This is a genomic window from Pseudomonas sp. EZ-C24 (assembly GCF_014525325.1).
In the GTDB taxonomy this organism is placed as follows: domain Bacteria; phylum Pseudomonadota; class Gammaproteobacteria; order Pseudomonadales; family Pseudomonadaceae; genus Aquipseudomonas; species Aquipseudomonas shirazensis.
Genome location: NZ_JACDIU010000032.1, coordinates 57672 through 113312, shown reverse-complemented (window position 1 = coordinate 113312; position 55641 = coordinate 57672). Strand labels below are relative to the sequence as shown.

The 55641-nt window shown below is 63.8% G+C and carries 55 protein-coding genes and 1 tRNA gene (2 of these 56 running past the window's edge); 25 read left to right on the top strand and 31 right to left on the bottom strand.

Going from position 1 to position 55641, the window contains the following annotated elements; translation table 11 throughout:
- A protein-coding gene (locus tag IDM28_RS22040; RefSeq protein ID WP_188036883.1) for an efflux transporter outer membrane subunit crosses the window boundary here: on the top strand, window positions 1–1275 show its 3' portion. The gene continues 144 nt to the left of window position 1, outside the view; 1275 of the gene's 1419 nt are visible here — the last part of the coding sequence; the start codon falls outside the window, past its left edge; the stop codon is at window positions 1273–1275.
- Window positions 1276–1295: 20 nt separating this feature from the next.
- On the opposite strand, the gene IDM28_RS22035 is transcribed toward IDM28_RS22040, so the two are convergent.
- Both IDM28_RS22035 and IDM28_RS22030 read right to left on the bottom strand, forming a co-directional pair.
- A complete protein-coding gene (locus IDM28_RS22035; RefSeq protein ID WP_188036882.1) occupies window positions 1296–2783 on the bottom strand; it encodes a YifB family Mg chelatase-like AAA ATPase in 1488 nt (495 codons plus the stop codon).
- A gap of 109 nt (window positions 2784–2892) precedes the next feature.
- A complete protein-coding gene (locus IDM28_RS22030) occupies window positions 2893–3192 on the bottom strand; it encodes an accessory factor UbiK family protein (RefSeq protein WP_181109146.1) in 300 nt (99 codons plus the stop codon).
- Window positions 3193–3596: 404 nt separating this feature from the next.
- Between IDM28_RS22030 and glnK the strand changes: the two genes are divergently transcribed.
- The 3 genes from glnK to sutA all read left to right on the top strand — a co-directional run bounded on the left by glnK (window position 3597) and on the right by sutA (window position 6058).
- Entirely contained in the window at window positions 3597–3935 is a 339-nt protein-coding gene (gene glnK / locus IDM28_RS22025) for a P-II family nitrogen regulator (RefSeq protein WP_002555808.1), read from the top strand.
- Between the two features lie 48 nt (window positions 3936–3983).
- Window positions 3984–5306, top strand: coding sequence for an ammonium transporter (locus tag IDM28_RS22020; RefSeq protein WP_101322645.1), 1323 nt, complete (start codon window positions 3984–3986; stop codon window positions 5304–5306).
- 428 nt (window positions 5307–5734) lie between these two features.
- The gene (gene sutA / locus IDM28_RS22015) at window positions 5735–6058 is read left to right on the top strand and encodes a transcriptional regulator SutA (protein WP_101322644.1); all 324 of its coding nucleotides are present in this window, start codon (window positions 5735–5737) and stop codon (window positions 6056–6058) included.
- A gap of 54 nt (window positions 6059–6112) precedes the next feature.
- Here the strand turns inward: sutA and IDM28_RS22010 are convergent, their stop codons facing one another.
- From IDM28_RS22010 to lptM, 6 genes are read right to left on the bottom strand one after another with little or no spacing between them, the layout of a single operon-like run.
- Window positions 6113–6808 (bottom strand): HAD family hydrolase, encoded by a 696-nt coding sequence (locus IDM28_RS22010; RefSeq protein WP_188036881.1) that lies wholly within the window; start codon window positions 6806–6808, stop codon window positions 6113–6115.
- Window positions 6805–7704, bottom strand: a complete 900-nt coding sequence (gene xerC / locus IDM28_RS22005; protein ID WP_101322642.1) for a tyrosine recombinase XerC — start codon at window positions 7702–7704, stop codon at window positions 6805–6807. The genes IDM28_RS22010 and xerC overlap by 4 nt, the downstream gene beginning before the upstream one ends.
- Window positions 7704–8414 (bottom strand): DUF484 family protein, encoded by a 711-nt coding sequence (locus tag IDM28_RS22000; RefSeq protein WP_101322641.1) that lies wholly within the window; start codon window positions 8412–8414, stop codon window positions 7704–7706. The genes xerC and IDM28_RS22000 overlap by 1 nt, the downstream gene beginning before the upstream one ends.
- A gap of 13 nt (window positions 8415–8427) precedes the next feature.
- A complete protein-coding gene (dapF, locus tag IDM28_RS21995) occupies window positions 8428–9258 on the bottom strand; it encodes a diaminopimelate epimerase (RefSeq protein WP_101322640.1) in 831 nt (276 codons plus the stop codon).
- 4 nt (window positions 9259–9262) lie between these two features.
- A complete protein-coding gene (lysA, locus tag IDM28_RS21990; RefSeq protein WP_188036880.1) occupies window positions 9263–10510 on the bottom strand; it encodes a diaminopimelate decarboxylase in 1248 nt (415 codons plus the stop codon).
- A 9-nt stretch (window positions 10511–10519) separates the two neighbouring features.
- The gene (gene lptM, locus IDM28_RS21985) at window positions 10520–10723 is read right to left on the bottom strand and encodes an LPS translocon maturation chaperone LptM (RefSeq protein WP_101322638.1); all 204 of its coding nucleotides are present in this window, start codon (window positions 10721–10723) and stop codon (window positions 10520–10522) included.
- A gap of 221 nt (window positions 10724–10944) precedes the next feature.
- On the opposite strand from lptM, the gene cyaY reads away from it, so the two are divergent.
- The 3 genes from cyaY (at window position 10945) to rnk (ending at window position 12037) form a co-directional block, all read left to right on the top strand.
- Entirely contained in the window at window positions 10945–11277 is a 333-nt protein-coding gene (gene cyaY, locus IDM28_RS21980) for an iron donor protein CyaY (RefSeq protein WP_101322637.1), read from the top strand.
- Window position 11278: 1 nt separating this feature from the next.
- On the top strand, window positions 11279–11491 hold the full coding sequence (locus IDM28_RS21975; RefSeq protein ID WP_101322636.1) for a DUF1289 domain-containing protein: 213 nt from the start codon (window positions 11279–11281) through the stop codon (window positions 11489–11491).
- Window positions 11492–11626: 135 nt separating this feature from the next.
- On the top strand, window positions 11627–12037 hold the full coding sequence (gene rnk, locus IDM28_RS21970; protein ID WP_101322635.1) for a nucleoside diphosphate kinase regulator: 411 nt from the start codon (window positions 11627–11629) through the stop codon (window positions 12035–12037).
- A gap of 15 nt (window positions 12038–12052) precedes the next feature.
- On the opposite strand, the gene IDM28_RS21965 is transcribed toward rnk, so the two are convergent.
- From IDM28_RS21965 to IDM28_RS21955, 3 genes are all read right to left on the bottom strand, one after another.
- Complete coding sequence (locus IDM28_RS21965) at window positions 12053–14908, bottom strand: class I adenylate cyclase (RefSeq protein WP_188036879.1); 2856 nt, start codon at window positions 14906–14908, stop codon at window positions 12053–12055.
- 151 nt (window positions 14909–15059) lie between these two features.
- Window positions 15060–15305, bottom strand: coding sequence for a TIGR02647 family protein (locus IDM28_RS21960; protein ID WP_101322633.1), 246 nt, complete (start codon window positions 15303–15305; stop codon window positions 15060–15062).
- 73 nt (window positions 15306–15378) lie between these two features.
- On the bottom strand, window positions 15379–15678 hold the full coding sequence (locus IDM28_RS21955; RefSeq protein WP_101322632.1) for a hypothetical protein: 300 nt from the start codon (window positions 15676–15678) through the stop codon (window positions 15379–15381).
- A gap of 145 nt (window positions 15679–15823) precedes the next feature.
- Between IDM28_RS21955 and IDM28_RS21950 the strand changes: the two genes are divergently transcribed.
- Window positions 15824–16483 carry a glutathione S-transferase gene (locus tag IDM28_RS21950; RefSeq protein ID WP_150571419.1) on the top strand — a complete coding sequence of 220 codons (660 nt, stop codon included), beginning with the start codon at window positions 15824–15826 and terminating at the stop codon, window positions 16481–16483.
- 39 nt (window positions 16484–16522) lie between these two features.
- Here the strand turns inward: IDM28_RS21950 and argH are convergent, their stop codons facing one another.
- A complete protein-coding gene (argH, locus tag IDM28_RS21945) occupies window positions 16523–17917 on the bottom strand; it encodes an argininosuccinate lyase (RefSeq protein WP_101322630.1) in 1395 nt (464 codons plus the stop codon).
- A 313-nt stretch (window positions 17918–18230) separates the two neighbouring features.
- On the opposite strand from argH, the gene IDM28_RS21940 reads away from it, so the two are divergent.
- The 7 genes from IDM28_RS21940 (at window position 18231) to rsd (ending at window position 24622) form a co-directional block, all read left to right on the top strand.
- Window positions 18231–18980 carry a LytR/AlgR family response regulator transcription factor gene (locus tag IDM28_RS21940; RefSeq protein WP_101322629.1) on the top strand — a complete coding sequence of 250 codons (750 nt, stop codon included), beginning with the start codon at window positions 18231–18233 and terminating at the stop codon, window positions 18978–18980.
- A 127-nt stretch (window positions 18981–19107) separates the two neighbouring features.
- On the top strand, window positions 19108–20049 hold the full coding sequence (hemC, locus tag IDM28_RS21935; protein ID WP_101322628.1) for a hydroxymethylbilane synthase: 942 nt from the start codon (window positions 19108–19110) through the stop codon (window positions 20047–20049).
- The gene (locus IDM28_RS23990) at window positions 20046–20813 is read left to right on the top strand and encodes a uroporphyrinogen-III synthase (protein ID WP_224785571.1); all 768 of its coding nucleotides are present in this window, start codon (window positions 20046–20048) and stop codon (window positions 20811–20813) included. The genes hemC and IDM28_RS23990 overlap by 4 nt, the downstream gene beginning before the upstream one ends.
- 45 nt (window positions 20814–20858) lie before the next feature.
- Window positions 20859–21959 (top strand): uroporphyrinogen-III C-methyltransferase, encoded by a 1101-nt coding sequence (locus IDM28_RS23985; RefSeq protein WP_224785570.1) that lies wholly within the window; start codon window positions 20859–20861, stop codon window positions 21957–21959.
- Window positions 21956–23194 carry a heme biosynthesis HemY N-terminal domain-containing protein gene (locus tag IDM28_RS21925; RefSeq protein ID WP_188036878.1) on the top strand — a complete coding sequence of 413 codons (1239 nt, stop codon included), beginning with the start codon at window positions 21956–21958 and terminating at the stop codon, window positions 23192–23194. Before IDM28_RS23985 ends, IDM28_RS21925 begins: the two co-directional genes overlap by 4 nt.
- Before the next feature lie 222 nt (window positions 23195–23416).
- Window positions 23417–23923, top strand: coding sequence for a disulfide bond formation protein B (locus tag IDM28_RS21920; RefSeq protein ID WP_188036877.1), 507 nt, complete (start codon window positions 23417–23419; stop codon window positions 23921–23923).
- Window positions 23924–24151: 228 nt separating this feature from the next.
- Entirely contained in the window at window positions 24152–24622 is a 471-nt protein-coding gene (rsd, locus tag IDM28_RS21915) for a sigma D regulator (protein ID WP_101322625.1), read from the top strand.
- A 9-nt stretch (window positions 24623–24631) separates the two neighbouring features.
- Here rsd and IDM28_RS21910 read toward each other — a convergent pair whose 3' ends face one another.
- Window positions 24632–25270, bottom strand: coding sequence for an FKBP-type peptidyl-prolyl cis-trans isomerase (locus tag IDM28_RS21910; protein WP_188036876.1), 639 nt, complete (start codon window positions 25268–25270; stop codon window positions 24632–24634).
- 188 nt (window positions 25271–25458) lie between these two features.
- Between IDM28_RS21910 and IDM28_RS21905 the strand changes: the two genes are divergently transcribed.
- Window positions 25459–26448, top strand: coding sequence for an AlgP family protein (locus tag IDM28_RS21905; RefSeq protein WP_188036875.1), 990 nt, complete (start codon window positions 25459–25461; stop codon window positions 26446–26448).
- Here the strand turns inward: IDM28_RS21905 and IDM28_RS21900 are convergent.
- Complete coding sequence (locus tag IDM28_RS21900; RefSeq protein ID WP_188036874.1) at window positions 26424–26906, bottom strand: TIGR02444 family protein; 483 nt, start codon at window positions 26904–26906, stop codon at window positions 26424–26426. The genes IDM28_RS21905 and IDM28_RS21900 overlap by 25 nt on opposite strands.
- A gap of 50 nt (window positions 26907–26956) precedes the next feature.
- Here IDM28_RS21900 and IDM28_RS21895 point away from each other — a divergent pair, with 50 nt between their 5' ends.
- The 5 genes from IDM28_RS21895 to IDM28_RS21875 all read left to right on the top strand — a co-directional run bounded on the left by IDM28_RS21895 (window position 26957) and on the right by IDM28_RS21875 (window position 31287).
- Complete coding sequence (locus tag IDM28_RS21895) at window positions 26957–28867, top strand: ATP-binding cassette domain-containing protein (RefSeq protein WP_101322621.1); 1911 nt, start codon at window positions 26957–26959, stop codon at window positions 28865–28867.
- Window positions 28867–29454, top strand: coding sequence for a mechanosensitive ion channel family protein (locus tag IDM28_RS21890; RefSeq protein ID WP_101322620.1), 588 nt, complete (start codon window positions 28867–28869; stop codon window positions 29452–29454). The genes IDM28_RS21895 and IDM28_RS21890 overlap by 1 nt, the downstream gene beginning before the upstream one ends.
- A 99-nt stretch (window positions 29455–29553) precedes the next feature.
- The gene (locus IDM28_RS21885) at window positions 29554–30186 is read left to right on the top strand and encodes a LysE family transporter (RefSeq protein WP_101322619.1); all 633 of its coding nucleotides are present in this window, start codon (window positions 29554–29556) and stop codon (window positions 30184–30186) included.
- Between the two features lie 149 nt (window positions 30187–30335).
- The gene (locus IDM28_RS21880; RefSeq protein WP_188036873.1) at window positions 30336–30578 is read left to right on the top strand and encodes a DUF2789 domain-containing protein; all 243 of its coding nucleotides are present in this window, start codon (window positions 30336–30338) and stop codon (window positions 30576–30578) included.
- A 70-nt stretch (window positions 30579–30648) separates the two neighbouring features.
- The gene (locus tag IDM28_RS21875; RefSeq protein ID WP_188036872.1) at window positions 30649–31287 is read left to right on the top strand and encodes an NADH:ubiquinone oxidoreductase subunit N; all 639 of its coding nucleotides are present in this window, start codon (window positions 30649–30651) and stop codon (window positions 31285–31287) included.
- A gap of 8 nt (window positions 31288–31295) precedes the next feature.
- Here the strand turns inward: IDM28_RS21875 and IDM28_RS21870 are convergent, their stop codons facing one another.
- The 13 genes from IDM28_RS21870 to IDM28_RS21810 form a co-directional block, all read right to left on the bottom strand.
- A complete protein-coding gene (locus IDM28_RS21870; RefSeq protein WP_101322616.1) occupies window positions 31296–31733 on the bottom strand; it encodes a CBS domain-containing protein in 438 nt (145 codons plus the stop codon).
- Between the two features lie 146 nt (window positions 31734–31879).
- Window positions 31880–33163 carry a VWA domain-containing protein gene (locus tag IDM28_RS21865; protein ID WP_188036871.1) on the bottom strand — a complete coding sequence of 428 codons (1284 nt, stop codon included), beginning with the start codon at window positions 33161–33163 and terminating at the stop codon, window positions 31880–31882.
- An 8-nt stretch (window positions 33164–33171) separates the two neighbouring features.
- A complete protein-coding gene (locus IDM28_RS21860) occupies window positions 33172–34401 on the bottom strand; it encodes a vWA domain-containing protein (protein ID WP_188036870.1) in 1230 nt (409 codons plus the stop codon).
- A gap of 45 nt (window positions 34402–34446) precedes the next feature.
- Window positions 34447–34950, bottom strand: coding sequence for a hypothetical protein (locus IDM28_RS21855; RefSeq protein WP_101322613.1), 504 nt, complete (start codon window positions 34948–34950; stop codon window positions 34447–34449).
- A gap of 10 nt (window positions 34951–34960) precedes the next feature.
- Window positions 34961–35701, bottom strand: coding sequence for a hypothetical protein (locus tag IDM28_RS21850; protein ID WP_409035108.1), 741 nt, complete (start codon window positions 35699–35701; stop codon window positions 34961–34963).
- Between the two features lie 20 nt (window positions 35702–35721).
- Window positions 35722–37170, bottom strand: coding sequence for a formylglycine-generating enzyme family protein (locus IDM28_RS21845; protein ID WP_262500185.1), 1449 nt, complete (start codon window positions 37168–37170; stop codon window positions 35722–35724).
- A gap of 88 nt (window positions 37171–37258) precedes the next feature.
- On the bottom strand, window positions 37259–38482 hold the full coding sequence (locus tag IDM28_RS21840) for an ABC transporter permease (protein ID WP_188036867.1): 1224 nt from the start codon (window positions 38480–38482) through the stop codon (window positions 37259–37261).
- Complete coding sequence (locus tag IDM28_RS21835) at window positions 38466–39164, bottom strand: ABC transporter ATP-binding protein (RefSeq protein WP_188036866.1); 699 nt, start codon at window positions 39162–39164, stop codon at window positions 38466–38468. Before IDM28_RS21835 ends, IDM28_RS21840 begins: the two co-directional genes overlap by 17 nt.
- 6 nt (window positions 39165–39170) lie before the next feature.
- On the bottom strand, window positions 39171–41129 hold the full coding sequence (locus IDM28_RS21830) for a vWA domain-containing protein (protein WP_188036865.1): 1959 nt from the start codon (window positions 41127–41129) through the stop codon (window positions 39171–39173).
- Window positions 41126–42166 (bottom strand): hypothetical protein, encoded by a 1041-nt coding sequence (locus tag IDM28_RS21825; protein WP_188036864.1) that lies wholly within the window; start codon window positions 42164–42166, stop codon window positions 41126–41128. The genes IDM28_RS21830 and IDM28_RS21825 overlap by 4 nt, the downstream gene beginning before the upstream one ends.
- 5 nt (window positions 42167–42171) lie before the next feature.
- Complete coding sequence (locus tag IDM28_RS21820) at window positions 42172–44886, bottom strand: virulence factor SrfC family protein (RefSeq protein WP_188036863.1); 2715 nt, start codon at window positions 44884–44886, stop codon at window positions 42172–42174.
- Window positions 44883–47963 (bottom strand): virulence factor SrfB, encoded by a 3081-nt coding sequence (locus IDM28_RS21815; protein ID WP_101322605.1) that lies wholly within the window; start codon window positions 47961–47963, stop codon window positions 44883–44885. The genes IDM28_RS21820 and IDM28_RS21815 overlap by 4 nt, the downstream gene beginning before the upstream one ends.
- A 15-nt stretch (window positions 47964–47978) precedes the next feature.
- The gene (locus IDM28_RS21810) at window positions 47979–49448 is read right to left on the bottom strand and encodes an SrfA family protein (protein WP_188036862.1); all 1470 of its coding nucleotides are present in this window, start codon (window positions 49446–49448) and stop codon (window positions 47979–47981) included.
- A 210-nt stretch (window positions 49449–49658) separates the two neighbouring features.
- Here IDM28_RS21810 and IDM28_RS21805 point away from each other — a divergent pair, with 210 nt between their 5' ends.
- A complete protein-coding gene (locus tag IDM28_RS21805) occupies window positions 49659–50564 on the top strand; it encodes a hypothetical protein (protein ID WP_101322603.1) in 906 nt (301 codons plus the stop codon).
- A gap of 35 nt (window positions 50565–50599) precedes the next feature.
- Window positions 50600–51178: an LppP/LprE family lipoprotein gene (locus IDM28_RS21800; RefSeq protein WP_101322602.1), complete on the top strand. Its 579-nt coding sequence runs from the start codon at window positions 50600–50602 to the stop codon at window positions 51176–51178.
- Between the two features lie 17 nt (window positions 51179–51195).
- Here the strand turns inward: IDM28_RS21800 and IDM28_RS21795 are convergent, their stop codons facing one another.
- The 4 genes from IDM28_RS21795 to IDM28_RS21780 all read right to left on the bottom strand — a co-directional run bounded on the left by IDM28_RS21795 (window position 51196) and on the right by IDM28_RS21780 (window position 54115).
- Window positions 51196–51423 (bottom strand): hypothetical protein, encoded by a 228-nt coding sequence (locus IDM28_RS21795; protein WP_150573570.1) that lies wholly within the window; start codon window positions 51421–51423, stop codon window positions 51196–51198.
- 97 nt (window positions 51424–51520) lie between these two features.
- A tRNA-Arg gene (locus tag IDM28_RS21790) sits at window positions 51521–51597 on the bottom strand.
- A gap of 119 nt (window positions 51598–51716) precedes the next feature.
- Window positions 51717–52580: an ABC transporter ATP-binding protein gene (locus tag IDM28_RS21785; RefSeq protein WP_188036861.1), complete on the bottom strand. Its 864-nt coding sequence runs from the start codon at window positions 52578–52580 to the stop codon at window positions 51717–51719.
- Window positions 52577–54115: an ABC transporter permease gene (locus tag IDM28_RS21780; RefSeq protein ID WP_262500183.1), complete on the bottom strand. Its 1539-nt coding sequence runs from the start codon at window positions 54113–54115 to the stop codon at window positions 52577–52579. Before IDM28_RS21780 ends, IDM28_RS21785 begins: the two co-directional genes overlap by 4 nt.
- Window positions 54116–54479: 364 nt before the next feature.
- On the opposite strand from IDM28_RS21780, the gene IDM28_RS21775 reads away from it, so the two are divergent.
- Window positions 54480–55532, top strand: a complete 1053-nt coding sequence (locus IDM28_RS21775) for an ABC transporter substrate-binding protein (RefSeq protein ID WP_181088995.1) — start codon at window positions 54480–54482, stop codon at window positions 55530–55532.
- Window positions 55533–55573: 41 nt separating this feature from the next.
- Window positions 55574–55641, top strand: the 5' end (the start) of a protein-coding gene (locus tag IDM28_RS21770; RefSeq protein ID WP_188036859.1) for a TauD/TfdA dioxygenase family protein. The gene runs 838 nt beyond the window's last position; 68 of the gene's 906 nt are visible here — the first part of the coding sequence; its start codon is at window positions 55574–55576; its stop codon lies off the right edge, out of view.

Below are 55641 nucleotides of genomic sequence, written 5' to 3'. Positions count from 1 at the left end.
TCGGCACCGGTGCCGGAGGACTGGTGGCAGCTGTACCAGGACCCGCGTCTGAACCAGCTGGTACGCCAGGCCCTGGCCAGCAACAGCGAACTGCGCGTGGCGGCAGCCAACATCGCCAAGGCCCGCGCCCAGCTTGAGGTCGCTGAATCGCAGGGCGGCTTTGGGGGTTCCGGCAAGCTTGCTGCGCAACGCCTGCAGGAGTCTGGCGAAGCCTTCCTGCAACCGGAAAAAGTCCCGGTCGCAAACATCGGCGAAGCGATCATCAGCGCTTCCTACCAGTTCGACCTGTGGGGCACCTTCAAGCGCGGCACCGAAGCCGCCCAGGCCAACGCCGACGCCGTCCAGGCCGCCGCCGACACTGCCCGCATCACTTTGGTGGCCGACGTGGTCAAGGCTTACACGCAGGTGTGCTCGGCCAACGAAGAGCTGCACATCGCTCGCCAGTCGCTGGACCTGCAACAGCAAGGCGTGCAACTGACCCAGCGCCTGCGTGATGCCGGCCGTGGTGATGAAACCCAGGTCACTCGCTCGCAAACCCAGCTCAAGTCGTTGAGCGCTGAGTTGCCGCGTTTTCAGGCTGAACGCGAGACCGGCCTGTACACCCTGGCGGCGCTGCTGGCGAAACCGGTCGAGCAACTGCCGGCAGGCACTGCCGACTGCGCCGAGCTGCCGCATCTGGGCCAGTTGATCCCGGTGGGTGATGGCGCTGCACTGCTCAAACGCCGGCCTGACGTGCGCCAGGCAGAACGTCAGTTGGCAGCCGCTACAGCGAGCATCGGTGTCGCTACAGGTGCGCTGTATCCGAACATCAGCATCGGCGCTCAGGTCGGCACCATCGGCATCCTCGACAACCTCGGCGAGCCGTCTACCAACCGCTGGGGCTTTGGCCCGCTGGTCAGCTGGACCATCCCCACCAACGGCACCCGTGCTCGCATTCGCGAGGCCGAGGCCTCTACGCAAGCAGCCCTGGCCCATTTCGACGGCGTGGTCCTCAACGCCATCCGCGAAACCCAGACCCGGCTGGCGCAGTACAGCGCACTGCTCGACCGCCGTGATGCGTTGGCCGAGGCCGAACGTTCGGCCCAGCAAGCGGCCGAGCAGACTCACCGCTACTTCCAGGCCGGGCGCGAGTCGTTCCTGGCGGACCTGCAGGCGACCCGCACCTACACCGACATGCGCGGGCAGCTGGCCGCGGCCAACAGCCAGGTGGCGATGGGGCAGATCAGCGTGTTTCTGGCGTTGGGTGGTGGCTGGAAAGACCCAGCCGGCAAGTGATGCCGGCACGCTGAGCTGATCTACGAACCTGGCCGGTACTGCAACGCCTCAGCCAGATGGGCGCGGCCTATGCTGTCCAACTGCTCCAGATCAGCCAAGGTCCGCGCTACCTTGAGCAGCCGATGGGCCGCGCGCAGCGACAAGGTCAGGCGCTCGCAGGCGTTCTCCAGCCAGCTCTGGTCCTCTGCACTCAAACCGCAATAACGGCGCAGGCCATTGAGGTCGAGAAACGCATTGGCACAGCCCTGCCGGCGTTGTTGGCGCTCGCGGGCCTCGGCCACCACAGCAGCGACGCCGGCACTGGTTTCGCCGCTGGGCTGGTTGGTCAGCACCGTGCTTTCCCGCGCCACGGTCAGGTGCAGGTCAATCCGATCGAGTAGCGGCCCAGACAGCTTGTTGCGGTAACGCTGGATCAGTTCGGTGCTGCAGCGACAGCGGCCGGTGGGGTCGCCCAGATAGCCGCAGGGGCACGGGTTCATCGCTGCCACCAACTGAAAGCGGGCAGGGAAGCGCACTTTGTCCTTGGCCCGCGCCACCACGATCTCGCCGCTCTCCAGTGGCTCGCGCAACACCTCCAGTACGCGCCGCTCGAACTCCGGTAGTTCATCAAGAAACAGCACACCGTGGTGGGCGAGGGTGATCTCCCCCGGCTGTGGCCGACTGCCGCCACCGACCAGGGCCGGCCCGGAGGCCGAGTGATGCGGATGTCGGAACGGCCGCTGCGGCCAACTGCTCAACGGCGTGCGCCCGCTCACCGATTGAATCGCCGCCACCTCCAGCGCCTCATGCTCATCCAGCGGCGGCAGCAAGCCAGGCAGGCGGCTCGCAAGCAAGGTCTTGCCGGTGCCTGGCGGGCCGGTGAACAGCAGATTGTGGGCACCCGCCGCCGCCAGCAGCAGCGCCCGTTTGGCCGCCACCTGGCCCTGCACTTCGCTCAAATCCGGGTAAGGCTTGCTCTGCAGCACCAACCCATTGGCCGCGTAAGGCGCCAACGGCACCTGGCCGTTGAGGTGGGCGACCAGCTCCTGTAGATGGGCAACCGCATACACCACCAATCCACTGGCCAGGCTCGCCTCCTCGGCATTGTCCCGCGGCACCACCAGTGCCCGGCCGGCATCGCGTGCCGCCAGCGCTGCAGGCAGGACCCCCTGCACCGCCCGCACGGCACCGGACAAGGCCAACTCGCCCAGGCACTCAATCTCGCTCAGCTGGGCAACCGGCACCTGCGCATCGGCCGCCAGAATGCCCAGGGCAATGGCCAGGTCGTAGCGCCCGCCGTCCTTGGGCAGGTCGGCAGGGGCGAGGCTCTGGGTAATGCGCCTGGCGGGGTAGTTCAGGCCCGAGTTGACGATGGCGCTGCGCACCCGGTCCTTGCTCTCTTTGACGGTGGTTTCCGGCAGGCCGACCAGCGTCAGCGTGGGCAAGCCATTGGCGAGATGGGTCTCGACACTGACGGCAGGCGCCTCGACGCCGACCTGGGCGCGGCTGTGAACAAGGGCGAGGGACATGGACACTCCGTGATCGCTGATGAACGCCGCGTCCTGCGGCACGTCATCAGCGTAGCGGGGTGTTGGGTGGCTGCTCTGGGAAGAGTGCTTCGGGGTTTTGCAGGGGGCTTTAGGAAGCCGCTTGATCCGCCGCCGGTTCAGCCGCCTGCGCCGCTGGCGCTGCACTCATCCGTGCATCCAGCTCAGCAACCTGCTTCTCCAGCGCCTCAAGCCGCGCACGGGTGCGTGCAAGCACGACCATCTGGCTGTCGAATTCTTCCCGGCTGACCAGGTCGAGCTTGCTGAAAGCACCCTGCATGAGCACCTTGAACTGGCTTTCCAGTTCAGCGCGGGGCTGGGCAGTGTCACCGTTGAACAGGCGCGAGGCCTGGTCGCTGAGGGCGTCTAGAAATGCTTTGGGCGCGAGCATGGTGGGCCGTCCGCTTGATCAAAAAAAGAGCCCAAGTGTAGCACGGCGGTATAAAGGCCCTTTGCCGCACGCTTTTCGCGCATTCAGGAGATAACCTGCGCACCAAAACCGTGCAGGTTTTCACTGATGGCGACTGGCCCAATCTGAACATTCCACGCAACTCGCTGTTTCCCGAGCATTTCCAGGTTTTGGCAAGGTTTCTGCAATGACCTTCACGAGCCATGCACTGATGCGGGTCCTTGTGACCAGGCAGTGCGCAGGCCGCGCCGCGAGGCGTTTGTTCAGCGTCACTTGCGAGATCGACGCCGAGCCATGCCAACGATGCGTTACAAAGCCGAGCACTGCGCTTAGACTTGAGACGGGTTTGTTTTCCTGGGGCAAGTCCACCAAATCGGGAGAGTTTCATGAAGCTAGTCACTGCCATCATCAAGCCGTTCAAACTGGACGACGTTCGCGAGTCGCTGTCGGAAATCGGCGTGCAGGGCATCACCGTCACTGAAGTCAAAGGCTTCGGTCGGCAGAAGGGCCACACCGAGCTGTATCGCGGTGCTGAATACGTGGTCGACTTCCTGCCCAAAGTGAAGATCGACGTTGCCATCGACGACAAGGATCTGGACCGGGTAATCGAGGCCATCACCAAGGCCGCCAACACCGGCAAGATCGGTGATGGCAAGATTTTCGTAGTCAATCTGGAGCAGGCGATCCGCATCCGTACCGGCGAAACCGATACCGACGCGATCTAAGCGACACAACAAAGCCTCACCAAACCCAACGCCCCAGGAGAAAACAACATGACTCTGCGTCAGATCGCAGGGCTAGGCGCCCTATTGTCCCTCGCAATGCCAGGCCTCGCGCTGGCCGAGGAAGCTGTCCCTACGCTGAACTCCGGCGACACCGCATGGATGCTCACTGCGACGGCGTTGGTACTGTTCATGACCATTCCAGGTCTGGCCCTGTTCTACGGCGGCATGGTCCGCTCCAAGAACGTGCTTTCGGTGATGATGCAGTGCTTCGCCATCACCGGCCTGATCAGCATCCTGTGGATGGTGTACGGCTATAGCCTGGCCTTCGATACCACCGGTATGGAAAAAGGCGTGCTCAACTTCAGCTCGTTCGTGGGCGGCTTCTCCAAAGCCTTCCTCAACGGCGTGACCCCAGCCAGCCTGACGGCGGCCTTCCCGGAAGCAGTGTTCATCACCTTCCAGATGACCTTCGCCATCATCACTCCCGCGCTGATCGTCGGTGCCTTCGCCGAGCGGATGAAGTTTTCGGCGATGCTGATCTTCATGGCAGTGTGGTTCACCCTGGTCTATGCGCCTATCGCGCACATGGTCTGGAGCGGCGACGGCGCACTGATGTGGGACTGGGGCGTACTCGACTTCGCTGGTGGCACCGTGGTGCACATCAACGCCGGTATCGCGGGCCTGGTCTGCTGCCTGGTGCTGGGCAAGCGTAAAGGCTACCCAACCACGCCAATGGCACCGCACAACCTGGGCTACACCCTGATCGGCGCAGCCATGCTGTGGATCGGCTGGTTCGGCTTCAACGCAGGCTCCGCCGCAGCTGCCAACGGCACCGCCGGCATGGCCATGCTGGTCACCCAGATCGCCACCGCCGCTGCGGCGCTGGGCTGGATGTTCGCCGAGTGGATCTTCCACGGCAAACCAAGCGCACTGGGCATCGCTTCGGGTGTAGTGGCAGGCCTGGTGGCAATTACTCCGGCAGCCGGCACCGTGGGCCCGATGGGCGCTCTGGTGATCGGCCTGGCCTCGGGTGTGATCTGCTACTTCTGCGCCACCAGCCTCAAGCGCAAGCTGGGCTATGACGACTCGCTGGATGCATTCGGTGTACACGGTATCGGCGGCATCGTCGGCGCCTTGCTCACCGGTATCTTCGCGGCACCGGCTCTGGGCGGCTTCGGCGCGGTGGACGACATCGGCGCGCAGTTCTGGATTCAGGCCAAGGGCGTGATCTTCACCGTGGTCTACACCGCTATCGTCACCTACATCATCCTCAAGGTGCTGGATATGGTGATGGGCCTGCGGGTCACCGAAGAAGAAGAGTCGGTCGGCCTCGACCTGGCGCAACACAACGAGCGTGGCTACAACCTGTAATCACGACGAAAAAAATTGCCCGGTTCGCCGGGCATTTTTTTGTCTGAATTTCGCAGTTTCGTGCAGAGCAAACGGTTTATCCGTTACGTTCGCGACGGATGCCAAAAACTTACAACCTGCAGTGCGTTTATGGAGCTTTGCTTTTTCTGCGAGCACGCTAGAATGCGCGCCGGAGAGTGCTGAAGAGTTAATCTCGCGCTTCTTCCAGCCTTTGCTAGGCTTGCCAATATCGTATGGCCAGCACCGGCTCAGGGATTTCGTCAGGCTCTGCCAGCAGCAGGGCCTGCAGGGTAGCGCTGCTCATCCAGCAGCGCATGCTCAAGGGCAGTGGCCAAACCCACGGCCAGTTGAATTTTCACTGGTGGCTGCCGGTCTACGGCAACACTGGTCTATAACCAACCTGCTTTTCGCAAGCCATGAGGTAGAACATGAGCGACGACGATCTGGAAACTGACGACCTCGAAGTAGGCGACGAAGACGAGGCTGATGAAGGTCTTGAGGCTGCTGCCGATGACGGCGTCGAAGACGCTGGCGACGACACCCCGGTACCTGCTGCCAAAGGCAAGTCCAAGGCTGCCGTGACGGTAGACGACATGCCGAGCATGGAGGCCAAGCAGAAAGAGCGCGACGCCCTGGCCCGTGCCATGGAAGAGTTCTTGAATCGCGGTGGCAAGGTGCAGGAAGTGGAGGCCAATGTGGTCGCCGATCCGCCCAAGAAGCCCGACAACAAGTACGGCAGCCGCCCTATCTGAGTGGTTGTCTGCAAAAAAGCCCGCCGTCGCTGCGGGCTTTTTTGTGGCTGCTGTTCAGCGCCAGCGGGCGAGTACGTCAGGCAGCTGCGACAGCCGCTGAATCTGCGCATCAGGCGCTTTATCGCCGGTCCAGGCCTTACCCTGCGGGTTGAACCATACCGCGCGCAGGCCGGCCCGCTGGGCCCCGGCGATATCGTCGCCAGGGTGATCGCCAACGTGCACTGCGGCTTCAGCCGGCGCATCACCGCGCTTCAAGGCCTCAAGAAACGGCGCCGGGTCCGGCTTGCCGATGCCAAGGTCCTCGGCGCACAGGGCAAACTTGAAGTAATCGGCCAGGCCAATGCGGGCGACGTCGGCGTTGCCATTGGTGACCACACCCAGGGTGTAGCGCTGGCGCAGGATCTCCAGCACCGGCTGCACTTCAGGGAACACCTCGACCTGATGACGCGCGTGCAAAAACACCTCGAAGCCTTCGTTGGCCAATTGCTGCGCTTGCTGGTCGCTGTAGCCGACGTCACGCAGGGCGTGGTTGAGTACGCGCCGACGCAGGGCGCTGATGCGGTGCTTCAGGCCGGGCTCGGCTTGCACCAGGCGTTCACGAATGGCATACAGGTGCTCGACTGCCACGCCGCCCAGGCGCGGGGCGTTGGCTTCGAGCCAGTCGCGCAGCACGGTCTCGGCGCTGAGGATCACTGGCGCGGTGTCCCACAAGGTATCGTCGAGGTCGAAGGTGATCAGCTGGATGCTCATGAGTCGTTGCCCTTGCTGCGTTTGGCCCGGGGATGGGCGCTGTCGTAGACCGCTGCCAGGTGCTGGAAGTCCAGGTGGGTATAGATCTGCGTGGTGCTGATGTCGGCATGGCCGAGCATCTCCTGCACCGCCCGCAGATCCTGGGACGATTCCAGCATATGGCTGGCGAAGGAATGGCGAAGCATGTGCGGGTGCAGGTGCTGGCCCAGCTCGCGCTCGCCGGCCGCCTTGACCCGTAACTGAATGGCCCGCGGGCCGAGTCGCCGGCCCTGGCGGCTGACAAACACCGCGTTGTCCTGCGGCGCGCTGATGCCGCGTAGCTTGAGCCACTCCTGCAGCGCCTCGCGGGCCTTGCGGCCGACCGGCAGCACGCGGGTCTTGCTGCCCTTGCCCTGCACCTGCACCAGGCCGTCGGCGAGGTCGAGGTGCTCGAGATCGAGGTTGGTCAGCTCGGACAAGCGCAAACCAGAGGAATAGAACAGCTCGAGAATGGCCTGGTCGCGGCGGGCAATGAAGTCGTCGTCGACGCCACCGTCCAGCAGTTGCAAAGCGCGGTCGGCATCCAACGCCTTGGGCAGGCGGCGCTCGCCCTTGGGCGGCGCCAGGCCATTGGCCGGGTCGTGCTCGCAGAGACCTTCGCGGTTCAGGTAGCGGTACAGCCCGCGCACCGCCGAGAGCAGCCGGGCGATGCTGCGCGAGGACTGCCCGTGATGATGCTGGCGGGCAACCAACTGGCGCAGTTGCTGGATGTGCAATGCGCCCCAGTTGGTAATGCCTTGGGCACCGCAGTATTCGAGGACTTTCTCCAGGTCGCGACGGTACGCTTGCTGGGTGTGCGGCGATACCTGGCGCTCATTGCGCAGATGCGCGCAATAAGCCTCCAGCTGGCGCTCCATCAGCGCACCGGTCGCAGGGTCTGGGTGAGCCGTGGAACCACCCGGCCAAGCACTTCAGCGATGTAGCTGAGGAACAACGTACCGACGCTGCTCTTGTAGTGCTGCGGGTCGTGGCTGCCGATCGCCAGCACGCCATGCAGGCCCTGATATTCCAGGGTGGCCACCGCGCTGGAGCCGACGTCCTTGCGTTGCTCTTCGCCAAACAGGAACGCCAGCTCGTGCTCACGCAGGTTGCCGCTGACCGTCTTGCCGCTGCCCAGCAGGGCGCCGATGGCCTGTTGCGCCTCGGCATTGCTGACCCAGCGGCCGACCGGTGTGGCATTTTCACCAAACAGGATCAGGCTGACGAAGGGCACTTTGAATTCCTGGCGCAGGCTGTCTTCGACGGCCATCACCACTTCTTCCAGGCTGCTGGCATCGAGCAGGTCGAGGATCAGCCGGCGGGTCTTGTCGAACAGCCGGTCGTTGTCGCGGGCGACGTCCATCAGTTGCGACAAGCGATGGCGCATCTCGATATTGCGGTCGCGCAACAGCTTCAGCTGGCGCTCCACCAGCGACACGCTGTCGCCGCGCTGGTGCGGGATCTGCTGTTCGAGCAGCAGTTCGTCGTGCTCGGCAAAAAACGCCGGGTGCGCACGCAGGTAGGCAACCACCGCCTCGGCATCGAGGTCGGTGGCCTGTTCGGGTAAAACCTGTGGCTGATCGGTCATGGCGCTTACTCGGTTAGAGGCGAACCTGTCCTTCATAGACGCGCACGGCAGGGCCGGTCATCAATACCGGTTGGCCGGGGCCTGCCCACTCGATGCTCAGGCGCCCGCCTGGCAGGTCGATGGACACGGGCGAATCCATCCAGCCCTGGCTGATAGCGGCCACGGCAGCGGCGCAGGCGCCGGTACCGCAGGCTTGGGTTTCACCGGCGCCACGTTCCCATACTCGCAGGTTGGCGCGGTGGCGGTCGACAATCTGGATAAAGCCGGCGTTGACCCGCTGCGGGAAGCGCGGGTGGTGTTCGATCTTCGGCCCCAGCTCGTGCACCGGTGCGGTCAGGACATCGTCGACGCGCAGCACGGAGTGAGGGTTGCCCATCGAAACGGCGGCAATCGAGTAGTTCTGGCCGTCGACTTCCAGCGCGTAGCTCAGCGCCTGCTCGGCAGCCTGGAACGGGATCTGCTCCGGGTCCAGCCGCGGCGGGCCCATGTCCACGCAGATCTGGCCGTCGTTGCGCACGTCCAGCTCGATGATGCCGCCTTTGGTTTCGACGCGGATGAGCTTTTTCGCGGTCAGACGCTTGTCCAGCACGAAGCGCGCAAAGCAGCGCGCACCGTTGCCGCACTGCTCGACCTCGGAGCCATCGGCATTGAAGATCCGGTAGCGGAAGTCCACGTCCGGATTGTTCGGTGCTTCGACGATCAGCAACTGGTCGAAACCGATACCGGTGTGCCGATCACCCCATTGCTTGGCGTGCTTGGGCTGGATGTGCGCGTGCTGGCTGACCAGGTCGAGGACCATGAAGTCGTTGCCCAGGCCGTGCATTTTGGTAAAACGCAGCAGCATGGGTTCACTCCGGCAGCAGGCTTTCGCCGGCGAACAGTTCGGCGACGGTCTCGCGACGGCGCACTTCGAAGGCCAGGTCAGCGTCGACCAGCACCTCGGCGCAACGACCGCGGGTGTTGTAGTTCGAACTCATGACAAAACCATAGGCGCCCGCCGACTCGACGGCCAGCAGATCGCCCTCGGCCAGGTTCAGCGTGCGGTCCTTGGCGAGGAAGTCGCCGGTCTCGCAGATCGGCCCGACGATATCGTAGGCACGACCATCACCGGCACGCGGCTGCACGGCACTGACACCCATCCAGGCCTGGTACAGGGCCGGGCGGATCAGGTCGTTCATGGCTGCATCGACCACAGCGAAGTCTTTGTGCTCGGTGTGCTTGAGGTACTCGACGCGGGTCAGCAGGACGCCGGCGTTGGCCACGATGTAGCGGCCGGGCTCGAACACCAGGGCCAGGTCGCGATCGCCAACGCGCTCGCGGATGGCCTTGACGTATTCACCGGCCGATGGCGGCTGTTCGTCGCAGTAACGCACACCGATACCGCCGCCCAGGTCCAGGTGGCGCAACAGGATGCCACACTCGCCGAGGCGGTCGACCAGTACCAGCAGGCGGTCAAGGGCATCGAGGAACGGCTCCAGCGTGGTCAGCTGCGAGCCGATATGGCAGTCGACGCCGACCACTTCCAGGTTCGGCAACTGTGCGGCGCGCACATAGACTTCTTCGGCATCGGCAATGGCGATACCGAACTTGTTTTCCTTGAGGCCGGTGGAGATGTACGGGTGGGTGCCAGCATCGACATCCGGGTTGACCCGCAGCGACACCGGCGCCACTTTGCCCATCTCGGCAGCCACGACCTGCAGGCGCTCGAGCTCATCGGTGGACTCGACGTTGAAGCAGTGCACGCCCACTTCCAGCGCACGGCGCATGTCTTCGCGGGTCTTGCCGACGCCGGAGAAGACCACGCGGTCGGCGCGCCCGCCAGCGGCCAGCACGCGCTCCAGCTCGCCGCCGGAGACGATGTCGAAACCTGCGCCCAGACGGGCCAGCACATTCAGCACACCAATGTTGGAGTTGGCCTTGACCGCAAAGCACACCAGGTGCTCGACGCCTTGCAGGGCATCGGCATAGCTGCGGTACTGCGCCTCGATGTGGGCACGCGAGTAGACGTAGGTCGGGGTGCCGAACTGTTCAGCAATGGCCGACAGGGCCACGCCTTCCGCGAACAGCTGGCCGTCGCGGTAGTTGAAAGCGTCCATTGGATTTCCTTACTGCGCTGGCGGCTGCTCTGGGTCTTGCTCTTGCTGCGGCGCTGGCTGCGGCGAGGGCTGAGCGTGCTGGTGCTGGTGCGACTTGTTGGCCTTGCCGTCCTTGCCGTCTTCAGGCAGGAACAGGGGGCCTTTCTGACCGCAGGCCGAAACGAGGCAGGCAACCGCGACCAGCGCCGCGAGGGAGGAAATCAGGCGCTTCATTGGTGAAATCCTTGAAATAAGCAGTATTGCGCCCGAGTATACCCAGCGCCTGCCTGATTGCCTATGCAAGGGCCGGTCCGCCTGGCGGTAAGCAACGCTGGCGGGGCCGCTGCTGCGTTATCCTTGCAACATTGGCAGATGGTCTGAGGCTTTGCATTCTTGCGCCAGCGTCCGTATCTTCCCCGGCTTGCCTGTATGCAGCCAATTTCGAGGTTCTTGCAATGAGTTTGAGCGAAGCGCGTTTTCACGACCTGGTCGATGCCACCCAACAGGCGCTGGAAGACCTGTTCGATGAAGCCGATCTTGATCTGGACATGGAAAACTCCGCCGGCGTACTCACCATCAAGTTCGAAAACGGCAGCCAGCTGATCTTCAGCCGGCAGGAGCCGCTGCGCCAGTTGTGGCTGGCAGACAAGTCTGGCGGTTTCCACTTCGACTATGACGAAGAAAGCGGTAAATGGACCTGCGAAAAGACTGAGGAGCTGCTCGGCGAGATGCTTGAGCGCATCGTCTGGGGGCACGTTGGCGAGAAGCTGGACTTCGACGAGATCTGACATGAGCGAGCAGCCGCGGCCGCCCAAGCCGCTTTACAGTAACGTCAGCCCAGCGGTGAAATCGCCCTGCATCAATGTTTGCCGACTGGATGCCGAACGGGTCTGCACCGGTTGCCAGCGCCATGTCGAGCACATCCGCGAGTGGCGCTCTGCCGACGACGAACGCCGCCGGCAGATCTGCCGGGAAGCCGAGGCCCTGCGCGCCCGGGCTTGAGTATTCGCCCGGCTGTGATACTGTCGGACTCTGCGTCGGCGCTGCCGAATGCCTGCACAAACCCCGCCCTTGGGCGGGGTTTTGCTTTATTCGTGCGCCGCAAATTGTCTGTTGAACATGGAGTCTGACTGGAACATGAGCCGCAAACCTTCCCTCATCCTCACCCGCCTGGACGTGCAACGTCTCGAGCGCCTGATCGATAGCCTCGATGAGAACGCGCCGGGTGTCGCCGCCTTGCAGGACGAGCTCGACCGCGCCGAGAAGGTAGTCGGTCACGAGGAGGTCCCGGCCGGTGTGGTGACCATGAATTCGCGGGTGCACTGCCGCGAAGAGGCCAGCGGCAAGGACTACCACCTGACTCTGGTCTACCCGAAAGACGTCAGCGGTGAAGGCAAGGTATCGATCCTGGCGCCGATTGGCTGCGCTTTGCTCGGCCTGTCGGTAGGTGACCAGATCGACTGGCCGGCGCCGGGTGGCAAGACCCTCAAGCTGACCTTGCTGGCGGTCGAGTATCAGCCAGAAGCTGCAGGCGACTTCGACCTCTGAGGTGTCACGCAGGCCTCACTGCAGTGAGGCCTGCAACTGCTCGACGCCGTCATTTAGCGCCTGCTCCAGCTCGCGCTTGTACCTCAGATGCAGGCACGTCGAGCCCTGCTCGTCGGCGAGCAGCTCGGACAAATCCAGATCGGTGATATAGCAGCGATAACGCCCGGCACTGCGCCGCTGGCCGAGGATCTGCCGCGCCACCACGGCGTACAACTGATCGCCGTATTCAAGCTGCGAATACTCCTGCTGATCGCAGTACAGGGTGATATGCACCTCATCGCCGATCCCGCTCTGTACGATCGCCTGCACCTCGTAATAGGGCTGGCTGCCATTGTCGCTCGGTGCCTGGCGTGACTCCAGGCTGCGCACCTTGCCCAGGCCTGCAGGCAGCAGCTGGTAGTAGAGAATATCCAATGAGTCCTGTTGCAGACTGGTCAGCGGCAGCCGGGCATCGCGGCGCATGCCCAGCGATTGCAGAAAGCGCTGCAACGGCAGCAACAGGTGCGCTTCATCTTCCAGCGGCAGGCGCTGCTGCCACAGGGCATTGAATTCATCCAGCACGTACAGGTCGGCCCAGCCGTCGAGCAGGCGGTAGAACACCTGGATGCACTGCGGCTGGCCTTGGGGCAGAACCCATACCAGATCTTCATCGTCCAGCGCGTTGTCGTCCAGGTGCAGCGGGCTGTACTCGCTGCGCTCCTCGCCCAGATAAGCCAGCAGTTGCTCGTGGTTGGTCAAGGTGACCAGGTTGACTTCACCAGGCTGTAGCTCAAGCACATGGGTGTCCTGTGCGATCTGCACCAGGTATCGGTAGTTCAGCCGCTGCTGGAGCAACGCACGAGCCGTGGCGAACACATCCTCGACCCGCTGCGCAATGGCCTGGGCGCGGTTGTGACAGAAGCTGCGCACCTGCAGCCGTGGCGGTTGCTGGCGCTGGCCTGGGGTGTTGAGAAAGTCACGCAGGCAACGCATCAGCGCATGCTCGCCGTCGTAACGCTGGACCAGCACCTCGTTCCAGCTGTTCAAGGTGATCTGATCGAGGGTCAGCACCAGGTTCTCGCGCACGCCGGCGTAACTCAGCGAGTCGGTGCGGGCGGTGGTCATGAGGATGTTCAGTTCACGCTGATGGCGCAGCGGGTCGACGCCGACATTGACCAGCAACAGGACCTCGTCCGCCACACTTGGCTGCAGCAGACGCAACTCGCTGACGGGCTCCAAGGGCAGGGCAATACTCTGTTGCAGGCTGCCGAGCAGGTTGAACAGCTCGAACTCGCTCAGGTCGCTGGCGCCCGGATGCAGGGCGAGCCGGGTGCTGCTGTCGATCACGCCGTTGCGGTGCGCCCAGGTCAGCAGCTCGAGCAGTTCGCGGCAGCGCTTGAGCGGGCTGGAGTGGTCCAGCTCATCCACGCTCAGGTTGCCCTGGTACAGGCTCCAGTGGAACGCGCCAGGCTCCTTGCGATTGCTCGCATGGACCAACGTCAGAGTGTCTTCGGCAAGGTCCGGGGCAATCCCCGGGTTGATCACTTCGATCTTGCCGGCACGGCGCTCGAAGGCGGCGTAAAGGCGTCGGCCGAGCACGTTCAGGTCGCGTTGGTCGGCGCGGCTGCTGGCCTGCTGTTCACGGGCGAACTGATTGAGGAAGCGATAGCTGTGATTGAGCTCGGCCACCAGCGCCCGGCGCTCGAGCGCGACCTGGCGCACCTTCCACTGGCTGCGGCTGTCGAGCAGCGTCAGCTGGCGCTCGTCCCAGCCCCATTCGCGAACCAGGCGAGCCAATAGCTGGCGTTGCCAGCCGCCGTTGCGCGAGCGGCCGCTGAGCTTTTTGTTGACCTTCAGATACAAGCTGCGCCGTACCAGCTCCAGCCGCGCGACATCGCCGCGGCGTAGCAAATACTGCTCGATGCGCCGATAGACCATCACGTACGGGTCCAGCGCATCGAGGTCGAGCTGGTTGGCAAACACCGCCTGCTTGAACTCCAGACTCAGGCAGCGCACCTGTGGATGCTCGCTGGCGTAGGCTTCGGTCAACAGCAGCTTGAGCAGCGATTTGTAAGGTGAGTCGATGCCTTTGAACAACTGCCACAGGCCGGCGCCGACAAACTCGCCGACCGGGATATGCGCCAGGTGGCCGAGGTCGAGGTCATGATCGGTGCGGATAAAGCGCTTGCTCAGCAGGGTTTGCGTGTAGGCCTGATAGTTGTGCTCTTCATACACCGGCACCAGCCACCACAGTGGCGTGCGCCCGGCCAGCCAGATCGCGGTGCGGTAGAACTCGTCGAGCAGCAGGTAGTGCTGGGTAGTACCGCAGTCGTCTGAGCTGAGCTGGCCATCGCGCTCACCGACGGTAAAGGCCTGCGGTTCGATCAGAAAGAAATGCGCCTCGGCGCCGAGGCTCGCCGCCCACGCTTCGAGCAACTGGCATTTGCGCCTGAGCTCGGCCAGTGCCCACTCGGCCAGGCCGGCGGCGTGGCAGACCCACACATCCATGTCGCTCTGTTCGGCCTGGGCCAGGGTGCCCAGGCTGCCCATCAGGTACAGGCCCTGAATCGGTAGCGGCGCATTGCCCAGCCGCGGTTTGTAGCTGAACGAGCGCGCCAGGCGCTGGCCCTCGGCAATCAGCTCGGCATCCGGCTCATACCTGCACACCCCGGCTGGAGTGGTGCCGGAGACATACCCGGGTAGCAGCGGGTGATTGACATGAAACAACAGTGGCAACAGCGTCAGCACCTGCTGCTGGCGCGTTGACAAGCCCTCCCGTGCACGCCCGAGGCGGCCCTGATTGATCTGCATGAAGCGCGCGCGCAGCGTGGCCAGGACTTTGCGGTCGATACCGTCGTCCAGGTCTGGGCGGATTTCATGAGGGTGGTTCATTGCGCACTCAGGGGCAGGCCAGGGCAGTGCCGAGTTTAGCCTGAGCAGGGGGCAATAGAGGGTAATTTATGGTTTTTTGACGCCAAATTAATAGCAAGGCGGTTGGCCTGTTCGCGACCAGCAACCTGGCCCGCGAACAGGCGCGAAGGCTTCAGGCGGTTTCTGGGGCTTTGAGAATGTTCAGCACAATCTGCACGCTCTGCGCCGCGTCACGGCCCAGGCTGGTCAGATAACCACCATCGGGCTGGTCGGTCAGTTGCTTGTCAAAGAGGCGCTTGGCAGCAGCGACTTTATCTGGCGAAGCGGATTGGTGGACCTGGATGCCTTCCTGGCTGCTATCGAGATTGAACAGCGCAAGAACTTCCAGCTCGGCGATCAGTTCGGGGGTAAGCGACATGGCAACTCCTGACTTCCAGACAAGGATTTAGGCACCACTGCGGGTGCTTGATCATGGAGTGTAGACAGACTTTTCAAGCGTTGCCTTGATCCGCCTCAGGTGGCAGCTCCGGCAGGGCGCGCAGTGCCGTTTCATACCACTCGGTATCGAACGGGCGGTCGGCATCGAGCATGGCGTCAATCTCGAAGGCCAGTACATGGGCCATCAGGTTGAGAATATCTTCGCGCTCATAGCCAACCAGCTTCAGCTTGTTGAAAGTCGCCAGGGCCGCCGGCGGCTCGCCGCTTTCAATCTGGTTTTCGATGGCCTGGGTCAGGGTAGCTTCGGCGAAGGCTTCTTCATCTTCGTTGTCGATGTCTTGGGGTTCGCTCATGGCAGTGCTCCTGTAGTGAGGGGGCTAGTTTGCCATGCCCGCGCCGGCAATGCCTGGCCATCTATGCCATGCATGACGCTGGTCATGGCGTAAGGGAGTGGTTATAACAGCCGGGCCATCCCCTCACGGCCTGGAGGCTGTCGCAATGCTCAAGCTCTACGGATTCCCTGTCAGCAACTACTACAACATGGTCAAGCTGGCGTTGCTGGAAAAAGCCCTGCCGTTCGAAGAGGTGCCGTTCGTTTCCGGCCAGACCCCACAAGTGCTGGCCATCAGCCCGCGCGGCAAGGTGCCGGTGCTGGAGACCGAGCATGGCTTTATCAGCGAAACCAGCGTGATGCTCGACTACATCGAGCAGACCCAGCCGGGCAAAGCCCTGCTGCCGGCTGATGCCTTCGGCCAGGCCAAGGTGCGCGAGCTGGTCAAGGAAATCGAGCTGTACATCGAGTTGCCGGCGCGTACCTGCTACGCCGAAGCGTTCTTCGGCCAGGCCGTCGAGCCGCTGATCAAGGAGCGCGCCCGCACCGAGCTGCTGGCAGGCTTTGCCACGCTCAAGCGCAATGGCAAGTTCGCGCCGTACGTTGCCGGTGAGCAGATGACCCTGGCTGACTTGATGTTCGTGTTTTCGGTCGACCTTGCCTGCGCGGTCGGCAAGAAGGTATTGAACCTGGACTTTCTCGAGGACTTCCCGCAGGCGAGGGCGCTGCTGGAGTTGCTTGGCGAGAACCCGCACATGGCGAAAATTCGTGCAGACAAGGAAGCGGCGATGCCGGCATTCCTGGAGATGATCAGCAAACGCAAATGAGGGTGAAAAGGCGGGCTGCCGGGCAGCCCGCCATGACGCTTAGCGCGAAGCCAACAACGCCTGACCACGGACCACGGCCGCACGCACCTGGGCAGGTGCAGTCCCACCAATGTGATTACGTGCATTTACCGAGCCTTCCAGGGTCAGCACGGCAAACACATCCTGTTCGATCTGATCGCTGAAGCGGCGCAGCTCTTCAAGGCTCATTTCGGCCAGGTCTTTGCCGCTGTCGACGCCGTACTTCACGGCATGGCCGACGATCTCGTGGCAATCACGGAACGGCAGGCCACGGCGTACCAGGTAATCGGCCAGGTCGGTTGCGGTGGAGAAACCGCGCAGGGCTGCTTCGCGCATGATCGCGTGACGCGGTTTGATTGCCGGGATCATGTCGGCAAACGCCCGCAGCGAATCGCGCAGGGTGTCGGCGGCGTCGAACAACGGTTCCTTGTCTTCCTGGTTGTCCTTGTTGTAGGCCAGTGGCTGGCCTTTCATCAAGGTCAGCAGGCCCATCAGGGCGCCGAACACACGGCCGCTCTTGCCACGCACCAGCTCAGGTACGTCGGGGTTTTTCTTTTGCGGCATGATCGAGCTGCCGGTGCAGAAGCGATCCGGCAGATCAATGAACTGGAACTGGGCGCTGGTCCACAGCACCAGCTCTTCGGAGAAGCGCGACAGGTGCATCATCGCCACGCTGGCCGCGGCGCAGAATTCGATGGCGAAGTCGCGATCGGAAACGCCGTCCAGCGAGTTGCCGGCAACCGCTTCGAAGCCCAGCAGCTTGCAGGTCAGCTCGCGGTCGATCGGGTAGGTGGTGCCAGCCAGCGCGGCGCTGCCCAGAGGCATGCGGTTGGTGCGCTTGCGGCAGTCGACCAGGCGCTCGTAGTCACGGCTGAGCATTTCGAACCAGGCCAGCAGGTGGTGGCCGAAGGTCACTGGCTGCGCGGTCTGCAGGTGGGTGAAGCCGGGCATGATGGTCTCGGCTTCACGCTCTGCCTGCTCCAGCAGGCCCTTCTGCAGGCGTGTGATTTCGCCTAGGATCAGGTCGATTTCGTCACGCAGCCACAGGCGGATGTCGGTGGCGACCTGGTCGTTGCGGCTGCGTCCGGTGTGCAGTTTTTTGCCGGTGACACCGATGCGATCAGTCAGGCGCGCTTCGATGTTCATGTGCACGTCTTCAAGGTCGACGCGCCAGTCGAAGTTGCCGGCCTCGATCTCGGTCTGAATGGTCTTCAGGCCGTCGATGATGGTGTCGCGCTCGGCGTCGCTGAGTACGCCGACCTGCGCCAGCATGGTCGCGTGGGCAATCGAACCCATGATGTCGTGGCGGTACAGGCGCTTGTCGAAGTCTACCGAAGCGGTGAAGCGGGCGACGAAGGCGTCGACGGGTTCACTGAAGCGGCCGCCCCAGGACTGATTGGTCTTGTCAGTGCTCATGGATTCACTCGTTGAAGGCGTGAACGATAAAAAGTGGCGCCGATAATAACAGGGTTGCACTGCCCGCCGCAGGGCATCGGTCGCTAGAAACAGCATGAAATCAACCGGCGAAGTTACTGCAAAGGATATTTACCGATTGAACGGCAGCGTTCCACGAAGCGTCTACAGTTTGACAATAGGCTGGCGCTGAATCTGTCAGACCAGTGAATCTTTGGCCATTGCATGGGTCTAGAGCGTGACTGCGGCGTCGGACTACCGAGCCCGGTTTACGCTTATTACTTGTGCGAGACTCATTCAGGAATCCAGCGCAACTATGAATGTCCTGATCGTTGATGACGAACCCAAAGCCCGCGAAGACCTCAGCCGCTTGCTCGGCGGGCAGGAGGGCTACACGGTACTGGAGCCCAGCGCCACCAATGGCGAGGAAGCTCTTGCCTTGATCGACAGCCTCAAGCCTGACGTGGTCCTGCTTGATATCGGCATGCCCGGCCTGGACGGCCTGCAGGTGGCTGCTCGCCTGTGCGAGCGCGAAGCGCCGCCAGCGGTGGTGTTCTGCACCGGTGATGACGAATACGGCAGCGAAGCGTTCAAGGACAGCACCCTCAGCCATGTCAGCAAGCCGGTGCAGCCGCAGGCCCTGCGCGATGCCCTGCGCAAGGCAGAAAAACCCAACCGCGCGCTGCTGGCGGCGCTGACCCGGCCAGCCACTGAAGACGGCGGCAACCCGCGCAACCACATCAGTGCGCGCACCCGCAAAGGCATCGAGCTGATCCCGCTGTCACAGGTGATCTATTTCATTGCCGACCACAAATACGTGACCTTGCGCCATGAGGCCGGTGAAGTGCTGCTGGATGAGCCGCTCAAAGCGCTGGAAGACGAGTTCGGCGAGCGTTTCGTGCGCATCCACCGCAACGCGCTGGTTGCCCGGGAACGTATCGAGAAGCTGCAGCGTACGCCGCTGGGGCATTTCCAGCTCTACCTCAAGGGCATGGGCGAGGATGCATTGATCGTCAGCCGCCGCCATGTAGCAGGCGTGCGCAAGATGATGCAGGGCTTGCACTGATCGCTCGCCCTCGGCGCCGCTGCGCTCGCGCGCACTGGCGCGGCACCACCGATTGCTGACCTGAGTCTGCAGGCAGGTCCCGAGTAGCTGTTATCATCGGCAGCATTTCTCTGCATCGGGGCGTTTCATGTCCACTCGCGAAATCCGCATTGCCACCCGTAAAAGTGCCCTTGCCCTGTGGCAGGCCGAGTACGTCAAAGCACGTCTGGAGCAGGCTCATCCAGGCCTGATCGTCAGCCTGGTGCCGATGGTCAGCCGTGGCGACAAGCTGCTCGACGCGCCGCTGGCGAAGATCGGCGGCAAGGGCCTGTTCGTCAAAGAGCTGGAAACCGCCCTGCTCGAGAACGAAGCCGACATCGCCGTGCATTCGATGAAAGACGTGCCCATGGACTTTCCTGAAGGCCTGGGCCTGTACTGCATCTGTGAGCGTGAAGACCCGCGCGATGCCTTCGTTTCCAATACCTACGCAAGCCTTGACGCATTGCCTGCAGGCAGCATCGTCGGCACCTCCAGCCTGCGCCGCCAGGCGCAGTTGCTGGCGCGCCGACCGGATCTGCAAATTCGCTTCCTGCGCGGTAACGTCAATACCCGTCTGGCCAAGCTTGATGCCGGTGAATATGACGCGATCATTCTGGCCGCGGCGGGCCTGATCCGCCTCGGCTTCGAAGACCGCATCAGCGCCAGCATCAGTGTCGACGACAGCCTGCCGGCCGGTGGCCAGGGCGCAGTCGGCATCGAGTGCCGCAGCGCCGACAGCGAAATCCACGCCCTGCTTGCGCCGCTGCACCATGTCGACACCGCCGACCGGGTGGTGGCCGAACGTGCCTTGAACAAGCACCTCAACGGCGGTTGCCAGGTGCCGATCGCCTGCTACGCCGTGCTTGAAGGCGAGCAGTTGTGGCTGCGCGGGCTGGTTGGCCAACCCAGCGGCGGGCTGCTGCTGGCAGCCGAAGCACGGGCGCCGCGGCTGCATGCCGAAGCGCTTGGCGTTCAGGTTGCCAAAGACCTGCTTGAGCAGGGCGCCGAGGCGATCCTCAAGGAAGTCTACGGCGAGGCCGGCCATCCGTGAGCGGCTGGCGCCTGCTGCTGACCCGGCCTGAAGAGGACTGTGCGGCACTGGCGCAGACCTTGGCGGCCGCCGGCATCGCCAGCAGCAGCCTGCCCTTGCTGGCGATCGAGCCGGTCACTGTGGATGACGCGCAACGCCAGCTGCTGAGCCAGCTGGCGAATTACCAGGCATTCATCGTGGTGAGCAAGCCCGCTGCGCGCTTGCTGCTGGCCAACTTGGCCAAAGCCGGCCTGGTGCCGCCGTCCAACGCCTGGTTCAGCGTCGGTGAGGCGACCGCGCAGGTATTGCAGAACGCCGGGCTTTTGGTGACATTCCCTTCCCAGGGAGACGACAGTGAGGCCTTGCTTGGCTTGCCCGAGTTGCGCAAGGCTGTCGCCGTTCCTACGCCGCGTGTCCTGATTGTCCGCGGGGTAGGGGGTCGTGAACTGCTGGCAGAGCGTCTTGCCGAGCTAGGTGCTAGTGTCGATTATCTGCAACTGTATCGTCGCTGCCTGCCGGATTACCCGCCCGATACCCTGCGCGAGCGGGTCGATCGGGAACGCTTAAACGGCTTGGTGGTCAGCAGTGGGCAGGGTCTTGAACATTTGCGCCAGTTGGCAGACGCCGATTGGCCGCGCCTGGCGCGCTTGCCGTTGTTCGTGCCGAGCCCGCGCGTAGCCGAGCAGGCCCGCGCGCTGGGTGCACAACAGATTGTGGATTGCCGTGGCGCCAGTGCCGCGGCCTTGCTGGCAGCTGTGCAGCGCAGCGCTGCACCTGCCTCTTAAGGCGCTAAGCTCAGAGCGACGCGCCCCCATGCAAAGGATGGATACGTGAGCGAAACTGTCTTGTCGCAGAATGAACAGCCTTCGGTGCTCGACGCGCCGCAAACCCCTGTCAGCCCGCCGGCCAAGCGCTCAGGCAATGGCATTGCCGTCGTTGCCCTGCTGCTCGGCGCAGCCGGTGTTGCGGTAGGCGGCTGGGGTGTCTGGCAAGTGCGCCAACTGCAGGGCAATGAGCTGGGTCAAAGCCAGCGCATGGAAACCTTCAGCGAGCAGACCGCAGCGTTGCAACAGCGAGATCAGCAGATCAGCGCACAACTTGCCAGCTTGCCGCCGGCCAGCGAGCTGGAAGACCGCCGGCGCCTGGTGGCACAGTTGCAGGGCGACCAGCAGCGCTTGAGCCAGCGGCTCGATACGGTAATGGGCGAAAGCCGCAAGGAATGGCGCCTGGCCGAAGCCGAGCACCTGCTGCGCCTGGCGACCTTGCGCTTGTCTGCACTGCAGGATGTGACCAGCGCCAAAGCGCTGGTAGAAGGTGCCGACGAGATTCTCCGCGAACAGAGCGACCCAGGTTCATTCGCCGCCCGCGAGCAGCTGGCCCGCAGCCTGGCCACACTCAACAGCACACAGCAGCCAGACCGCACTGGCCTGTTCCTCAAGCTGGCGGCGCAGCGTGAGCAGGTGCAGCAGCTCAGTGCCCAGTCGCCTGAATTCGACAGCAGCGCAGACGCCATGGGCGCGCTGACTGCGGATGGCGATGCCAGCAGTCGCTGGTCGCGCTGGTGGGCCGAGATCTCCAAGTACTTCCAGATCGAATTCGATGCCGACAACAATGTTCGCCCACTGCTGGCTGGGCAGTCGCTGAATCAACTGCGCCTGGCCCTGAGCCTGACCATCGAGCAGGCCCAATGGGCGGCCCTGAATGGCGAAGCCAAGGTTTATACCCAGGCGCTGGATGATGCTCGCAGCGTACTGCTGGCCAACTTCAACGCCGACAACCCGCAAAGCAAGGCCATGCTCGACAGTCTCAACGCCCTGGCCGAGCAGCCAGTGTCGGTGGTCACCCCTGACCTCAGCGAAAGCCTGGCGGCGGTACAGGCCTACATTCAGCGCCGCCACCTGCCGGCCAACGCCGAAGGGGGCAAGCCATGAAGCGAGTCTATCTGCTCGCGGTGCTGGCAATCGTGGTTGCCGCAGCGCTGGGCATCGCCGTGGCCAAGCACAGCGGCTACGTGATGGTGTCCTACGGCAGCTTCCGCTATCAGTCCGGTCTGTGGGCCGCCTTGGGTGGCTTGATCGGCCTGATCGTAGTGCTGTGGCTGTTGCGCTACTTGCTTGGCCTGATCCTGAGTTCGACCGGGGTGGTCAACCCATGGTCGCGGCGCAATCGCCGCCGGCGCACGCGCATCGCCATCGAACAGGGCCAACTGGACCTGGCCGAAGGTCGTTGGGCCAGCGCGCAGCGTCACCTGCACCGCGCCGCTGAAGCCGAGCGCCAGCCGCTGTTGTATTACCTCGGCGCCGCCCGCGCGGCGAACGAGCTGGGCCGCACTGAAGAAAGCGACAACCTGCTGGAGCGCGCGCTCGAGCGTCAGCCCCAGGCCGAACTGGCGGTGGCATTGACCCACGCCCAACTGCAGATGGATCGCGGCGACAGCGACGGTGCCCTCGAAACCCTGCTGGCGATGCAACAGCGCCACCCGCATAACGGCCAGGTGCTGCGCCTGCTGCAGCAGTTGCACCTGCAGCGTGGCGACTGGCCGGCGCTGATTCGGCTGCTGCCTGACCTGCGCAAGGGCAAGGTATTGCCAGCCACTGAGTTGGCTGCACTGGAGCAGCGTGCCTGGGGCCAGAACCTGAGCATCGCCGCGACACGTGGTGATGATGCGGTAGCCGCCCGGCAGGCGCTGGAACGCGCCTGGCAGCAGCTGACCGCCGCGCAGCGCCAGGAGCCGCAGTTGGTGCTCGCCTACGCTGAACAGCTGCGTCAGGTCGGCGCTCAGGGCGAAGCCGAGCAGGTCTTGCGTGCGGCACTCAAACGCCAGTACGAAAGCCATCTGGCCCGGCTGTACGGGCTGATCCGTGGTGATGACCCAGCGCGCCAGCTGCAAACCGCCGAAGGCTGGCTCAAAGAGCACGCTCAGGACCCGAGCCTGCTGTTGACCCTAGGCCGCTTGAGCCTGCAGAACCGCCTGTGGGGCAAGGCGCGCGATTATCTTGAGAGCAGCCTGCGTTTTGAGCGCAACCCGGAAACCTGTGCCGAGCTGGCGCGGTTGCTGGCGAGCCTGGGTGAAACCGAACGCAGCAACCAATTGTTCCAGGAAGGCCTTGGCCTGCTCGACGAGCGCCTGCTGGCGCTGCCGTTGCCAGACGGCGCCCGAGCTTGACCGACCCTTGGGTCTGCGCAAGCCGCGCAGGCCCAAGGGCTGGTATCTAATCTGAAGCGGTGAAGTCAATTTGCGATGACCCCCTTCGGAAATTTCCCACAGCAATCGGTAAACTTTCCTCAGCAATCAGAGACTTGTCCCGACTGTATTGCCTTGAAACAAAGTACCCATTTCCTCTACCGTCTCAAGCCACGTCATTGACTCCTCCGGGACCCCATCGCCATGCCGCTGGCCCGTTTTCGTACTCTATTTTCCCCAGGCTTGCTGGCCTCGCTGGCGATCCTGTTTGCCGCTTTCGCCCTCGAAAGAAACCTGGGGTTGCTGCCTTGCTCGCTGTGTTCCGGCCAGCGCCTGCTGCTGGGCCTGTATGCGCTGGTCTGCCTGGTTGCGCTGGTGCATGCCCCGCAGCGTCTCGGTTGGCTGGTCTACACGATGCTGGCATTGGCCTGCTCCGCCAGCGGCGCGCTGTTGGCGGCGCGGCAGGTCTGGCTGCAGGGCTCGGAGTTTGCTCATGGCGCCTGCCTGCAGCCGCTGCCGACGGTGTTTGAGCAGCCGTGGCGGCAAGCGTTGGAAACCCTGCTCAAGGGTGGCCCTGACTGCGGCGCGTTGTCCTGGAGCTTTCTCGACCTGACCTTGCCCGAGTGGAGCCTGCTGGCCTTCCTGCTGCTGGCAGCGCTGCCGCTGTCGCGGCTGGTGGCTGATCGTTTGCGCCGCCTCGCCCAACATTGATCCAGCGCAAGCTTGGCGCATGGTTCGACCGGCGGCGCGCTATCAAGGGATGAAACGCTTGTATGAACTTTGTCCGATGCGTACCTTGATGGGTAGCACGTGCGGGAATAATCTCCCAGCACGGACACTGAAAACACAACTGCTCGATGCCGTACTGCTGACGTCCCTTTGTCGCGCACCTTTGCGCAACGAGGTGCAGCGGCATCTACCCAGAAGGGAAGAACTGCCATGCTCGATAGTTGCCAGAATGCCCAGGAACGCTGGGGCGGGGTCCACAAGCTGATCGATCGCTGGCTGCTGGAACGCCAGGAGCTGGTGGTGGCTTTCCGCGCACTGCGCGACGCCAAGCCAGCCTTCGCTGACAAGGCGCAGAGCCGTGATTTCTGTGGCGTGTTGGTCGACTATGTATCGGCTTGGCATTTCGAAGTGTTCGAGCAGCTGCTCAGCGAGGCCAAGGCCTTCGACGACAAGCGCGCCCTGGCGCTGGCCGAAGACATGACCCCACGCATCACCGACATCACCCAGATCGCGCTGGACTTCAACGATCACTGTGACAAGGCCGAGTGCAACGACCCTGAGCGCTTCGCCCAGACCCTGCAAGCACTGGGCGGCCATCTGCGCGAACGCTTCGAGCTGGAAGACTGCCTGATCGAAGTGCTGCACACCGCACACAAACAGGAAGCTGCACTGCAGGCCTGATCGCCTCGATCAGTCGGCCACTGCCAGCAATTCGATTTCAAATACCAACGGGGTGTAGGGTGCGATCAGGTCGCCCGCCCCGTCGGCGCCGTAAGCTTGCGCCGAAGGGATCACCAAACGCCATTTGGCTCCCACCTTCATTTTTGGCAGCGCCGCCTGCCAGCCTTCGATCACCGAGTCCAGACTGAACCACTGCGGTTGCTGGTTCTGGTCGAACACCGAGCCATCCGGCAGACGTCCTACGTAGCGCACTTGCACCTTGCCGCCGGGCTTGGGCTGCGCGCCAGTGCCTGCCTGTAACTCGCTGTAAAGAATTCCTTCAGGTAATTCATGGGTGCCGACTCGGCCGCGTTCATTGGCCATGAAGCGGATTTCAGCCGCTTGTGCCTGGCTGCCCTGGGCCTCGGTTTCATGCTGCTCGAGCAGGCTTTGCATCTGTGCTTGATCGAGCCGCAGCGGCTTGCCTTGGTAGGCCTGGCGCAGGCCTTCGACCAGGGCTTCCAGTTGCAGGTCAGGGACCTCCTGACGCAGCCGCTCACCGAGGCTCGCGCCCAGGCTGTAGGCCATATCCTGATCGGTGTTGCTGGCCGGCGCCGCAACACTCAATGGCGCGAGCAGGCAGAGGCTGAGCAGAAGATAACGGGACACGATCGACTCCGGACGCGATGGCCAAGTAGCAACAGCCGAACAAGGGCCAACTACACTTGCTCGAGCTGCACCATAACAACTTTGCCCAGGCATGCAACGCGGCCCCAGCAATACTGTCAAGATGCCCTAGCGGCGGTAGCAGCAGAAGCATAGTATGAGCCGCAATCTCATCAGCCAGGAGGTAAACCATGTCGGCCAAGAAGAAGCCAGTAAGTACGCCGTTGCACCTGCTCCAGCAACTTTCCGGTAGCCTGCTCGAACATCTGGAAGATGCCTGCTCGCAAGCGCTGGCGGATGCAGAGAAACTGTTGGCAAAGTTGGAAAAACAACGCGGCAAGGCGCAGGAAAAACTGCACGGTTCGCGGCTGAAACTGCAAGACGCTGCCCAGGCTGGCAAAGCCAAGGCGCAGAACAAGGCGCACAAGGCTGCCAGCGAACTTGAAGAAGTGCTCGACTCGCTCAAAGAGCGTCAATCGCAGACCCGCATCTACATCCAGCAGCTCAAGCGCGATGCGCAGCAGAGCCTGAAAATCGCTCAAGGCGTAGGCAAGGTCCGTGAAGCAGCCGCCAAGGCCCTCGAGCAACGCACTGTTGCCGAACCTGCTGCCAGCAAGGCGCCAGCCAAGGCAGCCGGCAAGACCACTGCCAGCAAAGCTCCAGCCAAAGTCGCTGCGGTCAAACCCGCCGCCAAGCCAGCTGCTGCCAAAGCGCCTGTTAAAGCTGTCGCCAAGCCGGCTGCCAGCAAAGCACCAGCCAAGGCCGCTGCAGCCAAGCCTGCCGTTGCCAAAGCACCGGCCAAAGTAGCTGCCAAGCCCACTGCCAGCAAAGCCCCAGCGAGGACTGCCGCTGCCAAACCGGCGGCTGCCAAAGCGCCAGCCAAACCTGCCGCTGGCAAACCCGTTGCCGCCAAGGCTGCAGCCAAACCTGCTGCTGCCAAGCCTGCAGCCAGCAAGGCGCCAGCTAAAGCCGCTGCAGGCAAACCCGCCGTTGCCAAAGCACCGGCCAAGACCGCAGCAACCAAACCGGCTGCCAAGCCAGCTGCAGCCAAGCCAGCCGCTGCAAAAACAGACGACGCCAAAGCCAGCACCGCAGCAACCAGCACCAACTCGGCAGCACCAGCGGCAACGCCTGCTGGAGCGGCCAACACCCCAGCTCAGTCGCCGTCTTCGGCGTCCTGAAAGGCTGACGCTGCGGCGCGCAATTGATCCAGCGCGCCGTGGTCGCGGCACAGGTCCGGCGCCAGCCGGACCAGCCAGTCGTCCGCGGTCTCGTCCGAGCCTGCGGGCCATTGCTGCGAGCACGCCTGCAAACGCTCGAGCAAGGTTCTTTCAGCCTGTAGTTCCAAGCCCTTCAACTGCTCCCGCAACAGTGCCAGCGCGGCATCGCCCTGAGCTGCCATACGCCATTGCTGACGCAGCGTGCGCAGTGGTTGGACCACCTCGATTCGCCACGGCTCAGCTAACCCCAGCAGGGCGCACACGCGCTCATCGCTGACGCGTGCCCGGCGCGCTTGCAGCCAGCTTGCGCAAAGCAGCAGGCACACGTCGGCGCCGTCCTCCTGCAGTTGCAGGCAAGCCGCTTCAACTCCGGGCCGGGCGTACAGGGCCAGGGCGTAATTCCACAGGTCGGTGTGCATGGTTCCACTCGCGCTAGCGGCCGAGGAAGCTGGTAGACTCCGCGACCATCATGATCAGACTAACCAACCTCACTTTACAGCGTGGTCCGCAGCGCCTGCTAGATAGCGCCGAGATGACGCTGCACGCCGGTCATAAAGCCGGCCTCATCGGTGCCAACGGCGCCGGCAAATCCAGCCTGTTCGCCTTGCTGCGCGGCGAGCTCACGCCCGACGGCGGCGACTGCCAGCTGCCCGGCGACTGGCGCATCGCGCACATGCGTCAGGAGGTCGATACCCTCGAGCGCGTGGCAGTCGACTATGTGCTCGATGGCGACCTGCGCCTGCGTCAGGTCCAGGCCGAGCTGGCAGTGGCCGAGCAAGCCCACGACGGCACTGCGCTGGCCCGCTTGCACAGCGAGCTGGAGGGCGCTGACGGTTATACCGCCGATGCCCGTGCACGCAAGTTGCTGGCCGGCCTTGGCTTCAGCAACGAGCAGATGGACCGCCGCGTCGGCGACTTCTCCGGTGGCTGGCGGATGCGCCTGAACCTGGCGCAGGCCCTGATGTGCCCGTCCGACCTGCTGCTGCTCGACGAGCCGACCAACCACTTGGACCTGGACGCCATCCTCTGGCTGGAAGACTGGCTCAAGGGCTACCCGGGCACGCTGCTGTTGATCTCCCACGATCGCGACTTCCTCGATTCGGTGGTCGACCACGTGCTCCACGTCGAGCAGCGCAAGCTGACCCTGTACAAGGGTGGCTACAGCGCCTTCGAACGCACCCGCGCCGAACGTCTGGCCCAGCAGCAACAGGCCTACGAGAAGCAGCAGGCGCAGCGCGCGCACATGGAAAAGTACATCGCCCGCTTCAAGGCGCAAGCGACCAAGGCCCGTCAGGCGCAGAGCCGGATCAAGGCTCTGGAACGCATGGAAGAACTGTCGGCAGCGCACGTCGACTCGCCGTTCGACTTCGTCTTCCGCGAATCGCAAAAAATCTCCAGCCCCTTGCTCGACCTTTCCGAAGGCCGTCTGGGTTACGGCGACACCGCCGTGCTGGAGAAGGTCAAGCTGCAGCTCACGCCGGGTGCGCGGATCGGCCTGCTCGGGCCCAACGGCGCCGGCAAGTCGACCCTGATCAAGAACCTTGCCGGCGAACTGCAGCCGCTGGGCGGGCGCCTGGTGCGCGGTGAGAACCTTTCGGTTGGCTATTTCGCCCAGCATCAGCTGGACTCGCTGGACGACAAGGCCAGCCCGCTGCTGCACCTGCAGCGGATTGCCCCGACCGAGCGCGAGCAAACCCTGCGCGACTTCCTCGGCGGCTTCGACTTCCACGGCCCGCGTGCCGAGGAGCCGGTGGTGAACTTCTCCGGTGGTGAAAAAGCCCGGCTGGCCCTGGCCCTGATCGCCTGGGAACGGCCCAACCTGCTGCTGCTCGACGAACCGACCAACCACCTCGACCTGGAAATGCGCCTGGCGCTGACCATGGCTTTGCAGGAGTTCAGCGGGGCAGTGGTGGTGGTCTCTCACGATCGTCACCTGCTCAAGAGCACCACCGACGACTTCCTGCTGGTTGCCGACGGCAAGGTCGACACCTTCGACGGTGACCTCGATGACTACAGCCGCTGGCTGATCGACTACCGCCAGCGCAACGCGCCGGTCAGCAGCACCCCGGTCAACCCGGACAAGACCGACAAAAAGGCCCAGCGTCAGGCCGCCGCTGCCCTGCGCCAGCAACTGGCGCCGCACAAGCGCGCTGCCGACAAGCTCGAAGCCGAGCTGGGCCAGGTGCACAGTCAGCTGGCCGAGATCGACACGGCCCTGGCCGACAGCGGCCTCTACGAGCAATCGCGCAAGGATGCTCTGCGTGATCTGCTCGGCCGTCAGAGCAAACTCAAGCAGCGCGAAGCCGAGCTTGAAGAAGCCTGGATGGAGGCACTTGAGCTGCTCGAAAGCATGCAGGCCGAACTTGAGGCGTTGTCCTGATGGAAGACCTGCACGGCCTGCTGCCGGGGCAATGGATGGACTCGCTGTGGCTAGGCGCGCAGATTCTGCTGATCCTCGCCGCAGCGTTCATCCTGCAACGTTTTGTCGGCCGTTGCCTGAGCCGGCTGGGCGAACGCTATCCACTGCCACCAGAATTGCTGGTACCGGTACGTGGCGGCCTGCGCTGGCTGATCATGGGCAGTGCTCTGCTGTTTGTGCTGGAGCGTCTTGGCGTCTCGGCCACCGTGCTCTGGACCGCGCTTTCAGGGTTTGTCGCCGTAGCGGCGGTGGCGTTCTTCGCCATGTGGAGCGTGTTGTCCAACCTGCTCTGCGCCGTGCTGATCTTTACTGTCGGCCCGTTTCGTATCGGTGACGTCGTCGAGCTGGTGGAAACCCTCGACAAGCCGGGCGTGAAGGGCCGAGTGATTGCGATCAACCTGCTGTTCACCACCCTGATGGAAATGCCCGATGCCGGCGGCGCGCTGGTGCAGGTGCCGAATAGCCAGTTCTTCCAGAAGTGCGTACGGCGCTGGCGTGGCAGCGAGGTGCCGGGTGTGGCCAAGGATGTTGCTGTCCAGGCTGACTGACGTTAGCCGCACCTGCTGCAAACCCACAAAAAACGCTGGTGATTTCGCCGCCAACCTCTTAGCTTAATGTTTTGCAACATATCCGCTATGAGGTGCTACATGTCGATGGAAACGTGGTTGGCGTTCTTTGCCGCGTGCTGGGTGATCAGCCTGTCGCCGGGGGCGGGGGCGATTGCCTCGATGTCCAGCGGCCTGCAGTACGGTTTCTGGCGCGGTTACTGGAACGCCCTGGGCCTGCAACTCGGTCTGTTGCTGCAGATCGCGATCATTGCAGCCGGCGTCGGCGCCATCCTCGCCGCCTCGTCTACGGCGTTTCAGGTGATCAAGTGGTTCGGCGTGTTCTACCTCGTGTACCTCGCCTACAAGCAATGGCGCGCGCTGCCCATGGATATGAGCGCCGAGTCGCCGATACGGCCGATCGGCAAGCCGCTGAGCCTGGTGTTCCGTGGTTTGCTGGTCAATGTCAGCAACCCCAAGGCACTGGTGTTCATGCTCGCCGTGCTGCCGCAGTTCATCGACCCGCATCAGGCGCTGCTGCCGCAGTATCTGACGATTGCCGCGACCATGGTCTGCGTCGACCTGCTGGTGATGGCTGGTTACACCGGGCTGGCCTCGCGGGTGCTGCGGCTGCTGCGCACGCCTAAACAGCAGAAGCGCCTGAACCGTACCTTTGCCGGGTTGTTTGTCGGCGCTGCAGCTTTCCTCGCCACACTGCGCCGGGCGCCGCTGTGACGCTTGTCGGATAAAAAGTGCAAATTGCTTCGACCTTGAGTGGCCTGGCTGGTGTCTATCTTTGAGCAAGGTGGCTGCGGCCACCTCATCTCTCACTCAACCAGCGCCGGGCCGGCGTCGTCGACGGCCAGCTTGGCGAGGAGGCACCCATGGAAGCACCGACTCATCAGTTTGCCGAACTGTTCATGCAACTGGGGCTGGACCACGATGCGCAGAGCATCGATCAGTTCATCACCTCGCACTCGCCGCTGAAAAACGAAATCAAGCTGGTCGATGCGCCGTTCTGGAGCGACTCGCAGCGCGCATTCCTCAAAGAAGCGGTGCTTGAGGACGCCGACTGGGCAATGCCCTTTGATCAACTCAACGAAGCCCTGCGTCGCCCCCGCAAATAAAGCGCCGAGCGGCACCTGATGGGTGAAGTGGCGTTGCTATGCTGAGGTAAAACAACAAGGGGATAGCGTGATGAAAGATCCCTATGCAGCCGGTTTCTGGTGCATCGTGGCAATCCTCGGCACCCTGACCACCGGCTACTTCTACGGTATCCGGCACACCCATCAGCTGAACCAGGCCGTGCAGTTTCTGTACGCCGCTGCTGCGGTCACCGCGGCAGCGGCGCTCTGCGGGCTGGCCTGGATCGCCTGGCAGCACTTGCAGCTGAACAGGCGCGAACTTAGCCAGGGCCATACCCTGGTCACCATCTGGAACACCAAAGTTGCCCTGCGCCGGGTCGAAACCGTGTTCGACCGCTATTTCTGGGGCAGTTACTGGCACTCCGGGCGCACCTTCGAAGAGGTCATGGGCGAGCTCAAGGGCACGCCGCTGGAGCAAAGCCTGGATGCGCTGAAGTGCCAATGCCGCGAGCTCGACCGCGAAATCCACGACCCGCACCAGCACTGGCTGGCATTTGCCCGCGACCTTTCCAGCGTGGCTACGGCCATGGCCCGTGAGCGCTACCAGCTGGATCTGGGCGACGGGCCGGTGGCCGGCAAGGGCGGCACGGCAGTGCTCAACCGTGATCTGGAAGTGCTGGTGTACACCTGGTCAGCGCGCCTGCGCAGCTTCGACCATCAGCTGGACGAGCTGGAAAGCGCCTATCACTGAAACAACCTTCACTCGCCGCGAATGTACTGTTGCAGCTGGCTGATCAGGTTGGCCTGCTCGGTAATGGTTTCCTTGACCAGGTCGCCGATCGACAGCAAGCCGAGTAGCTTGCCCTCGCTGACCACCGGCAGGTGGCGCAGATGGCGGTCGGTCATCAGTTGCATGCACTCATCGAGCTTGGTTTTGGGCTCAACCGTGATCACCGCTGCGGTCATGATCTCGGCCACTGTAGTGAACGGCGACGAGCGGCCTTTGAGCATCAGCTTGCGCGCATAGTCACGTTCGCTGACGATGCCCACCACGCGCCCGTCTTCAACCACCGGCAAGGCGCCGATGTTTTTTTCCGCGAGCAGCTTCAGCGCCGCCAGCACCGACTCGGTTGGGCCGATGGTGTAGACGGTCTGGTGTTGTGCCTTGCTCTTGAGGATTTCGTCGACGGTTTTCATGCAGGCCTCGGTGCGCGAATGGGGGGATGCTCAGGTAAATAAAGCATCCGCCAAGGCGCCTTGCACGGCAACGCGGAAAACGGCATGGAGTCGATTGAAAAACGTCATGGCTGCAAACGGGCGCACGGCGTGCGCCCGTTTGCGCTTCAGCAGCCGTTGCCCTGCGAGACTTCGCGGCTGGCTTGTTCCAACGCGGCGGCCACCGCAGCTGCATCATCAGCGGTATACACCCGGCCACCGGTATTGCTGGCGGCGCAGTTGGAGCCGGTGCTGGCACTGATGTTGACGATGTTGATCCGCAGCCGTGGCTGGTTCTGGGCGATCTGCTCGGAGACCTTGCAGATGCTGGTGCCACAGCTGTCGCGGCCGTCGACGAACATCACGATGACGCCGTCGCGCTCACGCCCGTCCATGCTGGCCGCTGCCGCCTCCAGGCTGACCCCGAGCGCCGTGCCGCCGCGTGCGTTGAGCGTGGCGATACGGTCGATCAGATCTGCGCGCTGGTCACGTGCGAACACGCCATGATCGACGGGCGACTTGCAGCCATTGAAGGTCACCAGGCGCATCGCCACCTTCGGGTCGAGGTCTTCGATGACCGCGCCCAGGGCCGTCTTGGCCACGTTCAGGCGGGTCGTCGGCGGGGCCTTGCCCGACGGCAGAAACTGCTCGACCACCGGGATCTTCGCCAGCAGGCTGATGTACCACGGGTCGTCTGCGCGCTTGACGCGGATGCGTTCGTTCATCGAGCCGGAGGTGTCCAGCACCACGGCGAACTCCGAAGCCTGAAAGCCAGCGCCCGGCGTGCACATGGCGCTGTGATCGGCCTGCCAGCGCGCCCACAGCATTGGCCAGTTCAACCACAGCGCATAGAGCAACGCCAGCAGCAGGCCGAACAGCAGCCATGGCCACAGCCGCAGGCGCCGCGCAGGTACGGCCCTGGGCGGTGGCGCAGGCCTGGGCTGCGGTGCCGGCCTGGCTGCGGGCGGCGCCGGCTTGGGTGCTGGTGCAGGCGGTGGCGGCGGCGGTGGCGCGGCCACCGGTACGGTCTGCCCCCAGCGGATCACCAGCGGTTCGCCGTTGATGCTGTAGAGGTTGCCCAGATCAGGCGGCGCGATCAGGCTGCGCAAGGCGCCTGCTGCCTGGGTCTGACCACGCTGCTGCAGCTCGTTGGCCAACTGACCGACTGCGGCCTGGCGCTCTTCATAGCGTTGTAGCAGCGCTGCCTGCTGGTCGCGGCCCAGCTCGGCATACACATGCGGCTGGCCTTCCAGCGGCGACCACCACTCCAGCACACCATCATGCCCCTGGCGGGGAATGGCATATAGGTGAGCAATGGCCGGCGGGAAGTGCTGGCGGATCAACGCTACCCGCTGCTCGAGTGCAGCGGCGGCGTCCTGGCTGGCGTGGCTGTCGCGGATTACCCGTTGCATCGATCGTCCTAGTTGCAGTTGTTGCTGCTGGAAACTTCCTGGCTCGCCTGTTTCAGCGCGGCCGCCACTTGCACGGCGTTATCGCCGCTGTAGACCCGGCCGCCGGTGCTGTCGGCAATGCAGTTGGCCAGGCTGTTGTTGCTGATATTGACCAGATTGACCCGCAGCCGCGGCTGCTCCTGGGCGATGCGCTGAGCGACTGCACAGACATCCTCGCCACAGCCATCGGCGCCGTCGACGAACATCACGATCACGCCATCGCGGTCGCGGCCGTTCATGCTTTTTGCGGCAAGGTCGAGGCTGGCGCTCAAGGCGGTGCCGTCGTTCGGCACCAGGCCCTCTATGCCGCTGATCAGCGCCGGGCGCTGGGCCGGGGTGAACAGGCCATGGTCGAGCGGCGCTCGGCAGCCGTCGAAGGTGATGAAGCGCGTGTCGATGGCCGGGTGCAGATCATCGACCATCTGCTTGAGGCTCTGCTTGGCGACATCGATGCGTACCGGCGCGCGGGTAACCTCGGCGACTCGCGCCTGGTCGATGGCGGGGTCGGCGATGTTCTGAAAGAACCACTGCTCGTCCTCCGCCGTCGCTGCGACGCTCAGTAGCATCGAACCGGAGGTATCCAGCACCACCGAGAACTCCGGGGGCAGCGCCTGATCGTCTTTCATGCAGGCAAATTTGGCCGGCTCGCGCTGTTCATACCAGCGTTGCAGGTACGGCCAGCCAAACCACAAGGCCAGGGCCAGCAGCAACAGGCCAAGCAGGGGCAGCAGGAACCACGGCAACCAGATCCAGCGGCGCGGGCGCGGTGCGGGCACTGGCGCTGCCGCCACCGGTGCTGGCTTGACCGGCGCCGGCTGTGCCCAGCGCACCAGCAGTGGCTCGCCATTGACGCTGTACAGGTGCTCAAGGTTGGCCGGGCCGATCAGCGCGCGCAGCACGCTCGCCTCCTGCTCCTGGCCGCGTTCCTTCAGCTCGCCGACCAACTGGCGCAGGGCGTCCTGGCGCTGGTCATAGACGCGCAGCAAGGTCGCCTGCTGTTCACATGTGAGGTCGTGATAGCGCTGCGGCTGGCCTTCCAGCGGCGACCACCACTCACGCACACCGTCCTGGCCGGTGCGCGGAGTGGCGTAGAGATGAGCGATGCTGGCCGGGAAGTGCCTGACGATGATCGCCATGGCCTGTTCCAACACCCGCGGATCGTCCTGCGCGGGTCGGGTATCGCGGGTGACCCGCTGCATGTGGATATCCTGAAAAAGGATCGGCAGCCGTAGCTGCCGAAGGGCTTACTCGTAACCCAGGCTCAGCTGCAAACGGCTGACCTGTTGCTGCAGGGCCTTGAGCTCCTGCTTGCGCGCTTCGACCTGCGCGCTGCTGGCGTTCTGCATTGGCGCTGCCTGGCGGTTCTTCAGCTGTTGCTCGAGGCTGGCGATCTGCTGCTGCACCTCCTGCTTGTTGCCATGGCGGCTCTTGAGCGTGGCCAGCAGCCCGTTCAGGGATTTCTCCAGGTTGGCCTGCTGGCGTTGCTGGCCGGCCAGGTCCTGGCGGGTGGAGCTCTGCAGGGCGCTGAGCTCGCTGAACACCTGATTGAACTGGCGGTTCTGCTCCTGCGCGGTGACCAACTGCTGCTCGCTGTTGCGCACGCCTTCGGCATAGCCGCCGCCGTAGTCGCAATTGAGCTTGCTGACCAGGCTGGCGCTATTGTCGGTAGCGTTGCACTGCGAGGCAGTGGTGGCGCAACCGCCGAGGCTGGCGAGCAGGGCAAGGCCCAGGCAATGACGAAGTGACATGGGCTGTTCCTTAACCGAGGGTGATCGCGGAGCGCTGGTTGTAGAGGCCGTCGACTTCCTGCTGCAGGGCGACGACTTTGTTGTTCATCTTGGCGATCTCGGCCTCGACCTTTTGCACTTCGGCCGGGCTGGCACCACCGTCACGCTCGAGTTTGGCGACCTTCTCGAACTCGGTGACGCGGCTTTTCATGTTGCCCAGGTCTTTGCGCATCAGGCCGATGTTGGTATCGACATTGGCGATCTCCTGCTGCGCCTTGGCCTTGTCGACAGTCTTGGCCTTGATGCTCTTCTGGATGTCGGCAATCTGCTGTTTGTCGTCGGCAATCACCCGCTGCAGGGTGTTGCTGCGCTCGACCACCTTGGCGTTTTCTTTCTGCACTTCGCCGGTCATCGCGTTTAGCCGCTGGGTAGTGTCGGCGTACTGGGTGCGGCGCTGGTCGAGGTAGTAGTTGGCGCCCATGGCCACGCCGCAGGCGGCAACCCCGGCGATCACCGCGCAGGCAGCCTTGTTGCCCGAGTTGGACAGTACGCAGGCGAGCACGCCGGCACCGGCGGCCATGGCGCAGGCCTGGTATCCCGAAGTGCTGAAGAACTTGGCGTCGGCGCCCGAGGTCAGGCGCGGGTCGGCCTTGCCGCCGCCGCTGTCGCCAAGCATCGAGCTGCCGGTGCTGGCGCAGCCGGTCAGGACCAGGCAGGCGGCCATCATCAGGCTCATCCAGGAGCTGCTACGAGCGGTTTTGCTGTGCATCACGATTACGCTTCCTTGTGGTGTCAGTGGGCGACGGCTTTGCAGCTGTTCAGCCAGGCGTTGGTATCAATTTTCTGCGACTTGAGGAACGACACCTGGTTGGCCCAATGGGCGCGCAGGTACGGCGTCAGTTCCTTGAGATTGTTGTTGGCGGTAAGCACCCCTTCGAGCACCGGCACCTGCGCTTCGAGCAGGCTCTTGCCATACAGCGAGCCGGATTCGACCAGCGAGCTTGCGTAGTAACGGCTGAGCTTGTGCAGGCGCGCGCTTTGCTCGTCGAGCTTGCTCTTGCGCATGCCGCAGGTTGGGTCTTCTTCGCCGGCCTTGCAGTTGGCGGCGTAGTTTTTCTGCAGGAAGTCCAGGTACTGGCCGTCGTCGAGCATCTTGGTGCAAAGGAACGCACCCAGGTTGAGGCTGGCGCGGATGGCCTGGTCGCGGGCTTCCTGTTGCTGCTGGTTGCTCGCGCGCAGCTGGTTTTCGACGGTTTTCAACTGACCCTTGAGGGCCTCGTCCTGCACGCTCGAGGCCAGCGCTTCGAGGGCCTTGACCGTGCCTTTGTCCTTGCTGTCGGCGGCCGGCTGGTCGTTACCCAGGCTGCTCCAGCTCTTCTCGATGGCCTTGACCCGTTCGCGTGAGGTCAGGGTCGGCGACACCAGCGCCAGGCGCATGCCGTTGGTTTTCTTGGTCACCGCGCCTTCGGCGTTGTAGTAGGGCTCTTCCTGACGCAGGGCAGTGCGCAGCTCGGCTTCGCTGGTCAGGTAGTTGCCGCCACGCACTACGTAGCCGCCGGCCTGGCCGTGCTGGCGGTCGAGTTTGTTCAGGCGGAACGGTTCGAACATCATCTCGCTGGCGTTGCCGAGCATGTCGTGCAGGCCCAGCGGATTGGGCTTGAGCAGGCCGCTCAACTGCAACTGGCCGTTGGCCGATTGCGCACCGGCAAACCATTCGTGGGCGTTCAGGCCGTCAGCCATCGGGTAGCGAATGTCGCGGAATTCGGCGGTGCTGACCTGCAATCCGCCGCGTGCGGCAAACTCCCACTCGACTTCGGTCGGCAGGCGCACGAAGCCCTGCGCGCCGTCTTCGCGGGGCAGCTTGTCGGCAGCATTGGCGCGCAACCAGCGGTTGTACTTGTCGGCGGCCTGCAACGCGTCCAGCCAGCTGATCGAAACCACCGGCAGGCGCTGTTTGTTGGACGGTGTCGGGCAGGTTTCGTCGGTCAGGGCGCGGTATTGCAGCTGGGTCATTTCGTACTTGGCCAGCAGGTAATAGCGCGACTTGTCGCCTTTGGCGCTGGTGAAGCTGCCGGCGATGAAGGCTGGTCGGGTCTGCTCGACATAACCGTACTCGGCACTGTCGGCGCCGATGTTGATCGGGTAGTCGTCGAGCGGCCCGACCACCGGGATCAGCACCTTGCGAAACACCATTGCGCCGTCACACGGCATCGGTAGCACGACATCGTCGGCATCGGCCATGGGATTGTAGAATTTCTCGTCCCAGCTCGCCGCGGCGTCCAGGGCGAAGCCAAGCGCGAGGGGCGCCAGGGCCAGGCGAGCAAAGGTTTTACAGTTCACGCAGACTCTCCGCAGGTTGGATCCGTATCGCCCGCACGGCGCCGATCAAGGCAACCAGGCCAGCGACCAGCAAGGCCAGCAGCAGGGCCACCAGGCCATGCCAGACAGTGATATGGCAAATAAAGGCGCCGGTCGCCTGGCTGCTGCCGAGCAACTGGTCGAACAGCAGACTGCCCAGGTAATAACAGGCCAGCCCGCCGACAAACCCGGTCAGGCTCAGCAGCAGCGCTTGCAGCACCACGTAGACAGCCACCGCGCTGCTGGTGAAGCCGAGCAGGCGCAGCACCGCCAGGTCGCGGCGTTTGCGGTCTATGTTGGCTAGAAACGCCCCCACCAACGAGGCAATGCAGCCGATCAGGGCAGCGCCGGCGATGACTCCGAAGATCAGCCCCAGCACATGGTTGATGGCTTTGACGCTGTCGATTTCAGCCAGCCGGCTGCTGGTCTCGATGCGCTGTTGATTGAGCCACTGCTCCAGCGGCGCGACGCTGTCGATATCGCGTGCATAGACCCGCGCACGGGCATAGCCGATGCCGACCACCTCCAGCGACTGGCCGCTGCCGGCGCCCAACGCAGGCACCAGATAGCCGTCGCGGTAATGCTCAAGATCCAGCAGCAGCTCAGGGCTGACGAACGCCGCCGGGCGGGCAAAGCGCACAGCGGCGACAATCGCCTGCACGCGCAGAGTGCGCTCGCCACGTTCATTGACTTCGTTGAGGCGGCGACTGACGCGCAGGCGCACGCTGTCGCCGACCTTGGCTTCGAGGCGCTGTGCCGCGCGCTCGCTGAGGATCAGTTGATCGGCTTGCAGTGCGCTGAATTCGCTGGCCAGCAGCGGGTCGTTGGCCGCGGTCGGGATCACTTCGACGTTGTCGACAAAGCGCCCACGCTCGCCAAGCAGGTCGGCCTGGGTATTCAGCGAGCGGGTCTGGCCAATCGCAAAGCCAACCTCAGGCCGTTGTTGCAGGCGTTGCAGCCAGGCCTGGTCGTAATGGCCGCTGCTGAGCATCTTCACTTCGAGGTTGCGCGGGTCGCTGAGCAGCTCCTGCTGCAATTGGCTGACTACCCCATGCTTGAGGCCGAACAGCAACAGCAACGGCGCGATCACCGCCACCAGCGACGCGGCCATGCACAGCGACACGTTGCGGTCATGCCAGAGGTCGGCCAGCGACAGCCTGACCAGCAGCGCCAGGCGCTTATACCAAGGGTTCAAAATGGGTCTCCCCCTGGCCATTGATCGCGCCCAGACGCGGCAGGCCAAAGCGCTCGACCAGCGCCCAGTCGTGCGACACCAGCAAGGCGCTCAGGCCCAGTTCGGCAACCAGCTCCAGCAGCAACTCGAACAGCCGCTGCGCGTTGTGTGGGTCAAGCGCGGCGGTTGGTTCGTCGGCCAGCAGCACCCGCGGTTCGTGGGCGATGGCGCGCACGCAGGCGACCCGCTGGCGCTCACCGATCGACAGTGCCTGCGGCAGTTTGTCCAGCAATGGCGTCAGGCTCAGCGCTGCGACGGCTTTGTCGACCGCATGGCTGTGTGCGTCCAGACCGAGCAGACGGCGCGGCAAGAGGATGTTGTCGCGCACGCTGAGAAACGGCAGCAAGCCGCCGCTCTGCAGGACGAAACCCAGCTCGCGCGAGCGCAGTGCAGCCAAGGCCGCGTGCTGCTCGCTGGCCAGCAGCCGAGCAACGTCGTGCTGCTCGCTGCCGAGCCGGTAGCAGTCCAGTCGCTCAGGCTTGAGCAGCAGGCCGATGGCTTCGAGCAGCGTGCTCTTGCCGCAGCCGCTCTCGCCGGTTACCGCCCACACCTCGCCCGCGCGCAACTGCAGCGCATCCAGGCGCACGGCGTGTGACTGTGGTCCCTGGCCGCGGACCACACGCAATCCCTTGATCTCGAGCATAAGTGGTCAGGGCATCATTTCCAGAGGAACCGGGTAGACGTTGTCGCGGCTGTCGGCGCCCGGGGCCAGCGCCACCCAGCGGTCAACATCGGCGTTGTAACGCTGGTAGTGGCGCAGCTTGGTGCTCAGGTTGCGGATGAATTTCTCCTGGGCCAGGCCGTCCCAGCCTTTCCAGGTTTCTTCATCGAGGTTGAGCACTTCGCTCTGGTACGGCAGGCCATCGAGGTACTCGCCGAGCACACCGAGGTCGGCCACGCGGGCGTCTTGCTTGAGCTGGTTAGGGTCGGCGCCCATGGTTGCGGCCACGGCGCGCAGGCGGGTGAACATCTCGCTGGGCGAGATCATGCCTTCGTTGGCGGCGTCGAGGATCTGCTTGAGCACGTCGCTGAGGTCGCTCAGCTGCGCCTTGGTCAGCAGCACCCGCACATCGGTGGTGGGCACGTTCTGCCTGATCGGGTCACGGTCGCTGATCCACGCCTCGAACACCGGCGGCGCCTGTGTGCCGCTGGCCTTGCCCAGGTACGCCAGCTGCATCGCGTGGCCAATCAGCGCGGCGTCTTCGAGCATTTTCTGCTCGGCGGGGCTGGCCTTGGCATTGGTGGCGCTGCCAACGGCGTCTTCGCCCATGTACGCCGAACGGACCTGCTGGGTGATGGCGCCAGCGAGGCTGTCGACCTTGCGGCCGAACTCGTCGACATCACCGGCATTGACCGGGTAGTACAGCGAGGTGTTGGTGCCGGGGTAGGTCGACAAGGCGCGGTACTGCGCTTCGGCGCTGCCGTGGTTCTTGGCCCCGCTTGGGGTCTTCAGGTGCAAGGTGTACAGAGCAACGCCAGGGTTGCTGGCTTCGATCTTGACCTGCTCGGCGCCAAGGCCGGTGCTGGACAGTTTGTCGCCGCCATCCAGCGCGCCGGCATCGGTGATCAGCACCACGTAGCGCGCGCCAAACTGGCTCCAGTCGACCTTGTCGACCGCATGCATGACCCCGGCATAGGCGTCTTCATCGAAGACCTTGCTGGAGACCTTGGCCTGCTTCAGATCCGCCACCTTGCTGAGGAAGTCGGCACCGTCCTTGACCGTGTTGGGGTCGGCGTACATCTTGCTGACGTACTCCAGGCCCGGCACTGCCTGGGTGCTGGAACGGTAGGCGATCAGGCCGAACTTGACCTGCTGGCCGAGGTTCTCCTTCTCGATCTGGGCGTAGACACGCTTGATCGCTTCGCGGGTGCGGTCGATGTACGGGTCCATCGAAATGGTCGAGTCGATGACGAATACTACCGCCGCGCTGAACGCTTTCATCTGGGTGTTGGCGGCAGCCTGGCTGGCAGCACTGCCGGCCGCAGGTGCCGCGCTGCTGGCCGCGTCGGCCTTGCTCACCGAGGCGACGTTGAGGATGCGCGTGCGGAAGCCTTCTTCAGTCATCACTTCTTCGCCGCTCAGGACCGGCAGCAGGTAGAAGTTTTTCTGCAGGTCGACGAAGTACTCCGGCTCCTGGGCCAATACCCCAGGCGCTTCCTTGCCGTTCTTGAGCTGGGCGCGCAATGGCGCGACCTTGCTGACCGGGTCGGGCGCATCGAGGATGCCTTCGAGCTGGCTGCGGTCTTTGAAGAACATCAGCCGGTCGCGGTTGGCCGGGTTGGTGAAGGCCAGGGTCAGCTGCATTTTCCATTCGACAGTGCAGTCACCCGGCAGCCAGCCGATGCTCTTGCCCTGGGTATCCGGGCCGACGCGCAGCCACTGGCGGTTGTCCACCGCCGCGCGCTCGTACACATAAAAGCGGCTGAAGGTCGGCTGGGCGCTGCCCGGCGCCGCGCCGGCGGCATCGCTGAGCTTGCAGCCGGGGGTGGTCAGCACACGCTGGAACAGGGTTTTCTTGCCCTCTTGCAGCAGCGGCTTGTCGGCCGCGTGCAGCACCGGGCTCAGGCTCAAGGCCAGCAGGGCGGCGCCAAGGCTGCGCAGGCTCATGGTTTGAGCTCCTCGAAGCGTTGCTTGGCTTCGGCGTTGTTCTCATCGAAACCGAGAATGGTCTCGTACCAGTAGGCTGCGGTGGCGTTGTCTGGCGCCTTGAAGCATTCGCTGGGCTGGTGGTACTTTGGGTCGTACTCGCGGGCATAGGCACTGGCGATTTCGATGTCGCCGCCCTGGGCGCGGTTGGCGTAAAGCCGCTGGGCAACGCCGCAGTGGTTGCTGGCCTTGGCCTGGTTGATCACTTCCAGCAGCGCGGCCGAGCCTGGGGCGTTCTGGATGCAGGCCTGGACGAACGGGATCTCGCCTTCGCTCTGCATGCTTTCCAGGGTGCAGGGCAGGGCGGCAGTGGGCGCAGGGGGCGCTGGCTGTTCGGTTTTGGGCTCGGGCTTCGGTGCTTCGACCGGTGCGGTTGGTTGTTTGTTGAACCACCACCAGGCGCCGCCTGCGGCGAGCAGCAACAAAACCACCAGCAACAGCGGCAGCAGCCAGCGGTTGCCGGTCTTGGCCGGAGCAGGGGAGATCGGCTTGCTGATATTGATTACCGGCTCTGGGGTCGGCTCCGGTTCAACGGCTGTGGTTACAGGTTCTTCAGGCACGCTGACTGGCGCTGGCGCGACCGGCTCAGGTGCGGGTGGAACCGGCAGCGGGGGCGGCGTCTGCTGTGGTGCACCTGAAGTCGATGGCAGCACCTCATTGTTGATGCGCAGCATGCCCATATCGCTCTGGCCTTGCTGCGGATCGCTCAGCTCCACGCGGAAGTTGGCGGTGCCGCTGGCTTCCAGCAAGGGGTCGATCAGCTCAGGGCCAATGCGCGTTTCCAGGCCCGGCGCGCCGTCCACCGGCTGCAAGGCATCGAGCTTGAAACCATGGGCGACGTTGCCCCAGCGTGCGCCAGGGTGGAGGAACTCGTGGGTCTGGCTGCTCTGCAGGGACAGCTCCAGGCCGTCACTCGCGCCCTCCCAGCCGGTGATCCGCAGCACGGCATGGCCCGGCGTGTTCACGGTCAGTGGCAGCACATCAACTCTGATACCCATTACAGTCAGCTCGCTTCAAAGGTGTTCAGCAACACCGCCAACTGGCGACGTTGCTCGGTGGTGATTTCGGGGTCGGCGCCGTTCTTGGCATTTTCCTGGGTCAGCCAGGCCAGGCCCGACAGCCAGTCGACGAGGAAGCGCTGCTCCTGGTGTGACGGCTGCGCCGGCAGCTCCGGCAGTTCGCCTAGGGCCACGTTCTGGTAGAAGCCGAACACTGGCTGGCGCTCGCCGATCAGACAATTCGGGCGCTGGCTGAGTGGCTGCGCAAGCAGGCCGAACCAGGACAGGAAGTCGCGCATCAACAGCTGCACGTTCATCACCTGGCGCTGCACCAATTGGTCGCGCCGGGCGCCACCGAGGATGCGCCGGGTCACGGCCTGGTCGAGCTGTGCGAGGAAGGCCGGTCGGCGCACGGCGCTGATCAGCTCTTCGGTCAAGGCGTCGGCCAGATCGCGGCTGATGCGCATGCTGTTCAGGCGCAAGGTCTGCGTGCCCAGCTCGCGCATGTGGCGGATCCACGCTTTAAGTGCGGCGCGGGCAAAGCGTTGTTCCGAGTTCAAGCGCTGGGCCAGCGGTTTGGCTGGGGCTGCGGGCGCAGATGGCGCGGCTGCCGGGCTGGCGAACAGGTTACCGAAGTTGATCGCGGGGGCTTTGTTGGCCGGCGCCTTGGCGGCACTTTCCGGCTCGGGCTCTGCCTCGCCATCGATACCGTCGATGTCATACACGCCGCCCAGGTACAGCTCGCGCAGTTCTTCATCGGGCAATTGCAGGGCGTTGATCAGCTCGCTGATCGCGTCCGGATCGGCACCGAGGTTGTCGACCAGATATTGGGTCTTCTCGCGCTTCTTGTTCAGCAGCTGCTCGAAGTCCTCTTCGCGCCATGCATGCAGGCCGTGTTCGAGCAGATCGGCGCGGCACTGGCGCAGCTGTTCGTCGATGCGCGTGAGCTTGAAGTCGATGTCACTGATGCCTTGGAAGCTGGCGCTGAAGCGGCTGATGCCACCGTCGTTGAGGGCGAGCATGGCTTGCCAGGCATCGGCCGGGTCTTTGATATGGCGCTGCACCGAGGGGCTTTGCGCAAAGCACTGCTGCAGCTGCTGCAGGCGCAACTCGTGGCGCTCGTTGAAGTGGGTTTCTTCGCCGCTGCCGCCGTCGCGCTCGATGAACGCGGTGTCCAGGCGCGGCTTGCGCACCAGGTAGGTGTTGTTGAACGGCCTGTCGGCCCACTCTTTCATCCATTCCTGAGCGCCGAAGCGCTCGATCATGGTCAGCTTCATCATGTTCTCGCAGCCTTCAGGCAGCTGCCCTTCGCTGAGGCCGAGGGTGTTGCCGATGAAACCGTCGAGCATGGTCAGCGCCCAGATCAGGCCCGGAGTGCGCTGGCCGCGTTCTTTTGGCGTGGCGCCCTGGGTCTTGTGGATCCAGCGGGTCAGCACCGGGCCGACGCTGACCACTTCACTCTGCTTGAACGAACTGGTGCACAGCACCAGGCCATTCATCTGCTGGGCGTCGGTGTAGCGCTCGAACAGGTAGGCGACCTTGCCGCGCAGGATCAGGCTGGAGGCCGGGTTGACCTCTTCGACTGCGTCCGGGCTGGCAGCGTCTTCCAGGCGCAGCAGCTTTTGCCGGGTCCGGTAGCCAGGGAAGTCGAGCAGATCGACCGCTTCGACCACCGGGTCCTTGGGGCTGTTGATCAGGCGGAAGGTCATCTCGGCAGTCAGCGCGGCGAGCTGGGCGACGGTCAGGCCGACACTGCCCTGGACCTTGTCGCCGTGCAGTGGCAGCACGCTTACCGGCAAATCGCGGCTGGTGCCGAGACGGCCAAGAATATCCACGTTCATGATGCTGTTGGTCGGCGTGTAGCTGCCGTTGTCGTCCTTCACCAACACGCTCAAAGGCGCATAGACGGTGTCGGGGAAGCCCAGCTTGTGCAGGCCGCCGACCAGCAGTTCATACACTTCGGTGAGCGCTGGCTGCTCGCCCCACAGCACCGAGAACAGCTTGGCGCGCTGGCGATAGCTCAGGTGCGGCGCGAGCTTGATTGCTCGTGGCCAGTAGTGGTCATCGAGCTTGCGTACCGATTTTTCGTAGTTGCCCTTGAGGTAGTCCCACAAGGCGACCACGTCGTCACCGTTGACGCCGGGATGCAGTTGCTCCTGCTCGCGGCCTTCGAAGCCTTTGAGCAGCGCTTGCAGGCTATCGTCGGTGAAGCTGTAGTCGAGCTTCTCCTGATCGAAATCCTCGAACCAGGCGTTGGCGAGAATCTTCGCCACTTCAACTTCGCTGAACAGCTTCAGCTCGACCGGGTAGTTGGCATCCGGGCTGGGCTTGGCCAGGCGGCTGAAGCGGGTAACCAGGCCGGTGGCTTCCTTGCCCAACCCGGTCGGGTTGATGTGCTCGATGAAGTCCAGGGTCTTGCCACCAAAGTCGGTTTCAAGCCGGCCGCGCTGATCTGCCGCCAGGGCCGAGATCAGGTACGACTTGCCCGCCTGGGACAGGCCGAAGAAGCCGATCACCATTGGCGTCGACGCGGCCTTGCGCAGGTCCTTGGCGCGGTTGCGCGCCTGGCGCAGACGCAGGCTCAGGCCATCGGCCTCGGCTTCCACGCTGGCGGCGTTGCCACGCACCTGGTCGATCCACGACAGGGCCTGGCCGGCGCCTTCATGGACAGCGCCCCAGGCGTTCATCAACTGTTGTTGCTTCGGCGTAAGGTCGCTCATTTTCCTTTGACGTTCCCGCTGTCGAGCCAATAGTCGCTGTCACTCAAGCTCATGGTTGGCATGGTATTGAGGGCAAGCTCCAGATCCCGGTCGTAATCGAAATCGGCATCCTGAATATTCGATTGCAGGTCGCAGATGATCAGCTTGTCGCTGATCAAACCCTGCTCCAGCAGTTGGTCCGACGGCTCCTCGACCTCCAGGCGCACGCGCAGTACCGGCGCTTCGCCGCCCTTGCCGAGTGCCTTGGAGAACGCGCTGCTGCCGCGCGGGGTGAAGCGCAAGGTGTACAGCGGCGATGCCGACCAGCGCTCGGCCGACAACTGCCGATAGCCCAGGTGCATGTCGCCGCGCATTTCCAGCCACGGCGTGCCGCGCTGCTCGCCTTCGCCAACAATCGGCAGTTCGATCCGGCCTTTGGCCGACTGCAGGTTGTGGTAGAGCACGTCGGCATGCTTGATGGTGCCGGCGGTGTCGATCTGGCCGAAGTGCTTGATGATCGAGTACGGCTTGAGCTCGACGGTGCGGAAATAGAAGTTCGGCACGCTGTGCTTGGAGCACAGCAGGCAGATCATCGCGCCGACCGAAGCGGTGCTCTTCGGGTCATCGATCAGGCCGTTGCGGTGGAACGGGTACCAGCCGCCGGTGCGGTAGTTCTGCAGCGGCAGGATGCGCCCTGGCGGCAGCGGCAGGCGCTGGCGGATGAACGCCTGAATGCCCGGCAGGCGCGACGGTCGGCCGGTCAGCAGGAGCATGTCGCAAGGGTAGTGCGAGATCACTTCGCACAGCTCAGCGAGGATCCGGGTGATGTTGATCTGGCCGCCGATGAAGGCCGCATGGACCTGCTCAAGGTCAAACGTGATCGGCGTCTGCAGCAGCTCCAGCGTGCCTTCGCGGCCGACTTCGCGGCGCACTGCGGCATTGACGAACTCGAGCACGCTGTCGTTGATCACGGCAGTGCCCAGCACCTCTTGCCAGGTCTGCTCGACGACGTCCTGCGGCTGCGCCGGGTCGTAGTTCTCGTACGCCTTGAGCAGGGCCAGACCCAGCGGCACGAAGATCTGCAGGTTGAGCTGCTGACGCAGGATGCGCTCTTGCGCCGAGGCGTCACCGTTGCCGCACAGGCGCGACATCATCGCGTCCGGCGCACTCACGCCAGCGCCCTGCAGGGCCTTGCGGAACGACGGCAGGATGAACTCCTGGATCACGTCGAGGAGGATGTCGTCGCCAGCCACCTTGAAACCATCGCGGAAACGCTGGTTCGGCACGATGTGCGCGTTGGCCCCGGCGCCGCCGTTGTTGCCACGGTCGAGGCGGTAGTCGGTGATCACCAGGTCAGTGGTGCCGCCGCCGATATCGATGGTGGCCAGGGTGATCTGCTCGGCTTCCTGCTTGTCCGGGCGGGCGAGGGCGGCGAAGAATTCTTCCGGATGACCGGCGAAGTTCTCGTTGACCTCGTTGTACAGGTACACCAGCTGGCCGCAGCTGGCTTCATCCCAATCGACGCGGATGCTTGGCAGCGGCGTGCGCGGGACGATGCTCTTGTCCTTGAACGGGTTGCTCTCGCCGGCATGCCAGCCAAAGCTCTTCCAGACCAGGCCGACGGCTTCGTACATGCGGTTGCTGAGGATGCTGCGCTCGGCTTGAGGCATGCCTGGCGGCACGGTCAGGGTGATGCTGTTGAGGCGGCGCGGCACGCGCGCGTGGCCCTGGCGCGAACGCTGCGCCGGGCTGTTGATCTGGGCCAGCGCCTGGGTGACTACTTCGGCCAGCATGAAGGTCATCAGGTTGCTGCGCGAATAGCGCGGGGTGAACACCGGCATGTCGTTCTTCGGCGGCAGGTACAGGGCCTGGCCGAGGTCGTTGATCAGGTGCGCGAACGGTGCGGCGGTGGCCAGCGGCTCCTTGTCGCTCTTGACGTAGGAGGTATTGAAGCGCCAGCCATGGCCGTAGGCCTTTTCATCCCACAGGTAACGCTTGGGGCTGGACAGCCCGGTCGAGCCTTCGGTACCGCGGCGACGGCTGGCCAGGCGTCCGGCTTCGCCACCGACGCGGGCGATGGTCGGCCACTGGAAGGCATTGTGGCGGCCGCTCTTGACCGAGAAATTATCCTTGCCGAAGTAGGCCTGGGTGAACTCGACGCGGCTTTCGAAGGCTTCGTTGTAGACCTTCTCAGGCTCGCTCAGGTCGCGCAGTTCGAGCACGTAGTTGTGACGCATACCGGAGCCTGCCTGGCCGTGGTCCTCGATGAGGATGCCGCAGGTGCGCGAGTTGCCCACATCGAGTACCAGGTCGACCGGGATTGGTTGCACCACACCCTGAATCTCGTTGGCGACAACCTTGATTTCCGGGATTTCGACCTTGGGCTTCTCGACGCTCTGCTCAGCCGGCACCGGCCGACGCAACAGGCTCAGCAGGTTGAGGTAGTGGGCCAGGTGACGGTTGCCCTGCAGATCACGTTCGAGGCGCTCGCGGGTCCACTCGGCGCGGGCTTCGCCATACAGTTCGGCAAGCCACTCGCGGATCCAGCCGTGGGTCAGGAACCAGCCGTATTCACGGGCGCTGCAGGCCAGCTTGAAATCGACCCCGGAGCGCACGTCTTCTTCGTTCGGCGCCAGGTAATGAGCACCGGCCACTGCGGCCATGATGCGCGTATCGAAGGCCAGCGTCAGGCGATGAGTATTGCCGTCCAGGTCCGGCTCGGCCAGCTTGACCAGGCGCATCCGCGACCAGTTGTTGGGGCCTTCGTCAAACCGATGCGGCGCCATGAAGCGCAGGAACGGCAACGGCAGCCAGACGCCATCGAACAGCTTCAGGCTTTCTTCCATGGCGACGCGGAAGTGGTTGTCGTCGCTGCTGTCGAATTCGACCTGGACGACCTTGTCCGGCTCCGGCTCGTAGAAGTCCTTGTACTCGCGCGACCACAGCAGGCGCGTAGGCACCATGCCGTTGTTGAGCTGGACGAACTTGCCCGCTTGCTCGCCGTCCGGGCCGAGACGCAGGGCGAAATCCATGAATTGAATGCCGGTATCGCTGACCAGCGTGACCGTTTCTTCGAACTGGGTGATTTCGGGCAACATCTTCTGCGTCTCGTATTATTGGCCGGCTTGTTTCATCAGCATCGGGAAGGCGTCGGCGCCATAGTTGCCGGCGCAGTCAGCCGGGCCGGATGCGCCTGGCTTGCAATTGACCTGGGGCAGGTCGTAGCTGCTGCCGTCAGCACAGGCGGCTTGGCCGGCACTGGTGATCGACAGCTGACCTTGATTCATGGCCGCCGAAACCGGTGCCTGGCAGCGCACGCCATCGGAGCGGCTGACGGTGGCATTGCCTTTGCCGTCCTTGAAGTCGTACTTCAGGCGCAGCGGCTTGCTGGTGCCGACTTCCTGGATGCCGGCACCGGCCCAGTCGCCATTGAGGAAGCTGGCGGTGCCTTCGGCGGCGTCAGGCGGAATGCTCAGCAGGTTCGCCTGGGGAGCGGGCGCAGGGGGTTCTGTTGGCAGTTCGGGTGGCGTCGTGCTCGGGCCTGGCTCGGGTGCAGGCGCAGGTTCCGGCGCTGGCGCTGGCGCCGGAGCGGGTTCTGGCTCAGGCGCAGGCTCCGGGGCGGGCTCGGGCGCGGTGGTATCGCCCGGCACTGGCGGTTCAGGTGTTGGCTCGGGTGCAGGTGGCGTTGCATCTGGGTTGCCGGCCCCTGGGCCAGTGCCGCCAGCGTCTGGCAGGCCAGCACCGGTGCCCGGCACTTGACCGGTGCCAGTACCCAGGTTGCCAGTGCCGCTGCCGCTGTGAGTTCCAGTGTCGATCACTGGACCTTGCGGCTTCTGGTCAGGCAGCTGCATACCGGGCACATTCAGCCCTGGCCAGCAGCTGCGCAGGCCGAACAGCAGCAGCAACAGCAGCAAAAATGGCAGCAGCCACCACCAACCCAGCCGGCGCCACCACGGCGCGGCGGCAACCGGCACTGGCGGCGCAACCGGCGGTACTGGCGCAGGAGCAATCGGTGGCACGGGTGGCGGTGCGATCACTGGCTCGGCGGCTTTGGCAGCACGCGGATACAGGCAATGCAAGGGCTGGCGGCTGCGCTCGGCGCCGGCATGGATAAAGCCCCAGAAGGTCAGGACCGGGCGGCCATCCACCAGATACACGAAGTTTTCGTCGGGAAACGGCACCACACAGGTCAGCAGCTTGCCGAACACCGTATTGTCGCCCTGCACGGCATTGCGGGCGCCGGGCAACGGCGCACCGTTGGCATCCAGGCCGAGCATACTGTTGCTCAGATCGTTGATGCGCAGCTGCAGTACTTCGAGCTGGGCTCGGGCAGGCGCTCGCTCTTCTTCGGTAGCGCTGCTCCACGGGATCACATCGCCCGGGCGCTCGCTGTACCAGTCAAGGGTACTGCCCAGCGCATCCGGCTGCGGGATGGCCAGGTGCTCGACCAGGTGCGGATGCTCCGGGTACTTGCGGCGGATCGCCTCGCGCAGCTGCAAAGCGGCACGATAGACCGGCTGGCCAGTCTCTCCCAACGCGGTAAAGTCTTCACTCTTACCACTGCGTAGCAATACTCCGCGCATCCTTGTAGACCCTACCTAGTCTTGTATCGATCCGTTTCAGTAATCACACCTTGATACTGAATAACCGCGCAACACTACTTGCAAAGTCATTTAGCCGTCAATTTAAGTTAGATGGCTTTTTGACGTCATTGCCCCGGCTTGCGGTTAAACTGCCCGCACCCGTTCAGCGGTACCGGCTGATCTGCCCTTGCACAATGGAGCGTGACCACGATGAGTCTCTGGGATGACCTGAAGAAAAAGGCCTACGACGCCAACCCCGAGCTGGCTGCCAAAGCCGCCCAGGCGCTGGACAAAGCCCGTGACCTGGCTGTCGAGGCCGGGCAAAAAGCTGCGCCGATCCTCAAGCAGGCCAGCGACAAGGCCACCGTCTACGCCCAGGAGAAAACCCCGATTCTCAAGGCCCAGGCGCTCAAGGCCATCGACGACGCCAAGCTGCGCCGCGCCCAGTTGCAAGAGCAGGCCAAGCGCGACAAGGCCGCTCGCGCCGAAATGATCCGCACCATGTACGACATCACCCTGGCGCCCGACGACGTCAACTTCATCGAAGAGCCGTTCAACCACTTCGAGCGCCAGTTGGGGTTCTTTGTCTTCAATGGCGAAGTGCTCGACAGCCAGAAGCGCAACCAGACCCACCTCGACGCCTACCACTCGCACCGCACCACTGGCGGCACGATGTGGCAGGGCACCGGCTCGACTGGCAGCAGTTCGTCGAGCATGCAGGTGAGCACCCACAACGTGCAGGAGCATGAGTTCTGGGTGCGCCTGGAAAACGGCAAAGAGTCGTGCTTCCAGCTCAACAATACCCAGGTGCGCATCCGCCCCGGCCAGCACGTCAGCCTGCTGTTCGTGCATAACGCCGGCAACCAGAACGGCACCCTGGTCGCGCTGTACAACCACAATGCCGGGGAAAACTTCACCGTCCTCACCCCGGCGCAGATCAACCAGGCGTTCGACCTCTACACCCAGGCGCCAGGGTTCTTCAATCAGCGTGAAGTCAACGACACCCGCAACCGGCTGTTGCAGGCGCTCGACCTGCGGATTGGTCAACTGGTGCGCTACATGGCAGTGCACGGCGACCGCCGTAATGGGCAAGTGATCGAAGCAGAACAGGATTGATTGGCCGAGGTGGCTCGTCACACAAGGAAAACGGCATGAAGCTGAAATTGGCTGTAGCAACGATTGGCATCCTGGCCTTGGTAGGTTGCGATGCGGGGAACGAGTCCAAGCAGGCTGCGCTCAAGCCCGATGCGCAGGCATCAGGGCAGAGCACTGCAGCCGCTGCGCCAGCGCAGCCGAGCGTACAAACGGCAGAAGCCGATGAAGCGGCGCTAAAGGCCGCCATCGACCAGATGGTTGCGGACGAAATCGCAACCGACGGCGGCAGTGAATACGACGAAGGCCGTCAGGTACTGGAAGTGGATCTCGATGGTGATGGCGTCGAAGATGCCGTGGTGCTTTACACCATCGAAGGCCAGGGCGGTGGCAATGGCTCGTTCCAGACCCTTGCGGCGCTGTACCGTGATGGCAACAGCTGGAGCGCCAAAGGCAAGACCATCCTCGGCGGCGCCACCGACCTACAGCTGCTCGGCCCGAACCTGATCGGCGTGACCGTGTTGACTCACAGCGACGAAGATCCACGCTGCTGCCCGAGCCAGGAGAGTGTGGTCAAGTATCAGTGGAATGGTGCAGCCTTTGCCGAGCTGCCGGATACGGTTAAGTCAGCGGGTTGACGCTTGGTGCGCTTCGCTCAAGCTAAGTGATATTCAGCGCCAAGCAGCGCCGCAAAGCTGTCTTTGGCAGGGTGGCTGCCAGTGTGCTTGTTGCAGATGAAGTAGTTCTGCACTGGCGCCAGGTCGGCGAAGCTGAAGCCGCTGATGCCGGAGCTGGCAATGCTGGTGATGTTTACCTCTAGCCCGTGCGGCGTCAGCCAGCGTTGCAGCGACTGCCGGTACGGGCAGCCCTCAGGCCACATCAACCAGGTTCGCCCCTGCAATGGGCTTGTCGCTGCTTGGCAGGTGAGGTCCGCACAAACGAAAAAGCCCCGGGACAAGTCCCAGGGCTTTTTCTTGATGTGGCGCACTCGGCGGGATTCGAACCCACGACCCCTGCCTTCGGAGGGCAGTACTCTATCCAGCTGAGCTACGAGTGCAACGCGGCGCAATGATACCCATCTTGGCCTAGCGCGTCCATCGCCTTGATCTGTAGCCGTTTTCGTTGTGAAACATGCCCAGCGGCACCACGGGCACGAATGTCGGAGCGGTGCTTACCTCACAAGGCAATCAACTCCGGGCGCAAGCCCTCCACTCGCTGCGACGCGGGCTTGAAGTAACCGCCGTCGCCGGTGATCTGATGCAGTACCCGCTCGCGCAAACCATGCAGCGCCACCCCGGTGCGCTGGCGCGGGTGCGGCAGGTCTATCTCGACCACCGCCTTGATCCGCCCCGGGCGCGGCTCCAGCACCACCACCCGATCCGCCAGATAGTTGGCCTCTTCGGCATCGTGGGTGACCAGCAAGGTGGTGATGCCGGAGCGCTCGCGGATCGCCAGCAGTTCATCCTGCAACTGCTGTCGGGTCAAGGCGTCGAGTGCGCCAAACGGCTCGTCCAACAGCAGGATGCGCGGGCTGGCGACCAGCCCTCGGGCGATTGCCACACGCTGGGCCATGCCGCCAGACAGCTGGTGCGGATACGCCGTCTCGAAGCCAACCAGACCCACCAACTGCACGAACTCATGCACGCGGCGGGCGCGTTCGCCCTGGCTCAGTTTCTCGTTGACCAGCCCCAGGCCGATGTTCTGCTCGACTGTCAGCCACGGGAACAGCCGGTGCTCCTGAAAGACAATGCCGCGTTCGCCGCCGATGCCCTGCACCGGCTTGCCATCGACGTGAATGCTGCCGCTGTAGTCGGTATCCAGGCCCACCAACAGCCGCAGCAAGGTCGACTTACCGCACCCGGAGGCGCCGACGATGGCAATGAACTCGCCTTCGTTGATGGCCAGGTTGAAGTTGTTGATGGCCTCGAAGGCCTGGCCATCGACGGTAAAGGTTTTGCCGACTTGCTCGAAGCTCACCAGCGCTGGTGTGGTGTCGGCTTGATTGGCGGCGTGCAGGGTCGAGGTGTTGAAGGCGTTCATGCAGTTCTCCAGCGCGTGGCGCGCGATTCGAGGCGTTGTCCAAGGTTGCCGAGCAGGGCGCCGATCAGGCCGATCAGGACCATCGCCGCCATCACCTGGTCCATGCGGAACAGCTGCTGCGCGCCGAGCATCAGGCTGGCGATACCGCCATCGGACGGCATGAAGTATTCCGCGCCGATGGTGCCCAGCCAGGCATAGATCAGCGACAGGCGCAGGCCGGCAAATATTGCGGGGGCAGCGCCGGGCAAAATCAGCAAGCGCAAGCGCTTGGGCAGGTTCAGGCCCATCACTTGGGCAGCCTCTCCCAGCTGCGGCGACAGGCTGGCGATGCCGCGCTGGGTTGCAATGAACAGCGGGAAGAACGCCGCCAGGCCGACAAACACCAGCTTGGCCGCTTCGCCCAGGCCGAACCACGCGGTGAGCAATGGCACCCAGGCAAAGATCGCCACCTGGCGCAGGGCTGACAGAGTAGGGCCGAGGGTTCGTTCGGCGGGTTTCGACAAGCCCAGCAGCACCCCCAGCGCAAAGCCTGCACCGCCGCCCAGCAGCAGTCCGCGCAGTGCCCGCTGCAGACTCAAGCGCAGCGCCTCCAGCAGCGAGCCATCGGCGATGCCTGCCTGCAGGCTGGCCAGCACGCCCAGTGGCGAAGTAAGAATATTGTCGTCGACCCAGCCAAAGCTGCTGGCCGCCTGCCACAGCGCCAGCAGGCCCAGCGGCAACAACAATCCTTGCCAGGCCCGTGGTAACTGCGCCCGGCCTTGCTCGCCGGTAGCCGCTTGCGGCCAGAACAGCAGGCGCCGCTCCAGGCTGCTGAAACTGCGGTCCATCAAGAACCCGACCGCGCCGATCAGTACGATGCAGAGGAATACCAGGTCGAGCATGAACAGCTGCCGACCCCATACCATCAGGTAGCCGATGCCCTCGCTGGAGGCCAGCAGTTCGACGGCCAGCAGCGAGGTCCAGCCTGTCGCCAGCGCCAGCCGAACTCCCGCCAGAAACGACGGCAGGGCAGCCGGCAACAGCAGCCGACGGAACAGCAAATGTGCCGGCAGGCGCAAGGTCGCTGCGGCTTCCCGCAGTTTGGGTTGTGCATCGCGCACGCCCACCAGCGTGTGCAAGGTCACTGGCACCACTACCGCCTTGATCAGCACCACCAGCTTGAGCAGCTCGCCGATGCCGAAAAACAGCATGAACAGCGGGATCCAGGCCAGCGTCGGGATCTGTGCCAGTGCGATGAACGTCGGCATCACCAACGTCTGCGCCCTGCGCGAAGCCCCAAGCCAGGTCCCCAACAGCAATCCGCCAGCAATGCCCGCGAGCAACCCGTAAAGCAGCCGCTGCAAACTTATCCACAGGTGCCCCCAAAGCTCGGCACTGCCAAACTCCAGCGCACTCTGCCAAACCAGCGCCGGCCCCGGCAGAATCTGCTCGCTCATCCAATGCCAACGGCTGGCCACCACCCACAACAACGCCAAACCCACTGGCACTATCCAGGCCAGCCACCCTTGGCCGGAACGGTCATGACGGGGCGCCATGCCGGACGCAACAGGGCTGCGCAGCTGCCCCAGCAATCCCCGTCCCTGTCGCAAAATGTCGCCCATCGCGCCCTCCAACAAACCGCAATTAACATATTCAATAAAAGAATAAAAAATTACGCATAGATAATTTCAAGACATAAGAGCATGCAGGCCACGCATCGAGAACCCCCCAGCCAATGCGTTCTACTCATATTTCACATGCACGTTCCGCAACCCCGGCGACACACCCCGCCAACCTTGATTTATGCCTTTTAGTTACTAAAGCATGCACATTCAGTCTTTGTTACTTCTAACCATCCTTGCCTAGCTTCTGCCCAAAGCGCCGGCCCTTGCCGGTGGCAGCCTGCCAAGGAGCCGTGCCATGAAAACCCCGCTACGTCACCTACTCACCCGCTTCGCCCCGACCGTGCTGGCCGGCCTGCTGAGCGGCTTCGCCCTGACGACTCAGGCTGCCGAAGTCGACAGCATCCGTATCGCCGTGCCCGACCTCAGCGCCGGCAGCAAGCCCAGCGCCGGTGGCGTGGTCGACGTGCTGCGCAGCCAGCAACTGCTGGAAAAGGAATTCGCCAAAGACGGCATCAAAATCGACTGGCACTTCTTCAAGGGCGCCGGCCCGGTGATCAACGAAGCGCTGGCCAACGGCCAGGCCGACTTCGCCTACCTCGGCGACCTGGCAGCGATCATCGGCAAGGCCAACGGCCTCGATACGCGGGTGCTGTCGGCTGGCGTGCGGGGGGTCAAGAGTTACCTCGGCGTGGTGCCGGGCTCGGGCATCAAGACCCTGGCCGACCTCAAGGGCAAGCGCGTGGCGGTGTTCCGCGGCACGGCAAACCAGCTGTCGTTCGCCAGCGCGTTGGCCAGCCAGGGCTTGTCCGAACGCGACCTGAAAGTCATCAACCTGGATTTCAACGCCGCCAATGCCGCCATCGCCGCCAAGCAGATCGACGCCACCTGGGGCCTGTCCAACCTGCTCTCGCTGCGTGAGCGCGGGCTGGTCGAGCTGCCGGTCAGCTCACGCGACCTCAAAGGCGCCGGCAGCACCCAGGCGGTGCTGCTGGGCACCGGCGAATTCATCCGCCAGCACCCCGAGCTGACTGCTCGTTTGGTCAAGGCCCAGGAGCAGGCCAGCCAATGGCTGCGCGACGAGCACAACCGCCAGGCCTACATCGAGCTGGTGGCCACCACTGCCAATTATCCGCGGGTGATTCTGGAAGGCGACCTGGCTGACGAAAACCTCGCCGAGTACTTCGATCCACGGCTGGATGCCGAGTTTGTCGGCTTGCTCCAGCAAGGCGTCGATCTGGCTGCCAAAGAGCGCCTGATCCGCCGTGGCTTCCAGGTCTCCGAATGGATCGAGCCACGCTTCCTCGACGCTGCCCTGCAACAGACCCAGGCCACCCAGGCCGCACGCTGAATCATCACAACGCCCGTCATATGACCGTGAGGACCACCGCTATGAGCAACGCCGCACTGGCTACCGCGCCACACACCGCTGCACTGGAAATCCTGCCGATTGGCGGCCG

Coding starts and splice junctions, on each gene's coding strand:
- IDM28_RS22035 (WP_188036882.1), bottom strand. CDS start 2,783: ATGTCCCTCGCCCTTGTTCACAGCCGCGCCCAGGTCGGCGTCGAGGCG.
- IDM28_RS22030 (WP_181109146.1), bottom strand. CDS start 3,192: ATGCTCGCGCCCAAAGCATTTCTAGACGCCCTCAGCGACCAGGCCTCG.
- glnK (WP_002555808.1), top strand. CDS start 3,597: ATGAAGCTAGTCACTGCCATCATCAAGCCGTTCAAACTGGACGACGTT.
- IDM28_RS22020 (WP_101322645.1), top strand. CDS start 3,984: ATGACTCTGCGTCAGATCGCAGGGCTAGGCGCCCTATTGTCCCTCGCA.
- sutA (WP_101322644.1), top strand. CDS start 5,735: ATGAGCGACGACGATCTGGAAACTGACGACCTCGAAGTAGGCGACGAA.
- IDM28_RS22010 (WP_188036881.1), bottom strand. CDS start 6,808: ATGAGCATCCAGCTGATCACCTTCGACCTCGACGATACCTTGTGGGAC.
- xerC (WP_101322642.1), bottom strand. CDS start 7,704: ATGGAGCGCCAGCTGGAGGCTTATTGCGCGCATCTGCGCAATGAGCGC.
- IDM28_RS22000 (WP_101322641.1), bottom strand. CDS start 8,414: ATGACCGATCAGCCACAGGTTTTACCCGAACAGGCCACCGACCTCGAT.
- dapF (WP_101322640.1), bottom strand. CDS start 9,258: ATGCTGCTGCGTTTTACCAAAATGCACGGCCTGGGCAACGACTTCATG.
- lysA (WP_188036880.1), bottom strand. CDS start 10,510: ATGGACGCTTTCAACTACCGCGACGGCCAGCTGTTCGCGGAAGGCGTG.
- lptM (WP_101322638.1), bottom strand. CDS start 10,723: ATGAAGCGCCTGATTTCCTCCCTCGCGGCGCTGGTCGCGGTTGCCTGC.
- cyaY (WP_101322637.1), top strand. CDS start 10,945: ATGAGTTTGAGCGAAGCGCGTTTTCACGACCTGGTCGATGCCACCCAA.
- IDM28_RS21975 (WP_101322636.1), top strand. CDS start 11,279: ATGAGCGAGCAGCCGCGGCCGCCCAAGCCGCTTTACAGTAACGTCAGC.
- rnk (WP_101322635.1), top strand. CDS start 11,627: ATGAGCCGCAAACCTTCCCTCATCCTCACCCGCCTGGACGTGCAACGT.
- IDM28_RS21965 (WP_188036879.1), bottom strand. CDS start 14,908: ATGAACCACCCTCATGAAATCCGCCCAGACCTGGACGACGGTATCGAC.
- IDM28_RS21960 (WP_101322633.1), bottom strand. CDS start 15,305: ATGTCGCTTACCCCCGAACTGATCGCCGAGCTGGAAGTTCTTGCGCTG.
- IDM28_RS21955 (WP_101322632.1), bottom strand. CDS start 15,678: ATGAGCGAACCCCAAGACATCGACAACGAAGATGAAGAAGCCTTCGCC.
- IDM28_RS21950 (WP_150571419.1), top strand. CDS start 15,824: ATGCTCAAGCTCTACGGATTCCCTGTCAGCAACTACTACAACATGGTC.
- argH (WP_101322630.1), bottom strand. CDS start 17,917: ATGAGCACTGACAAGACCAATCAGTCCTGGGGCGGCCGCTTCAGTGAA.
- IDM28_RS21940 (WP_101322629.1), top strand. CDS start 18,231: ATGAATGTCCTGATCGTTGATGACGAACCCAAAGCCCGCGAAGACCTC.
- hemC (WP_101322628.1), top strand. CDS start 19,108: ATGTCCACTCGCGAAATCCGCATTGCCACCCGTAAAAGTGCCCTTGCC.
- IDM28_RS21925 (WP_188036878.1), top strand. CDS start 21,956: ATGAAGCGAGTCTATCTGCTCGCGGTGCTGGCAATCGTGGTTGCCGCA.
- IDM28_RS21920 (WP_188036877.1), top strand. CDS start 23,417: ATGCCGCTGGCCCGTTTTCGTACTCTATTTTCCCCAGGCTTGCTGGCC.
- rsd (WP_101322625.1), top strand. CDS start 24,152: ATGCTCGATAGTTGCCAGAATGCCCAGGAACGCTGGGGCGGGGTCCAC.
- IDM28_RS21905 (WP_188036875.1), top strand. CDS start 25,459: ATGTCGGCCAAGAAGAAGCCAGTAAGTACGCCGTTGCACCTGCTCCAG.
- IDM28_RS21900 (WP_188036874.1), bottom strand. CDS start 26,906: ATGCACACCGACCTGTGGAATTACGCCCTGGCCCTGTACGCCCGGCCC.
- IDM28_RS21895 (WP_101322621.1), top strand. CDS start 26,957: ATGATCAGACTAACCAACCTCACTTTACAGCGTGGTCCGCAGCGCCTG.
- IDM28_RS21890 (WP_101322620.1), top strand. CDS start 28,867: ATGGAAGACCTGCACGGCCTGCTGCCGGGGCAATGGATGGACTCGCTG.
- IDM28_RS21885 (WP_101322619.1), top strand. CDS start 29,554: ATGTCGATGGAAACGTGGTTGGCGTTCTTTGCCGCGTGCTGGGTGATC.
- IDM28_RS21880 (WP_188036873.1), top strand. CDS start 30,336: ATGGAAGCACCGACTCATCAGTTTGCCGAACTGTTCATGCAACTGGGG.
- IDM28_RS21875 (WP_188036872.1), top strand. CDS start 30,649: ATGAAAGATCCCTATGCAGCCGGTTTCTGGTGCATCGTGGCAATCCTC.
- IDM28_RS21870 (WP_101322616.1), bottom strand. CDS start 31,733: ATGAAAACCGTCGACGAAATCCTCAAGAGCAAGGCACAACACCAGACC.
- IDM28_RS21865 (WP_188036871.1), bottom strand. CDS start 33,163: ATGCAACGGGTAATCCGCGACAGCCACGCCAGCCAGGACGCCGCCGCT.
- IDM28_RS21860 (WP_188036870.1), bottom strand. CDS start 34,401: ATGCAGCGGGTCACCCGCGATACCCGACCCGCGCAGGACGATCCGCGG.
- IDM28_RS21855 (WP_101322613.1), bottom strand. CDS start 34,950: ATGTCACTTCGTCATTGCCTGGGCCTTGCCCTGCTCGCCAGCCTCGGC.
- IDM28_RS21845 (WP_262500185.1), bottom strand. CDS start 37,170: ATGGCCGATGCCGACGATGTCGTGCTACCGATGCCGTGTGACGGCGCA.
- IDM28_RS21835 (WP_188036866.1), bottom strand. CDS start 39,164: ATGCTCGAGATCAAGGGATTGCGTGTGGTCCGCGGCCAGGGACCACAG.
- IDM28_RS21830 (WP_188036865.1), bottom strand. CDS start 41,129: ATGAGCCTGCGCAGCCTTGGCGCCGCCCTGCTGGCCTTGAGCCTGAGC.
- IDM28_RS21825 (WP_188036864.1), bottom strand. CDS start 42,166: ATGGGTATCAGAGTTGATGTGCTGCCACTGACCGTGAACACGCCGGGC.
- IDM28_RS21820 (WP_188036863.1), bottom strand. CDS start 44,886: ATGAGCGACCTTACGCCGAAGCAACAACAGTTGATGAACGCCTGGGGC.
- IDM28_RS21815 (WP_101322605.1), bottom strand. CDS start 47,963: ATGTTGCCCGAAATCACCCAGTTCGAAGAAACGGTCACGCTGGTCAGC.
- IDM28_RS21810 (WP_188036862.1), bottom strand. CDS start 49,448: ATGCGCGGAGTATTGCTACGCAGTGGTAAGAGTGAAGACTTTACCGCG.
- IDM28_RS21805 (WP_101322603.1), top strand. CDS start 49,659: ATGAGTCTCTGGGATGACCTGAAGAAAAAGGCCTACGACGCCAACCCC.
- IDM28_RS21800 (WP_101322602.1), top strand. CDS start 50,600: ATGAAGCTGAAATTGGCTGTAGCAACGATTGGCATCCTGGCCTTGGTA.
- IDM28_RS21785 (WP_188036861.1), bottom strand. CDS start 52,580: ATGAACGCCTTCAACACCTCGACCCTGCACGCCGCCAATCAAGCCGAC.
- IDM28_RS21780 (WP_262500183.1), bottom strand. CDS start 54,115: ATGGCGCCCCGTCATGACCGTTCCGGCCAAGGGTGGCTGGCCTGGATA.
- IDM28_RS21775 (WP_181088995.1), top strand. CDS start 54,480: ATGAAAACCCCGCTACGTCACCTACTCACCCGCTTCGCCCCGACCGTG.